Below are 57,671 nucleotides of genomic sequence, written 5' to 3' on the forward strand. Positions count from 1 at the left end.
TCTGGCCAGACAAGAAACTGGGAGCCGATGGGCACTGTGATGTTGAACCCGGATCGGCAGCAGCAGCAGACCGAGAAAAGAGCGGCATAGTTAGACGGCGACGCGACAACAACCTTGAAAAACGCCGTCATACAACGATAAGAACAGACAAACTCGAGTTCATGCATATGTCCCGGCAAGATCCGTTGATCGAGAATCACACGGTCGACTACGTCCCACTCGCGGAACGCCACGGGAAGGCCCGCGACCTTTTCACCCTTTGGTTCAGCACCAACATTGCGCCACTGCCCATCGTCACCGGCGCCATGGTGGTTCAGGTGTTCCATCTCGACTTGTTCTGGGGGCTGCTGGCGATTGTGCTGGGGCACATGATCGGTGGCGTGGTGATCGCCCTGGCGTCGGCACAAGGCCCGCCCATGGGCATTCCGCACGTGATCCTGGCGGGATGCTGCATGGTCGCACTCGGCGCTTCGGCGGATCTCATTTCCGAGTTCATCGGTTTGATTCTGGCGCTGTTGCTGTTGCTGGTGCCGTGGGCGTCGATCAACCTGATCGACTTTTACCTGATCAAACGCGGCTGCTACGACATCACCTCGATTTTCCGTGCTGACGGTGGCATTTACGGACGCTTCAATCTGCACGCGATCATTGCCTATTTCATCGGCATCGTCGTGCAGTTGCCGTTCGCCAATACTTCACTGTACGTCGGGCCTTACGCCAATCTGGTCGACGGTGCGGATCTGTCGTGGCTGGTTGGCCTGGTGGTGACGATTCCTCTTTATTACTGCCTGGCGACGCGTGGCCAGAGTCAGACCGGGCAGAGCAGGGCGGTCAAGTTGGGTTACACCGACTGAGTTGATCCTCGACCTGACAATGCCCGGCAAAACTGCCGGGCATTGTTGTTTCCGCATCCCGGTGGTCATTCAAATTGGCCATATCGATCCCCTTTTGGCCCATCCCCCACTGTGCTCAGGCGCCGCTGTCAGCAAGAATCAATGCCACAACGAGACGCTGAAACTTTATTACCCTTGGCTACCTTTAAAGCCGCTGCCGTGTACAGAACATAAAAACCATCGACTCACGCCGCATTTTGGGGAAACAACCATGGTCACGATGAAACGCATTCTGGGCGCCACCGTGTGTGGGCTGACGCTGCTGGCCAGCGCCGTTCAGGCCGAGCAGCGCGAGCTGCGCGTCTATAACTGGGCGGACTACATCCTGCCGTCGGTGCCCAAGGATTTCGCCGCGAAAACCGGTATCAAAGTGACCTGGGACACCTTCGACACCAACGAATCGCTGGAAGCCAAACTGCTGACCGGCAACTCCGGTTACGACCTGGTGGTGCCGTCGAACCAGTTCCTTGAAACGCAGATCAAGGCTGGGGTGTTTCAGAAACTGGATAAATCGAAACTGCCGAACTGGAGCCACCAGGATCCGGATCTGTTGAAACTGCTGGGCAAGAACGATCCGGGCAACCAGTACGGCGTGCCTTACATGGTCGGTACCGTGCTGATCGGCTTCAACCCGGCCAAGGTCAAGGCTGCATTGGGCGACAATGCGCCGGTGGACAGTTGGGATCTGGTGTTCAAGCCGCAGAACATGGAAAAGCTCAAATCCTGCGGTGTAGCGATGCTTGATTCGCCGACAGAAATCCTGCCGCTGGCCCTGCATTACCTGGGCCTCGATCCGAACAGCCAGAACCCGGCCGACTATGAAAAAGCCAAGGAGCTGATGCTCAAGGTTCGCCCCTACGTAACCTATTTCAACTCGGCCAAGTACATGACCGACATCGCCAACGGCGACATCTGCGTGGCCATCGGTTACTCCGGCAGCTTCTACCAGTTCGGCAATCGCGCCAAGGAGGCGAAAAACGGCGTAGTGGTTGACTGGCGCTTGCCAAAGGAAGGCGCGCCGATCTGGTTCGACACCTTCGCCATTCCCAAGAGCGCGAAGAACGTCGCCGAGGCCCACGAATTCCTCAACACTTTGCTGGATCCGAAGGTGATTGCACCGATCAGCGATTTCCTCGGTTACCCGAACGCGAACAAGGATTCGATGGCGCTGATCAACAAGGACATCACCGGCAACCCGAACCTGACACCGACCAGCGAAGCGCTGAAAACGCTCTACGTGGTTCAGCCATTGCCGCAAAAGCTTGAGCGCGTCCGCACCCGCGTCTGGACCAGTATCAAGTCCGATAAATAGCAGCACATAACCTTGTGGGAGCAGCTTGCTCCCACATGGATTTACGGAGATTGTTTTTCCGGCGTTTTTTCTCTGGTCATCATCAGGCTCAACAACACTGAGCCCAGAATCACCACACCCACCACCGCCAGCGACCACTCCACCGGCATGTGGAGCCACGGCATCAACGTCATCTTGGCGCCAATGAACACCAGCACAATCGCCAGCCCGTACTTGAGCAGATGAAAGCGCTCAGCCATGTCTGCCAGCAGGAAATACAGCGCCCGCAGGCCCATGATCGCGAAGATGTTCGAGGTGAACACGATGAACGGGTCGGTGGTGACGGCGAAGATCGCCGGGATGCTGTCGACCGCAAACATCAGGTCGCTCGCTTCGATCAACACCAGTACCAGAAACATCGGTGTGGCCCAGCGCACGCTGTTTTGCAGCACGAAAAAGCGCTCGCCATGAAAGTCCTTGGTGATCCGCATGTGCCCGCGGACCCAGCGCAGCAAAGGGTTTTTTTCCAGATCCGGTTGTTGCTCGGCGAACACCAGCATCTTGACCCCGGTGATGATCAAAAACACGCCGAAGGCATACAGCAGCCACTCGAACTGCGACACCAGCCACACGCCGGCAAAAATCATCACCGCACGCATCACGATCGCCCCGAGCACGCCGTACAGCAGCACCCGGCGCTGCAACTCCGGCGGCACGGCGAAGTAGCTGAAGATCATCACGAAGATGAACATGTTGTCGATCGACAACGATTGCTCGATCAGGTAACCGGTGAGGAATTCGAGGGTTTTCTGCCGGGCGATTTCGCCGCCGAACGTGCCGTTCAGGTACCACCAGAGCAACCCCGCGAAACTCAATGCCAACAAGCACCAGGCAATGACCCAGGACAAGGCTTCGCGCACCGAGACGCGATGCGCCTTGCGCCCCCCGAACACAAACAAATCCAGTGCCAGCATGGCGAGTACGAAGACGATGAAGGCGCCCCACATCCAGGGTTCGCCGATATTGATGTTCGTGGCAGGCATGTCGCGCTCCCTGTCTTTGTTGTACGAGCTTTGTTTGAGTGAGGGTCAGACGAGGCCATGCTAGCGACGAGTTTGCGCCAAAGAAAAATCGTTTATTTCTGGGGGAGAGTTCGTAAAAAACGAAGTGTCGGGTCGCAGCGGCGATCTTCTGGAGTCGCTGGCGGTTCGCTGATTAACGAAAAAACTCCCCTGGCGTTTCGCCGAACTGTTGGCGAAACGCCGCGATAAACGCCGAGGTCGAATCGTAGCCACAGGCCAGCGCGACGTCGGTAACGCGTTCACCTTTCTCCAATGGCGTCAGGGCGCCGAGCAGGCGTAAGCGCTGGCGCCAGGCACGAAAGGTCAGGCCGGTATCGCGCAGGAACAGGCGTGTCAGGGTCTTTTCGGTGACGCCGAACTTCTCGCTCCAGTGGCTTAGTGTGGTTTGCTGTTCCGGATGCTGCTCCAGGCTCTGGTAGATCTGCCGCAAACGTGCGTCCTGAGGCAGCGCCAGCATCAGATCAATCTGGGGTGCCTCGGCCAATTGATCGAGGATCACTTGCGCCAAGCGTCCATGGGCGCCGTTCTGGTCGTATTCCACAGGCACCCGGCTGAACGCGCGGATCAGCTCCCTGAGCAAATCGCTGACGCCCAGCACATGGCAATGCCCAACCGCCCAACCGGCGACACTGCAATCGATGTACAGGCTGCGCATCTCGGTGTGCGGTGAGCTGAATACCCGGTGCGGCACGCCGGCCGGAATCCACACGGCGCGCTCCGGCGGCGCAACGAAACGTCCGGCGCTGGTCTGTACTTCGAGCACGCCCTGAATGGCGTAAGACAGTTGCACCCAAGGGTGGCTGTGGCGACGGGTCAGCGCACGATTGGGCAGCGATTCGGTGCGCCCGTACAGTGGGCGCGGCAGGCTGGGCAGCCCGGGAATGCTGCGTCGGATGCTCTTTGTGTGTCCTTTAGGCGGCATCTGCGGGCTCTTCGGCGTTAGTCGGTAATGGCCTGTCACGTTAGAGTCGTCGGCACGCACTGGCAACCCCCGGATGAACACACCATGACGCGCCCACGATTTTTGCCCGACAACTTCACCCTGACGCTGATTGGCGTTGTGTTGCTGGCCAGTTTTCTGCCCGCCAGCGGCCAGGTCGCGGTCGGTTTTGGCTGGCTGACCAACATTGCCATCGCGCTACTGTTTTTCCTCCACGGCGCCAAACTTTCCCGCGAGTCGATCATTGCCGGTGCGGGTCACTGGCGCCTGCATTTGCTGGTGTTCGGCCTGACGTTTGTTCTTTTCCCGCTATTGGGTCTGGCGCTGAAACCGCTGCTGTCGCCGTTGATCGGTGATCAGCTGTACATGGGCATGCTTTACCTGTGCGCCTTGCCAGCCACGGTGCAGTCGGCCATTGCCTTCACTTCGCTGGCGCGGGGCAATATTCCAGCGGCGATTTGCAGCGCAGCGGCGTCCAGCCTGTTCGGGATTTTCCTCACGCCGTTACTGGTGACGTTGTTGCTTGACGTGCAGGGCGACGGCGGTTCGACCCTCGATGCGATCCTGAAAATCAGTTTGCAACTGCTGCTGCCCTTCATTGCCGGGCAGGTCGCACGGCGCTGGATTGGTGCGTGGGTGGGGCGCAACAAAAACTGGCTGAAATTTGTCGATCAAGGCTCGATTCTGCTGGTGGTTTATGGCGCGTTCAGTGAAGCCGTCAACGAAGGTATCTGGCATCAGATCCCAATCGCCGATCTGCTGGGGCTGGTGGTGGTGTGCTGCATCTTGCTGGCGCTGGTACTGGTGGCGTCGACGCTGCTGGGCAAGGCGTTTGGCTTCAGCCAGGAAGACCGCATCACCATTTTGTTCTGCGGCTCGAAAAAGAGCCTGGCCACCGGCGTGCCGATGGCGCAGGTGTTGTTTGCCGGGAGCACCATCGGCGTGCTGATCCTGCCGCTGATGCTGTTCCATCAGATTCAACTGATGGTCTGCGCGGTGTTGGCGCAGCGCTATGCGAAACGGCCGGAGTCGGTGCCGGAATTGATGGCGCAGGTGGATCCGTGATCAAAACCGAACGCCCTGATTTTCTGGGCGCCGCACTCCGTGAGGATGATGTTTGAAGATAGAGCGTTCGCTTCCTTGCAGGCAGCCGCAAGAACCAATCAGTCTAAAAACACTCATCCGTGCTCGCGTCGCTTTGCTAGGCTCAAAGATGTAGGCGAAGACGCAGACTGATGCGCAAGCGGATAGCAAGGGGACGTGGGGCGCGTTCCGAAGGGTACACGGTTAGAAAGATCTCCGCGCTGAGATCCAGCCCTTACGCCGTGTGAAGCAGCCGAGACCGTACCTTTTCAATTTGGTCCGGTACTGTGAGAAGCCTGATAAACCTTGTAAGCCAGAGACCAGCACTGGCCGCCTACTCGAATACCAAAGCCCGCATCGTGCGGGCTTTGTCGTGCTTGCCGGACTAGATTTTCGTCAGTGCTTGGGCCAGATCGGCGCGCAAGTCCTCGATGTCTTCGACACCGACGGACAAACGCACCAGCCCATCACCAATGCCCAGTTTTGCGCGGGTTTCAGGTGGAATGGTGGCGTGGGTCATGATCGCCGGATGCTCGATGAGGCTTTCGACGCCGCCGAGGCTTTCGGCCAGGGCGAAGATCTTCACGGTTTCCAGAAAACGCCGCGCACCGGCCAGATCGCTGTTCAAGTCCACGGCGATCATCCCGCCGAAGCCGCGCATCTGTCGCTTGGCCAGTTCGTGCTGCGGGTGGGATGGCAGGCCCGGGTAATAAACACGCTTGACCTGCGGCTGATGCTCCAGCCACTGCGCCAGATCCAGCGCATTGCTGCAATGACGCTCCATGCGCAGCGCCAGGGTTTTCACCCCGCGCAACGTGAGAAACGCATCGAACGGCCCGGCGATCGCGCCGACCGCATTCTGCAAAAAGCCCAAACGCTCGGCCAGTTCGGCGTTCTGCCCGACGACCGCGATGCCGCCGATCACATCGGAGTGACCGTTCAGGTACTTGGTGGTCGAGTGCAGCACAATGTCGAAACCCAGCTCCAGCGGCCGCTGGATATACGGGCTGGCGAAGGTGTTGTCGGCAACCGTGATGATCCCGCGGGCCCGGCAGAGGCGGGCAATGGCGGCCAGATCCGACAGGCTCAGCAATGGGTTGGTCGGTGTTTCGACCATGACCATACGCGTGTCCTCCTGCAGCGCCGCTTCGAACGCTGAGAGGTCGGTCAGATCGACGTAGCTGAAACGATGCCCGGCGCTGCGTTGACGCACCTTGTCGAACAGCCGGAAGGTGCCGCCGTACAGGTCGTTGCCGGAAATGACGTGTGAACCCGCGTCGAGCAATTCCAGTACCGTGGAGATCGTCGCCAGCCCGGAAGCGAACGCAAATGCACGGGTGCCACCCTCCAGATCCGCCACGCAGCGTTCCAGCGCAAAGCGCGTCGGGTTGTGCGAGCGGCCGTAGTCAAAACCCTTGTGCACGCCGGGGCTGTCTTGCAGGTAAGTGGAGTTGGCATAAATCGGCGGCATCAGCGCGCCGGTGGTCGGGTCCGGTTCCTGCCCGGCATGGATCACCCGGGTCGCGAAACCTTGGGCATTCTTGTCGTGCTGACTCATGCGAGGGATCTCCGTAATTGGTTAAGCATGTCGGTGCGGGTGATCAGGCCATGAAAGCCTGAAGCATCGGCGATGATTGCCACGAGGCCGCGGCTGAGCACTGATTCCAGCTCAGCGAGGGGCGCACCGGGGGCGAGGGTTTGCAGTTTGTCGGTCATCACGCTGGAGACCGATTGGCTGAAGCGAGCGGCATCTTCGTGAACGGCCAGCAGGATGTCCGATTCGTCGATCACGCCGACCAGCTCCTTTCCTTCAACCAGTACCGGCAACTGCGAGACATCCGCCAGGCGCATGCGCTGGAACGCGGTCAGCAACGTGTCGCCGGGGCCGACGCTGATCACCCGGCCGTCCTCGAAACGCCGTGCGATCAGATCGCGCAAGTCGCCGTAGCCCTTGCGCTGCAACAGGCCCTGATCGGTCATCCACTGATCGTTGTAGACTTTGGACAAATAGCGCGTGCCGGTATCGCAGACGAAACTCACCACGCGTTTCGGTTCGGTCTGTTCGCGGCAATAACGCAAGGCCGCTGCGAGCAGGGTACCCGTCGACGAGCCGCCGAGTATGCCCTCGGCGCGCAGCAATTGGCGGGCGTGATCGAAGCTTTCTTCATCGCTGATCGAGTAGGCGTGGCGGACGCTGGAGAGGTCGGTGATCGACGGAATGAAGTCTTCGCCAATGCCTTCAACCGCCCAGGAACCGGGTTTGGGCAGCGTGCCGTCGCGGCTGTATTGAGCCATCACCGAGCCCACCGGATCGGCCAGAACCATCTCCAGATCCGGTTGCACGCGTTTGAAGAAACGGGTCAGTCCGGTCAGCGTGCCGGCCGAACCGACGCCGACCACAATCGCATCCAGATCATGCTCGGTCTGCGCCCAGATCTCCGGCGCGGTGCTGCACTCATGGGCCAGCGGGTTGGCCGGGTTGTTGAACTGATCGGCGAAAAACGCGCCGGGAATGTCTTTCGCCAACCGCGCCGCGACGTCCTGGTAATACTCGGGATGACCCTTGCCGACATCCGAGCGGGTGATGTGCACCTCGGCACCCATGGCTTTCAAGTGCAGGACTTTCTCGGTGGACATTTTGTCTGGCACCACCAGCACCACGCGATAACCCTTGGCGCGGCCGACCAGTGCGAGGCCCAGCCCGGTATTGCCGGCCGTGGCTTCGACAATCGTGCCGCCGGGTTGCAGGCGACCATCACGTTCGGCGGTGTCGATCATCGCCAGGCCGATGCGGTCCTTGATTGAGCCGCCGGGGTTTTGTGATTCAAGTTTGAGAAACAGCGTGCATGGCCCGGTATTGAAGCGGGTGACTTGTACCAGCGGTGTATTTCCTATCAGCCCAAGGACGGCGGGGCGGGATTCCTTTGACATTCTTCACCTCTTGTTGGTGATGGATCGCGTTCCGTTCGCGAGGAAAAGCCTCGTTTGCAACATAGGCCCGGACAGACTTGCCCGCAACCTTTGAACAGTCTCATCGGGAAAGTGCTGACCGGGCTCAGGCCATAACGAAAAATGCTCCGCATCTTTCGATACGGAGCATTTTTTTGAGCACTTAGCCGATTGCCAGGTTTTCACGCCATCTGAATTGGCGTTTTTTATCGGCTAACCGAAGATCACTCTTCGATGTTGCCCATGGCGGTGGTGTTGAAACCGCCGTCCACGTACATGATTTCACCGCTGATGCCCGACGCCAGATCGGAGCACAGGAAGGCGCCGGCGTTGCCGACTTCGTCGATGGTGACGTTGCGACGCAGTGGGGTTTGCGCTTCGTTGGCGGCCAGCATCTTGCGGAAGTTCTTGATGCCGGAAGCGGCCAGGGTGCGGATCGGACCAGCCGATACGCAGTTGACGCGGGTGCCGTCCGGGCCCAGGGAACCGGCCAGATAACGCACGCCCGCTTCCAGCGAAGCCTTGGCCATGCCCATCACGTTGTAGTTCGGCATGGTGCGCTCTGCGCCCAGGTACGACAGGGTCAGCAGGCTGCCGTTGCGGCCTTTCATCATTTCGCGGCCAGCTTTGGCCAGGGCCACGAAGCTGTAGGCGCTGATGTCGTGAGCGATGCGGAAACCGTCACGGGTGGTGGCTTCGGTGAAGTCGCCGTCCAGTTGATCGCCCGGGGCGAAACCAACGGAGTGGACGATGCAGTCCAGGCCGTCCCACTTCTTGCTCAATGCTTCGAAGACCTTGGCGATTTCTTCATCGCTGGCCACGTCGCACGGGAAGCACAGCTCAGGGCTCGAACCCCAGCCTTGGGCGAATTCTTCGACACGACCTTTGAGTTTGTCGTTCTGATAAGTGAAGGCAAGCTCAGCGCCCTCGCGATGCATGGCGGCAGCGATGCCGGATGCGATGGACAGCTTGCTGGCGACACCGACGATCAGTACGCGCTTACCGGCGAGAAAACCCATGTGTTGCTCCTCTTTCAGGTTATTGCGCAGTGGCTGGTGCCAAAAAAGCGGCTTCCAGCAACTGCTGTGTATACGGATGTTGAGGGGCGGCAAAGATACTTTGCGCGTCCCCCTGTTCGACCACTTGGCCATGCTTGACCACCATCAACTGGTGGCTCAGCGCTTTGACGACAGCCAGATCATGGCTGATGAACAAATACGTCAGGTTGTACTTGGCTTGCAGTGAACGCAAGAGCTCCACCACTTGCCGCTGCACCGTCCGGTCGAGCGCCGACGTCGGCTCGTCCAAAAGGATCAGCGCCGGTTTGAGCACCAAAGCCCGGGCAATGGCGATTCTCTGCCGTTGCCCACCGGAAAATTCGTGGGGGTAGCGGTGCCGGGTTTCCGGATCCAGACCTACCTCCTTCAATGCCGCAATAATCGCCGCTTCCTGCTCGGCGGCGGTGCCCATCTTGTGAATCCGCAGGCCTTCGCCAACGATGTCGCTCACGCACATTCGTGGGCTCAGGCTGCCAAACGGGTCCTGAAACACCACCTGCATCTCCCGACGCAACGGACGAATCTCGTTCTGCGTCAGGCAGTCTAGCTGCTTGCCTTCAAAGCGGATCGCGCCTTTGCTGCCGATCAGCCGCAAAATCGCCAGACCCAGCGTGGATTTACCTGATCCGCTTTCGCCAACAATCCCCAGCGTCTGCCCCTGAGGCAAGCTGAAATGGATACCATCGACTGCCTTGACGTAATCCACCGTGCGCTTGAGCAAGCCTTTCTTGATCGGAAACCAGACTTTCAGGTTCTCGACTTCAAGCAGCGGCGCCCCGATTTCATTGGTCGCCGGGCCTCCGCTGGGCTCTGCGCCGAGCAATTCCCGAGTGTACGGGTGCTGCGGCGAACGGAACAGCTCTTCGCACGATGCCTGTTCGACGATGCAACCGCGCTGCATGACACATACGCGATGCGCAATTCTTCGCACAAGGTTCAAATCGTGACTGATCAGTAGCAGCGACATGCCCAATCGCGCCTGAAGCTCCTTGAGCAAATCGAGGATTTTCAGCTGAACGGTCACGTCCAGGGCGGTGGTCGGTTCGTCCGCGATCAGCAGTTCCGGCTCATTGGCCAGGGCCATGGCGATCATCACCCGCTGGCGCTGGCCACCGGATAATTCGTGGGGCAGGGCCTTGAGGCGCTTGTGGGGCTCGGGGATGCCAACCATCTCCAGCAATTGCAGCGTGCGCTGGGTCGCGACTTTGCCGGTCAGGCCCTTGTGGATGCCCAGCACCTCGTTGATCTGCTTCTCAATCGAATGCAGTGGGTTGAGCGACGTCATCGGCTCCTGAAAGATCATCGCGATGCGGTTCCCGCGGATGTGACGCAGGGCCTTTTCGCTCAGGCTCAGCAGACTTTTCCCGGAGTAATTGATGCTGCCGGCCGGATGGCGGGCCATCGGGTAGGGCAGCAAGCGCAGAATCGAATGCGCTGTCACCGATTTGCCCGAGCCGGATTCGCCGACCAAGGCCAGGGTTTCGCCGCGCTTGATGTCGAAACTCACACCTTCGACGACCCGGTGTACGCGCTCACCGAAACCGAATTCGACGGCGAGGTCGCGCACTTCGATCAGATTGTCCTGACTCATTTCACTTCCTCGGGTCGAAGGCATCGCGAGCGGACTCGCCGATAAACACCAGCAAACTCAGCATCAGCGCCAACACGGCGAAGGCACTGATGCCCAGCCACGGCGCTTGCAGGTTGGATTTGCCCTGAGCGACCAGTTCACCCAGCGACGGACTGCCGGCCGGCAAGCCGAAACCCAGGAAGTCCAGCGCGGTGAGGGTGCCGATGGCGCCGGTGAGGATGAACGGCATGAAAGTCATGGTCGAGACCATGGCGTTGGGCAGGATGTGGCGGAACATGATCGCGCCGTTCTGCATGCCCAGTGCCCTGGCTGCGCGCACGTACTCGAGGTTGCGGCCACGGAGGAACTCGGCACGTACCACGTCGACCAGACTCATCCATGAAAACAGCAACATGATCCCCAGCAACCACCAGAAATTGGGCTGGACGAAGCTGGCGAGAATGATCAGTAAATACAGCACCGGTAAACCCGACCAGATTTCCAGAAAACGCTGGCCGGCCAAATCGACCCAGCCGCCGTAGAAGCCCTGCAGGGCCCCGGCAAGTACGCCGATGATCGAGCTGAGTACGGTCAACGTCAGGGCAAACAGCACCGAGATACGGAAGCCGTAAATCACCCGCGCCAGCACATCGCGGCCCTGATCGTCAGTGCCCAGCAGGTTGTCCGCCGACGGTGGGGCCGGGGCCGGGACTTTCAGGTCGTAGTTGATGCTTTGATAGCTGTACGGAATTGGCGCCCACAGCACCCAAGCCTTTTTGGCTTCGAGCAGTTTGCGGATGTACGGGCTCTTGTAGTTGGCTTCCAGCGGAAATTCGCCGCCGAAGGTGGTTTCCGGGTAGCGCTTGATTGCCGGGAAATACCAACTGTTGTCGTAATGCACCACCAGCGGTTTGTCGTTGGCGATCAGCTCGGCGCCCAGGCTCAGCCCGAACAGGATCAGAAACAGCCACAGCGACCACCAGCCACGTTTGTTGGCCTTGAACAATTCGAAGCGGCGGCGGTTGAGAGGGGACAGGTTCATCTCAATGCTCCCGGCTTTCGAAGTCGATGCGCGGATCGACCAGGGTGTAGGTGAGGTCGCCGATCAGTTTCACCACCAGCCCCAGCAGGGTGAAGATGAACAGGGTGCCGAACACCACCGGGTAATCGCGGTTGATCGCCGCTTCAAAACTCATCAGGCCCAGGCCGTCGAGGGAAAAAATCACTTCCACCAGCAACGAGCCGGTAAAGAAGATGCCGATGAACGCCGACGGGAAACCGGCAATCACCAGCAGCATGGCGTTACGGAACACATGGCCGTAAAGCACGCGATGGCGGGTCAGGCCCTTGGCCTTGGCGGTGACCACGTATTGCTTGTTGATCTCGTCCAGGAAGCTGTTTTTGGTCAGCAGGGTCATGGTCGCGAAGTTACCGATGACCAGCGCGGTCACCGGCAATGCCAGGTGCCAGAAATAATCGAGGATCTTGCCGCCCAGGCTCAGCTCATCAAAGTTGTTCGAGGTCAGCCCCCTGAGCGGAAACCAGTCCAGATAACTGCCGCCGGCAAACACCACGATCAACAGAATCGCAAAGAGGAACGCGGGGATCGCGTAGCCGACGATGATTGCCGAACTGGTCCAGACGTCGAAATGGCTGCCGTGTCGTGTGGCCTTGGCGATCCCCAGCGGGATTGACACCAGGTACATGATCAACGTGCTCCACAGCCCCAGGGAGATCGACACCGGCATCTTTTCCTTGATCAGGTCGATGACCTTGGCATCGCGGAAAAAACTGTCGCCGAAGTCCAGCGACGCGTAGTTCTTGACCATGATCCATAGCCGTTCCGGCGCCGATTTATCGAACCCGTACATGTGCTCGATTTCTTTGATCAGTGCCGGGTCCAGGCCTTGCGCGCCGCGATAGGAGGAGCCCGCCACCGACACTTCGGCGCCACCGCCGGCAATGCGGCTGGTGGCGCCTTCGAAGCCTTCGAGCTTGGCGATCATCTGCTCCACCGGCCCACCGGGCGCGGCCTGGATGATCACGAAGTTGATCAGCAAAATGCCGAACAGGGTGGGAATGATCAGCAGCAGTCGCCGAAAAATATACGCCAGCATCTGATTACTCCGTGCCCGCAGGGTCGGCTTGCAGTTGGGTTTCGATTTCTACGGCTGGCTTCGTTTCCGGCTTGACCCACCAGGTATTAATGCCGATGTCGTACTTGGGGGAAACTTTCGGGTGACCGATGTGGTTCCAGTACGCCACGCGCCAGGTCTTGATGTGCCAGTTGGGGATCACGTAGTAGCCCCACTGCAACACGCGATCCAGCGCACGGGCGTGTGCGACCAGGCTTTTGCGCGAATCGGCATTGATCAGGCTCTCGACCAGTTGATCGACGATCGGATCCTTCAAGCCCATGGTGTTGCGGCTGCTGGGCCGGTCGGCGGCGGCGCTCATCCAGAATTCGCGCTGTTCGTTACCTGGCGAATTGGACTGTGGGAAGCTGCCGACGATCATGTCGAAGTCGCGCGAACGCACACGGGTGATGTACTGCGAAACGTCGACGCGACGGATCACCAGATCAATGCCCAGGTCGGCGAGATTGCGCTTGAACGGCAGCAGCACCCGTTCGAATTCGGTCTGGGCCAGCAGAAACTCGATCACCACCGGTTTTCCGGTGGCATCGACCATTTTGTCGTCCACGACCTTCCAGCCCGCTTCTTGCAGCAGTTGATAGGCCTCGCGTTGCTGAGCGCGAATCATGCCGCTGGCGTCAGTCTTGGGGTTTTCGAAGGCTTCGCTGAACACCTGGGCCGGCAGCTTGCTACGCAATGGATCAAGAATGGCCCGTTCTTCGGCGTCGGGCAGGCCGGTGGCGGCCATTTCCGAGTTCTCGAAATAACTGCGTGTGCGCACGTAGGCGCTGTTGAACAATTGCTTGTTGGTCCATTCGAAATCGAGCAAAAGGCTCAATGCACGACGTACCCGTATATCCTGGAATACCGGACGACGCAGGTTGTAGACGAAGCCTTGCATGCCGGTCGGGTTGCCGTTGGGGATCTGCTCCTTGATCAATCGGCCTTCGATGACGGCGGGGACGTTGTAGGCGTTGGCCCAATTCTTCGCGGTCATTTCCAGCCAGTAATCGAACTGGCCAGCCTTCAGCGCTTGCAGTGCGACGGTGTTGTCGCGGTAGTAGTCGGTGGTCATCGAGTCGAAGTTGTAGAAACCACGATTGACTGGCAGGTCCTTGCCCCAGTAGTTCTTGTCCCGTTCATAACGCACGGAACGGCCAGCGTTCACTTCGGCCACTTTGTAGGGGCCGCTGCCCAGCGGGATTTCCAGATTGCCCTTGGTGAAGTCGCGACCGGCCCACCAGTGTTTTGGCAGCACCGGCAACTGGCCGAGGATCAACGGCAATTCACGGTTGTTGGTGTCCTTGAACTTGAACAGGACTTTGAGCGGGTTCTCGGCAATGACTTCGGCAACGTCTTTGTAGTAGCCGCGAAACAGCGGTGAACCTTCCTTGGTCAAGGTCTGGAAACTGAACACCACGTCGTCGGCGCGCACCGGGTGGCCATCACTGAAGTGTGCTTCGGGGCGCAGGTAGAAACGCACCCAACTGTTGTCCGGAGCCTTTTCGATCTTGCCGGCGATCAGCCCGTACTCGGTGAACGGCTCATCGAGGCTGTGCTTGGTCAGGGTGTCGTAGATCTGGCCGATGTCATCGGCCGGCACACCTTTGCTGATGAACGGGTTGAGGCTGTCGAAGCTGCCGAATCCGGCCTGACGGAAGATTCCGCCCTTGGGCGCGTCGGGGTTCACATAGTCGAAATGCTTGAAATTGGCCGGGTATTTGGGCGGCTCGTTGTACAGGGTCAGTGCGTGTTGCGGCGCAGCGCAGGCCAGCCCGGCAAACAACAAGCCGCTGGCCTGCACGATCAGGGCGCGGAAAGGTTTCATTGATCTTTCTCCGAAGATTTCAGCCACCACGCGCTCAGGCCCAGGGTGTAGGGCGGCGTGGTGACGAAGGCCAACCGGCTACGGTAGGCCAAACGGTGATAATTGAGGTACCAGTTGGGAATGCTGTAGTGCTGCCACAGCAGCACACGGTCGAGTGCCTTGCCGGCGGCGATTTGTTCATCGCGGGTGCGTGCGGCGAGCAATTGTTCAAGCAGGTGATCGACCACCGGGTTGGCGATGCCGGCGTAATTCTTGCTGCCCTTGACCCCGGCCTGACTGGAGTGGAAATACTGCCATTGCTCAAGGCCCGGGCTGAGGGTCTGGTTGAGCGTCATCAGGATCATGTCGAAATCGAACTGATCCAGACGTTGTTTGTACTGGGCACGATCCACGGTGCGCAGGCGGGCGTCGATGCCGATGCTGTTGAGGTTTTCGATGTACGGCTGGAGGATGCGTTCCAGATTCGGGTTAACCAGCAACAGCTCGAAGCTCAGTGGCTGCCCGGCGGCGTTCTGCAAACGCTGGCCATTGAGCTTCCAGCCAGCCTCGGCGAGCAGTGCCAGGGCTTTACGCATGGTTTCTCGAGGAATACCACGCCCGTCGGTCCGCGGCAGCGTGAACGGCTCGGTGAACAGTTTGGCCGGCAGTTGATCCTTGTAGGGCTTGAGCATCAGCCATTCATGCCCGATCGGCAGGCCGCTGGCGGTGAATTCGCTGTTGGGGTAGTAGCTGGCCGTGCGTTTATAAGCGTCGCTGAACAAGGCGCGGTTGGTCCATTCGAAGTCGAACATCAAGCCCAGGGCTTCGCGGGTTTTGACGTCGGCGAACGTCGTGCGCCGGGTGTTCATGAACAGGCCCTGGCTCTGGGTCGGGATCTGATGCGGGATCTGTGCCTTGATCACGTCGCCGCGGCGTACTGCGGGGAAGTTGTAGCCGTTGGCCCAGTTCTTCGCCTGATGCTCGATGTAGATGTCGAACTCACCGGCCTTGAAGGCCTCGAACGCCACGTCGCTGTCGCGGTAGAACTCGACCTCCATGCGATCGAAGTTGTATTTGCCGCGATTGACCGCCAGGTCCTTGCCCCAGTAATCCTTGACCCGCTCGAAAATCAACTGCCGACCCGGCGTCACCGAGGTGATTCGGTATGGCCCGCTGCCCAGAGGTGGTTCGAAGGTGGTGGCCTTGAAGTCGCGGTCTTTCCAGTAATGTTGCGCCAGCACCGGCAATTCACCGAGGCGCAAAATCAATAGCGGGTTGCCGGAGCGTTTGAGCACGAAACGAATGCGCTGCGAGTTGAGGATGTCGACCCGCAACACCTCCTGAAGGGCCGTGCGATACAGCGGATGGCCTTCTTTGAGCAACAAGCGGTAGGAGAACGCCACGTCGTAGGCAGTGATCGGCGTACCGTCGTGGAAACGCGCTTGCGGGCGCAGATTGAATACCACCCAGCTGCGATCTTCGCTGTACTCCACCGATTGTGCGATCAGTCCATAGCTGGACGCCGGCTCATCACCGGACGGCGAGTATTGGCCAGTACCGACCATCAACGGCTCATTCAGCTCGTTGATGCCGTATTGGAGAAAATTCGCGGTAGTGACCGGGCTGGTGCCTTTGAATGTGTATGGATTGACCGTATCGAAGGTGCCGAACGCCATCACCCGCAACGTACCGCCCTTGGGCGCTTGCGGGTTGACCCAGTCAAAGTGGGTAAATCTGGCCGGGTACTTGAGCGTGCCGAATTGCGCATAACCGTGACTTTCGGTAATCGTCGCGCTTGCGGGTGAGCTCAAGGCCAGGCTGATCAGGAGCAGGAGGAGGGGACGCTTCAAGTCAGATCCGATCCAGGCGGCTGGGGCTTTGTGGGCCGTACAGTAACAGCTTGTATGGACAGGAAAAAGATAGCGGCTTAATGCTGTGTTAATACAAAAAAAGATCGCAGCCTTCGTCAGCGCCTGTCGGGGTCAATGCAGGCGCTGACGATGGCTGCGATCTTTTGATATCAAATCAATGCGGCTGATAAACCGTGAGCATCTGCCCAGGCTTCAAGGCCTTGCCAGTGCCCGGATTCCAGCGCTTGAGGTGCTGCATTTCAACGTTGAAACGCTTGGCCACCCTGTACAGCGAGTCGCCTTGCTTGACCTTGTACTGGGTCCGCTGCTTGCTGGTGTTTTTGCCTTTGGTCTTGCTGTTGGCGGCGACAACGGTATTGACCCGGCCACTGCTGCGCGAAGGGCTGCGCCTGGTGGTGTCCCGCATGACCAGGGTCTGGCCGATCTTGAGGTTATGGCCGGTCAGTTTGTTCCAGCGTTGCAGGTCCTTCACCTGGACCTTGTTGGCCTTGGCAATGGAACCGAGGTTGTCTCCACGCTTCACGCGATAGGCGCGCTTGAGCTGGGCCACTTCGCCAGGGTCGGCACCGTCGAATACCGGCTTCAACGAACGAGGACTCATCAGCTCTTCAGGTCGCATGGTCTGCAGGCTGGCGGTCAGCAGTTGCGCCTTGGACGTAGGCACCAGCAGATGCTGAGGACCGTCGATGGTGGTGCGCTGCTTGAAGGCCGGGTTGAGCTGGAACAGTTCGTCTTCGTCGATGTTGGCAACGGCAGCGACCTTGGACAGGTCCATGCGGTGGTTGATTTCGACGACCTGGAAATAGGGTTCGTTGGCGATCGGGTTGAGGTTCACACCGTAGGCTTCCGGCGTCAGCACCACTTGCGACAGTGCGAGAAGCTTTGGCACGTACGCCTGGGTTTCCGCTGGCAATGGCAGGTTCCAGTAATCCGTTGGCAGGCCGAGTTTCTCGTTGCGCTCGATCGCGCGGCTGACCGTGCCTTCACCGGCGTTGTAGGCCGCGAGGGCCAACAACCAGTCACCGTTGAACATGTCGTGCAGGCGGGTCAGATAATCCAGCGCCGCCGTGGTCGAGGCGGTGATGTCTCGACGGCCATCGTAGAAGCGGGTTTGACGCAGGTTGAAGTAACGCCCGGTGGAGGGGATGAATTGCCAGAGGCCCACCGCATTGGACCGAGAGTAGGCCATCGGGTTGTAGGCGCTCTCGATCACTGGCAGCAAGGCCAGTTCCAGCGGCATGTTGCGTTCTTCGAGGCGTTCGACGATGTAGTGAATGTAGAGGCTGCCGCGTTCGCCGGCATTTTCGAGGAAAGAGGGATTGCTGGCGAACCACAGGCGCTGCTGCTCGATGCGCGGGTTCACGCCCAGGCCATCCTGCAACTGGAAGCCTTCGCGCATGCGCTCCCAGACATCCTGAGGCGCCTGTTGGCTGGCCTTTTCGGTCAGCCAGATCGGCTTCTGTTTGGCTCGCGCAGCGATGTTCGGCGTATGGGTCGCTTCAGTCTGCGGTGCATGGCTGGAGCAGCCCGCCAGCGTGGCGGACACAGCCACCGCGATGGCTTGCGCCAAGCGGGTCAATGCGTCTGAATTGACGGACTTACGTATTGATGACGACATTGGCTGGAAGTAAGTTCCGGGCAAAAATGTCGGGCGATTCTAGAAAGCACACCCCCTGAGGTCAACCTTTCAGAATTTTTGTACCAAGCGGTGAGGTACTTAGAACTTATCTTTCCAGGCCCGCAGAGCCGCAAAAACCTCACTCGGCGCCCGGTTTTGAGCGCCTTCCCGTTCGTCCACTTTTTGTGTAACCAATCTTTCTCCGGTGCGCAAAAAGGGATTCGTGAGTTTTTCAAGGGCCAGGGTCGAAGGCAGGGTCATGACGTTGTTCTGCCGTTGCTGAATGACTTTTTCCAGACGAGCGGCGATGTCCGGGTTGCTCGGCTCGACCGCTGCGGCGAACTTGAGATTGCTCAGTGTGTATTCATGCGTGCAATAGACCAGCGTATCTTCCGGTAAAGCGGCGAGGCGGCTCAGCGAGTGGTGCATCTGCTGCGGCGTGCCTTCGAACAACCGGCCGCAACCAGCGGCGAACAGGGTGTCGCCGCAGAACAGCAAACCGTGGTGGTAATAGGCAATGTGTCCCAGTGTGTGACCGGGCACCGCGTAGACATCGAAGTCCCAGCCGAGCACGTTGACGGTGTCGTTGTCATTGAGCGCCACATCCCGCGCTGGAATGTTTTCGCTGGCCGGGCCGTAAACGGTTGCGCCGCAGGCGTTCTTCAAGCGCTCGACGCCGCCGACGTGGTCGTGGTGATGGTGGGTGATCAGAATGTCGCTCAACACCCAGCCCGGATGGGTAGCAAGCCACGCCTGGACCGGCGCGGCATCGCCCGGATCGACCACGGCACAACGCTGGGTACGGTGATCCTGTAACAACCAGATGTAGTTGTCGGTGAAGGCGGGCAGGGCACTGATCTGTATCATCGTCGGAATTCGCCAAGCGGAAAACATTGGCGCATCTTAGTGGTTCCTGGCGCGTTGGAGAATGACATGACCGATAAAGCGTTCGCTCAGGCTGATCCGGACTGGCTGGCGTTGATCAGCGCCGCCCGTGAATGGCTGTCGAGCCCGATCGGGCAATTTCTGCTGGATGAAGAGCGGCGCATGCTCGAAGACGAGTTGGGTCGCTTTTTTGGGGGCTACCTGGTGCATTACGGCCCGTCCGCCGACAATCCGCCCTCGGCACCGCAGGTGCAGCGCAACGTCCGTCTTGGTGCGCCATTGCCCGGTGTCGAGATCGTCTGCGAAGAGCAAGCCTGGCCGCTGAGCGAGCATGCCGCCGACGTGGTGGTGATGCAGCATGGGCTGGATTTCTGTCTGTCGCCCCACGGCCTGTTGCGTGAAGCGGCGAGCAGCGTGCGCCCCGGCGGGCATCTGCTGATCATCGGCATCAATCCCTGGAGCTCTTGGGGTTTGCGTCACGTATTCGCCCATGACGCCTTGCGCCAGGCTCGCTGCATCTCGCCCTCACGGGTTGCCGACTGGCTCAATCTGCTCGGCTTTGCGCTGGAGAAACGCCGCTTCGGGTGCTATCGTCCGCCGCTCGCGTCGCCCAAGTGGCAGGCCCGTCTGGCGGGTTGGGAACGCAAGGCCGGTGACTGGCAGCTGTCGGGCGGCGGCTTCTACTTATTGGTGGCGCGCAAGATTGTGGTCGGTCTGCGACCGGTGCGCCAGCAACGTCGCGAACCGATGGGCAAGCTGATTCCGCTGCCGATGGCCAAGGTCAATCGTCGCCGTATCGAACCGTAAACCTTCTTTTTCTAAGTGGCCGGACTCGCTCCGGCCGCGGCCATCATCGATCCACGATGGGTGGGGCCACGCATTTTTTTCTGGATAGATTGGCATGAGCGAAAGCGTCGATAGCGTAGAACTTTTCACTGACGGCGCCTGCAAGGGCAACCCCGGACCGGGCGGCTGGGGCGCGTTGCTGGTATGCAAGGGCGTCGAAAAGGAACTGTGGGGCGGCGAAGCCAATACCACCAACAACCGCATGGAGCTGCTTGGTGCCATCCGTGGCCTCGAAGCATTGAAGCGTCCGTGCGAAGTGCTGCTGGTGACCGACTCGCAATACGTGATGAAGGGCATCAACGAGTGGATGGCCAACTGGAAAAAGCGCGGCTGGAAAACCGCTGCGAAAGAGCCGGTAAAGAACGCCGATCTGTGGAAAGAGCTGGATGAACAAGTCAATCGCCACAAGGTCACCTGGAAGTGGGTGCGTGGGCACATCGGCCATCACGGCAACGAACGGGCTGACCAGTTGGCCAACCGTGGTGTAGACGACGTGCGCGGCTACAAGCAGACCTGATTCCACCGAAACGGTGTACCTGAAACACCTTGGTGAGCGTGTTAACATCGCCGCTTTTGCACGATTGCCCCCGTTGAGAGCTGAACACTGATGGCCACCAGATCCGTTGTACTCGATACCGAAACCACCGGCATGCCGGTGACCGATGGTCACCGGATTATCGAAATCGGTTGTGTCGAACTGATCGGTCGGCGCCTGACGGGCCGGCACTTTCACGTTTACCTGCAACCGGATCGCGAGAGTGACGAAGGCGCCATCGGCGTCCACGGCATCACCAATGAATTTCTGGTGGGCAAACCGCGGTTTGCCGAAGTCGCTGATGAGTTCTTCGAGTTCATCAAAGGCGCACAACTGATCATCCATAACGCGGCGTTCGACGTTGGCTTCATCAACAACGAATTTGCCTTGATGGGTCAGCAGGATCGTGCCGACATCACGCAGCATTGTTCGATCCTCGATACCCTGATGATGGCCCGGGAGCGTCACCCGGGGCAGCGCAACAGCCTCGATGCGTTGTGCAAACGTTATGGCGTCGACAACTCCGGTCGTGAACTGCACGGCGCCTTGCTCGACTCGGAGATTCTCGCCGACGTTTACCTGACCATGACCGGTGGCCAGACCAGCCTGTCGCTGGCCGGCAATGCTTCCGACGGTAATGGTACGGGTGATGGCGCGGACAACTCCGCCACGGAAATCCGTCGGCTGCCGGCCGATCGTCAGCCGGCACGAATCATTCGTGCGACGGAAGATGAACTGGCGGCACACCAGGTACGCCTGGAGATCATCGCCAAGTCGGCCGGTGGCCCGGCGCTTTGGACGCAAATCGCAGAAGCGGACGCACAGGGCTGAAAGATCATCGCCTCGTGGAAGTACTGACAAGTGGCCACCCTCGCCACCCTCGCCACCCTCGCCACTTTCGCTGCAACCCTCTACCCTGAGTGCATGGGTGGATTCAAATCCGCCGCCTCAGGACACTGAGCCTCATGTACAAAGATTTGAAGTTTCCGGTGTTGATCGTCCATCGCGACATCAAGGCCGATACGGTCGCCGGCGAGCGTATTCGCGGTATCGCCCGGGAATTGGAACAGGAAGGTTTCAATATCGTTTCGGCCACCGACTATGCCGAAGGGCGCCTGGTGGCATCGACTCATCATGGTCTGGCGTGCATGCTGATCGCCGCCGAAGACGCCAGCACCAATTCACATCTGTTGCAGAACATGGCCGAACTGATCGGCCTGGCCCGGGTGCGCGCGCCGGACCTGCCGATCTTTGCCCTGGGTGAACAGGTCACGCTGGAAAACGCCCCGGCCGATGCCATGGCCGAACTCAATCAATTGCGCGGCATCCTTTACCTGTTTGAAGACACGGTGCCGTTCCTGGCCCGACAAGTCGCACGGGCGGCGCGCAAGTATCTCGACGGTTTGCTACCGCCGTTTTTCAAGGCGCTGGTGCAGCACACCGCCGATTCCAATTATTCCTGGCACACCCCCGGTCATGGCGGCGGCGTGGCGTATCACAAGAGTCCGGTAGGGCAGGCGTTTCACCAGTTCTTTGGCGAAAATACCCTGCGTTCGGATTTGTCGGTTTCGGTGCCAGAGCTCGGTTCATTGCTTGATCACACGGGGCCGCTCGCTGAAGCGGAAGAGCGTGCAGCACGCAATTTCGGCGCTGATCACACCTTTTTCGTGATCAATGGCACCTCGACGGCCAACAAGATTGTCTGGCATTCGATGGTGGCGCGCGACGATCTGGTGCTGGTGGATCGCAACTGCCACAAGTCGGTGCTGCACGCGATCATCATGACCGGCGCGATCCCGTTGTACCTGTGTCCGGAGCGCAACGAACTGGGGATCATCGGTCCGATTCCGCTGAGCGAGTTCAGTCGCGAATCGATTCAGGCGAAGATCGACGCCAGCCCGCTGACCCAGGGTCGTGCGCCGAAAGTCAAACTGGCAGTGGTGACCAATTCGACCTACGACGGCCTCTGTTACAACGCCGAATTGATCAAGCAAAGCCTTGGCAACAGCGTCGAAGTGCTGCATTTCGACGAGGCGTGGTACGCCTATGCAGCGTTTCACGAATTCTTCGCCGGACGTTACGGCATGGCCACCTCGCGTAGCGCCGACAGCCCATTGGTGTTCACCACCCACTCCACCCATAAGCTGCTCGCTGCGTTCAGTCAGGCTTCGATGATTCATGTGCAGGACGGCGGTGCGCGGCAACTGGATCGCGACCGCTTCAACGAAGCGTTCATGATGCACATCTCCACTTCGCCGCAGTACAGCATCATTGCCTCGCTCGACGTGGCGTCGGCCATGATGGAAGGCCCGGCCGGGCGCTCGCTGTTGCAGGAAACCTTCGACGAAGCGCTGAGTTTCCGTCGGGCGCTGGCCAATCTGCGTCAGCACATCGCTGCTGATGACTGGTGGTTCTCGATCTGGCAGCCGCCAGGTGTCGAGGGCATCGACCGTGTGCAAACCGAAGACTGGTTGCTGCAACCGGATGCTGACTGGCACGGTTTCGGCGAGGTCAGCGACGACTATGTACTGCTTGACCCGATCAAGGTCACGTTGGTGATGCCGGGGTTGAATGCCGGTGGCGCGTTGAGCGAGAGGGGGATTCCGGCCGCCGTGGTCAGCAAGTTCCTCTGGGAGCGCGGGCTGGTGGTGGAGAAGACCGGTCTGTACTCGTTTCTGGTGCTGTTCTCCATGGGCATCACCAAAGGCAAATGGAGCACGCTGATCACCGAGTTGCTGGAGTTCAAGCGCAGTTACGACGCTAATGTCGGTCTGGCAACGTGCCTGCCGTGCGTTGCACAGGAGGACACCGCACGCTATCGCGGTATGGGCCTGCGTGACTTGTGCGATCAATTGCATGCCTGCTATCGCAGCAATGCCACTGCCAAACACCTCAAGCGCATGTACACCGTAATGCCGCAAATCGCCATGAAGCCTGCCCGTGCCTATGATCATCTGGTGCGCGGTGAAGTCGAGGCCGTACCGATCGACGAGCTGGAAGGGCGGATTGCTGCGGTGATGCTGGTACCGTATCCACCGGGAATCCCGTTGATCATGCCCGGCGAGCGTTTTAGCGAGTCGACTCGCTCGATCATCGATTACCTGAAATTTGCCCGCACGTTCGATAGCAGCTTTCCCGGTTTTGTCGCCGATGTGCATGGACTGCAACATGAAGACCAAGGCAATGGACGGCACTACACCGTCGATTGCGTCAAGGAATGAGGACTTTTCCCAGTATGCAACCGGTCATGAATCCGAAATACCCAGGGCTGTCGGTGCGTGTCGCCGATGAAGGCTTTGCAGCTTATATCTGGGGCAGCGACTTCAGCTTTGAGGTCGCAGCGTATGGCGCCGCGGTGATCGGCAAGCCGGTGGAGCAGTGGTCGATGACGACGATTGTCCCTTACCGCAAGTGTTACGGCATTGATCCGGAGGAGTTCAGCAGCTACCGCGATGCGGCGGACAGCGCGATTTTCATGGCATACCTCGACGACGAACCGGTCGGCCATCTGGTCATCAGCACCAACTGGAATGGCTTTGCCCATATCGATGAGTTGGCGGTGCACGCGCCGGCCCGTCGCCACGGTGTAGCGAAGGCGTTGCTGGATGTGGCGCAATTCTGGAGTCGCAAAAAGAAGCTGCCGGGGATCATGCTGGAAACCCAGAACAATAACCTCGGTGCTTGTCGGCTGTATGAGCGCTGTGGGTATGTGATCGGTGGTGTCGACCAGTTACGCTATCGCGGCATCGACCCGAACACCGCCGAGGTGGCGCTGTTCTGGTATCGACTGTTCGATAATCCGCTGGAAAATTCAGTTAGCTCGTCAGCATCGCCTCGGCTTGTTCCGTGACGATGGCCAGTAAGGTCTGGATCGCCGATGACGGCGCGGCGTGCTTGAAGGTCGAGGCGTAGAGGCTAATCGTTATGGCGGGCGATAGCGGGCAGGTATCAAGCCCGGCGGAGCGTGCGCCCAATGCGGTGAACGGATCGACAATGGCCAGACCTTCGCCGGCCTCGACCATGCTGCGCATCATTTGATGGGTTTGCACGCGGGTCTGGATGCTCGGCGCCGGGCGTAAGGCCTGGAGTTTGTTTTCCAGTGCCGGGCTCAGCGGATCCTCACGTTCGAGGCCGATCATCGCCTGTCCCGCCAGGTCCTGCAGGGAAATGTACTTCTGCTTCGGTTGCAGCCAGCCATGAGGCGCAAGCAATTGCAGCTTGCCCTGGGCCAATGGCTGACAATGAATGTCGGGATGGTCGGGATCGTGCAGGCTCAAACCCAGATCACATTCACGCAGCAAAAGGCTGCGGACGATGTCGCGGGTCGGGGCACTCAACAGGCTGCAAGGTGCATCCGGCAGGCGTCGACGCAGTGAGGCGAGGCTTTGTGGCAATAATTGCTGGGCCAGCGCAGGGGTGCCGATGATGCGCACCGGCGGGGCAAGGTATTGTTTGAGGCTGCTGGCCAGGCGCTGCACAGGTTCCAGCGCTTCATAGACGTGAGCGATTTCCACCTGCAACGCCCGAGCCTCGGGCGTCGGTTGCAGGCGCCCGCGAACGCTGGCGAACAGCATGAACCCCAAATGACTCTCGGCCTCGCGCAAACGCTCTTCGACCTCGGCCAGCGGCAACTGCAACCATTCGGCGGCAGTGCCCATATGACCGGCCTGCAAAAGCGCCTGAATCACTTCGATATGACGTAAACGCATGCGTGAAGTCCATGTTCAGCAGGTGGGGTCAGTGGCTGAATCCTACCCCAAGTCTGCGCATATGACTTCTGCTCATAACAGTCAGTTATGAAGCGACGGTTGGTTCAGGTTCGCGAGTCAGGGTGACACCCGATTGAACCAGCAAAAACTCGTTGTCACTGACCTTGTTGACGCGATCGCCAATGGCCAGTTTGTATGTGGTGACAGGCTCCGAGCCGGTAAAACCGTCCGCTGACGGAGTGGATTCCTGGAACTCATGCACCGAATAAACGCGGCCTTCCGCATCTCTTGCATGGAACTGACCGACCAGTACTGCTGCCATCTGCTTAGAACCTCTGGAGATAAAACGCTTGATTTGCGGCTTGGTAGACCGTCATCAAGGCCTGTAAGTTTTCCTACAGGAGAAAAATAATCAGCACGCGGGTATTTCCCGAGTCCGCTGGTGAAACTGTCATCGAATCATCTATAACTACTGGCTTCTTCCACTGACAATCGAGAGTCTTCCATGAGCAATGTCTACAACGTCGCCGTAGTGGTCGGTAGTCTTCGCAAAGCGTCGATCAACCGTAAAGTCGCCCTTGCACTGGCCGAGCTGGCTCCGGCTAACCTCAAGCTTGAGATTGTCGAAATCGGCGATCTGCCACTCTATAACGAAGACATTGACGGTGATTCACCGCCGGCAGCCTACAGCACTTTTCGACAAAAGGTGGGTTCATCCGACGCGGTGCTGTTTGTGACGCCGGAGTACAACCGCTCGGTGCCTGCACCGTTGAAAAATGCGATCGACGTTGGCTCGCGGCCTTACGGCAAGAGCGTCTGGGGCGGCAAGCCGGGCGCGGTGATCAGTGTTTCGCCAGGTGCGATCGGCGGTTTCGGCGCGAACCAGCATCTGCGTCAGTCGTTTGTGTTTCTCGACGTGCCCTGCATGCAGCAGCCAGAGGCCTATCTGGGCGGTGCGGGGGCGGCGTTTGATGAGGCGGGCAAGCTGAGTGAGACGGTGAAACCGTTTCTGCAGAAGTTCATCGATGCGTACGGGCTCTTTGTGGCACAACACAAGAAATGAGTTAATCGTTTCTCCGGATGTACACCGGAAACTGTGGGAGCGGGCTTGCTCGCGAAAGCGTAGTGTCAGATAGCAACTTTTTGTCTGACCTGCGGCCTTCGCGAGCAAGCCCGCTCCCACATGTGGATCCCTAACCATTTGATTGTTGAAGGCTGTCGAGAATGCTCGCTGCGTCACTGATTTTCCTGCTGACCATCACCCTTGTCATCTGGCAACCCAAAGGTCTTGGCGTCGGCTGGAGTGCGACGTTGGGCGCCGTGCTGGCGCTGATCTTCGGCGTGGTGCATCTGAGCGACATCCCCCTGGTATGGCAAATCATCTGGAACGCCACCGGCACCTTCGTCGCGCTGATCATCATCAGCCTGTTACTCGATGAGGCCGGGTTTTTTGCCTGGGCCGCGCTGCATGTGGCGCGATGGGGGCGGGGCAGCGGGCGCAAGCTGTTTGCCTTTATGGTGTTGCTCGGTGCGCTGGTGTCGGCATTGTTTGCCAATGACGGTGCCGCACTGATCCTCACGCCGATTGTGATTTCGATGTTGCTGGCGCTGCGCTTTTCTCCGGCGGCCACCCTTGCGTTCGTCATGGGTGCCGGGTTCATTGCCGATACCGCGAGCCTGCCGCTGGTGGTGTCGAATCTGGTCAACATCGTTTCGGCAGACTTTTTCAATATCGGCTTCAATCGCTATGCGGCGGTCATGGTGCCGGTGAACGTTGTCAGCGTCGCCGCGACGCTGGCGATGTTGCTGTGGTTTTTCCGTCGTGACATTCCCAAGGCGTACGCCCCCGAACAGCTTGAACTGCCGCACACTGCGATTCACGACAAAGCGACGTTCTACGCCGGTTGGGGGGTGTTGGTGATCCTGTTGATCGGCTGCTTCTTCCTCGAACAACTGGGCATCCCGATCAGCGCGATATCGGCGGTCTGCGCCGCGCTGTTACTGGGTATCGCCGCCCGTGGTCACAAGATTTCAACGCGCAAGGTGCTGAAAGAAGCACCGTGGCAGATCGTGATTTTCTCGCTAGGCATGTATCTGGTTGTCTACGGCCTGCGCAATGCCGGGTTGACCGGGTATCTGGCGGGTTGGCTGGATGTTTTCGGCGGTCATGGCGTATGGGGTGCGGCAATGGGCACCGGTGTGCTGACCGCGTTGTTGTCCTCGATCATGAACAATCTGCCGACCGTTTTGATCGGGCTGCTCTCGATTGATGCCAGTCAGGCGAGCGGGGTGGTCAAGGAGGCGATGATCTATGCCAACGTGATCGGCAGTGATCTGGGGCCGAAGATCACGCCGATTGGCAGTCTGGCGACGTTGCTGTGGCTGCACGTGCTGGAACGCAAGGGGATCAGGATTGGCTGGGGGTATTACTTCAAGGTGGGGATTGTGCTGACGGCACCGGTTTTATTGGTGACGTTGGCGGCTTTGGCTGTGCGGTTATCCCTTTAGACCGAGTCGGCACCCATCGCTGGTTTGCCAGCGATGGGTGGCGAACAGGCACTGCAAATTTTCAGGCTTGGCCAGGCACATTCGGCCAAAGATCCGAGACCAGAAACAACCGCTCCGCTTCCTCCCATTCCCCGCGCGCATTCTCAATCAGCCGCACCATCAACTGCGCCGGGGCTAGCGGTTCCAAACCCTCCAGCCACATTTGCAAGTGTTCTTCCTTCCAGATCTGTTCCACCGGGTAGTGCGCTGGTGCCAGCCAGGCATGGCGGGGCAGGGGTTGCCAGCGTCCGGCCGGGCGTTGCGCGACGAACGCCGGCCAATCCTTCTGATGCAACCAACTGCCGCGCAAATGTTGTGGGTGGGCACCCCGCGGCGATTGCGCTTGCCCCGGCCACGGATACAACAGATAACCACCGAGCCACAGCTGCGCACTGAACACCTCGATATCCAGCGCTGCCAGGACTTCGCGACTTTCCGGGCGCGTGGAAATCGGCAGTTGATGCTCGGCCAGATGCGCCAGCTTGCGATCCAGTCGATCATGGCAACCGGGCCCCAGCCATTGCGCCGGATCATGACCATCGCCGTTTTGCGGGCCGAGGTAGAGCTTGATTGCCAGCTCCAGGTGATGCACGCCGTCGCGGTCACGCAGCAACATGTCCAGTTCGCCGAGGGTATGGCCACCCCGGCGAATCGGCAGGTTGGCGGCGATCAGTTCGATACCCGGTGCATGTTGCACAGCAAACTGCCACAACCGCTCGTAATAAAGGCCCAACCGCCGCGTGCGTGCCTGGGACAGCCAGTGCAGCAATCCGTAACTGTCACGGTCGAGCTGACGCAGCCAGTGTTCCAGGCGCTCGGGATCGGCGACCCAATCGCTGCCGGCCAGCGGATGACGCTGCGGCCATGGCGTTGTGGCCAGCATCGGCGGGGCGAGGATCACCCACGCCAGATCGCGCACTTCGGGATGGCGTAACTGGTGGGGCAACTGGAGCAAGTCAGGAAATAGGATCATCTTGCGAGCATAGCCTTAAACACGGGCACACCCTTGAGGCTGAAAGGATTTTGTCTATCGCAGGCTTTCGCCCATAATCGTGCTTTTCGCGTTTTCGATTGTCCGCAGAGGTCCCATGGAGCAATTTCGCAATATCGGCATCATCGGTCGCCTGGGCAGTTCCCAGGTGCTGGATACCGTCCGCCGACTAAAACGGTTTCTGCTCGATCGTCACCTGCATGTGATCCTCGAAGACACCATTGCTGAAGTTCTGCCCGGCCACGGCCTGCAAACTTCGTCGCGCAAGATGCTCGGCGAAGTCTGCGACATGGTCATCGTCGTCGGCGGCGACGGCAGCCTGCTCGGCGCTGCCCGGGCGCTGGCGCGGCACAACATTCCGGTGCTCGGGATCAACCGTGGCAGCCTCGGGTTCCTCACCGACATTCGCCCCGATGAGCTGGAAGTCGAAGTCGCCAAGGTGCTCGACGGCCATTACCTGGTGGAAAACCGCTTTTTGCTGCAAGCCGAAGTCCGCCGCCATGCCGAAGCCATCGGCCAGGGCGATGCGCTGAACGACGTGGTGTTGCACCCTGGCAAGTCGACGCGGATGATCGAGTTCGAGCTGTACATCGACGGCCAGTTCGTCTGCAGCCAGAAGGCTGACGGCCTGATCGTCGCCACGCCCACCGGTTCTACCGCCTATGCGCTGTCTGCCGGCGGACCGATCATGCATCCCAAACTCGATGCCATTGTGATCGTGCCGATGTACCCCCATATGTTGTCGAGCAGGCCAATTGTGGTCGATGGCAACAGTGAGCTGAAAATCGTCGTGTCGAAAAACATGCAGATCTACCCGCAGGTCTCCTGCGATGGGCAGAACCACTTCACCTGCGCGCCGGGCGACACCATCACCGTCAGCAAGAAAGCGCAGAAGCTGCGACTGATTCACCCGCTCGACCACAACTACTACGAAGTCTGCCGCACCAAGCTCGGCTGGGGCAGCAAGCTGGGTGGTGGAGGCGACTGATGCTCGATCCCGCGCGCAGTTATGACCTGATTGGTGACGTGCACGGATGCGCCCTGACCCTGGAACACTTGCTTGACCGACTCGGTTATCACAAGCAGGGCGGGGTCTGGCGGCATCCATCGCGCATGGCCGTGTTCGTCGGCGACATCATCGACCGTGGCCCGCGGATTCGCGAGGCGTTGCACATCGTTCATGACATGGTCGAGGCCGGTCAGGCGCTGTGCATCATGGGCAACCACGAATTCAACGCGCTGGGCTGGAGCACCCCGGCGCCTCCGGGCAGCGGCAAGCAGTTCGTGCGTGAGCACACGCCGCGTCATGCGCGTTTGCTTCATGAAACCCTGACTCAGTTCGAAGATCATCCCGGCGACTGGCACGACTTTCAGCAGTGGTTCTATGAACTGCCGCTGGTGGTGGACGCCGGGCGTTTCCGTGTCGTGCATGCCTGCTGGGACGCCGGCCTGATCGAACCGTTGCGCGGCCTGTTTCCCGATGCGCGTATCGATGAGCATTTCCTCCAGGCTTCGGCGGTGCCCGGCAGCTTTGCCTGCACGGTGTTCGACCGCCTCCTGCGTGGCACCGACATGCGCCTGCCCGGGGGCCAGACCATGACCAGTGGCGACGGTCTGGTGCGTTCGTTCTTCCGCACCAAGTTCTGGGAAGACGATCCGAAAACCTACGGCGACATCGTCTTCCAGCCTGATGCGCTGCCGGAACCGGTGGCACGGACGCCGCTGACCTCTACCGAAAAAAACTCCCTGCTGCGCTATGGCGTCGACGAGCCGTTGCTGTTCGTCGGCCACTACTGGCGCAGCGGCAAACCGGCGCCGATCCGCCCCAACCTCGCGTGTCTGGATTACAGCGCGGTGCTCTACGGCAAACTCGTCGCCTATCGTCTGGATCAGGAAACCCGCCTCGATCCGGCTAAATTCGTCTGGGTCGATGTCGAGCGGCCGGAGGTGCTGCAATGAGTGCGATAGCGGTATTGCGTTTGCCACTGGCGGTGGATTTGAGTGGTTTTGTCCAGTTGCTGCAACGGATGCAAGTGCCACATCGAGTCAGCGAAGAGGCGGGCGAGCAAGTGCTGTGGGCGCCTGCGGAAATCAGCGAAGACGTGCGCTCGCTTTACGAACGCTTCCCGGCCGGCGATCCAGATCAGCAACTGGACATTCCCGTGGCCCAGACACTCAAGCGTCCAAGCTTCTTCGAGCAGTTGAAATATGCCAAAGCCACGGGGTTTATCCTGCTGCTGTGCCTGGTTGTGGGCGGCCTGACTTACCTGGGCGAAAACCTGCAGACCTTGCGCTGGCTCACCTTTCTCGATTTTCGGGTGGTCGGCGATTACATCCATTTCACGCCGCTGGCTGATAGCTTGGCGGCGGGGCAGTGGTGGCGCTTGTTTACGCCAATGCTGATTCACTTCGGCATTCTCCACCTGGCCATGAACGGTATGTGGTACTGGGAGCTGGGCCGGCGTATCGAGTCGCGTCAGGGCAGCATCAACCTGATCGGCCTGACGCTGCTGTTCAGCCTTGTCTCCAACTACGCGCAATTTGCCTGGAGCGGCGCGACCCTGTTCGGCGGCCTGTCCGGCGTGCTGTACGGCTTGCTCGGGCATTGCTGGATCTTCCAGTTGCTGGCGCCGAACCCGGCCTATCGTCTGCCGCGTGGCGTGCTGGTGATGATGCTGGTGTGGTTGCTGGTGTGCATGTCCGGGCTGATCTCGATGATCGGTTTCGGCGAAATCGCCAACGCCGCCCACGTCGGCGGGTTACTCATCGGATGCTTCACCGGTTTGTTGGGTGGTTTGTATAACCGCCGTAAACTGGCCGCCTGAAATTTTTCTGTAGATAAAGAGCACGGAGACCCTGATGTCCTCTTTTAACGACATGATCAACAACATTACCCCGGACATCTACGAGAGCCTGAAGCTGGCCGTGGAAATCGGCAAGTGGTCGGACGGTGGCAAACTCACCGCCGAACAGCGCGAACTGTCGCTGCAGGCGATGATCGCCTGGGAAATCCAGAACCTGCCTGAAGAACAGCGCACCGGTTACATGGGCCCGCAGGAATGTGCGTCGAAGTCGATCGAAGTGCCGAATATTCTGTTCAAGTCGGATGCCATCCATTGATCGAGATTGGCCGCGGTGCAATCAGCAAAATGTCGGCGCGCCTGGACGGGCCGAACGTGCAATACGCGTTTCGTCTGGATGACGTCGAGGTGCCGGTCAATCCCATGATCGGCACCACGGTGCGTCTTGAATACCTGGGGGCGATCCATTGCACCCATTGCGGGCGCAAGACCAAAACCAGTTTCAGTCAGGGCTACTGCTATCCGTGCATGACCAAGCTGGCGCAGTGCGATATCTGCATCATGAGCCCGGAGCGCTGCCACTATGATGCCGGCACCTGCCGGGATCCGGCGTGGGGCGAGCAGTTCTGCATGACGGACCATGTGGTTTACCTGGCCAATTCGTCGGGGATCAAGGTTGGCATCACTCGTGCTACCCAATTGCCGACGCGCTGGCTCGATCAGGGGGCCAGTCAGGCGTTGCCGATCATCCGCGTCGCCACGCGGCAGCAATCGGGCTTCGTCGAAGATCTGTTGCGTAGCCAAGTGGCTGACAAGACCAATTGGCGTGCACTGCTCAAGGGCGATGCCGTCGCCGTGGATCTGGCACAGGTGCGTGATCAGTTGCTCGACACCTGCGCCGAGGGCCTGCAAGGCTTGCAGGAGCGATTCGGCCTACAGGCCATTCAGACGATTCCCGATGTCGAACCGCTGGAAATCCGCTATCCGGTCGTGCAATACCCGGCCAAAATCGTCAGCTTCAACCTGGACAAGAACCCGATTGCCGAAGGCACGCTGCTGGGGATCAAGGGCCAGTACCTGATCTTCGACACCGGCGTGATCAACATTCGTAAGTACACGGCTTATCAGCTCGCCGTGCATCAGTAAGGACTCCAGCATGCGCACCGAACAACCGAAGATGATTTACCTGAAGGACTATCAGGCGCCCGAGTACCTGATCGACGAAACACACCTGACCTTCGAGTTGTTCGAGGATCACAGCCTGGTCCACGCGCAATTGGTGATGCGCCGCAACCCGGCGCGTGGCCCGGGCCTGCCGCCGCTGGTGCTCGATGGCCAGCAACTGGAATTGCTGTCGGTGACCTTGGCCGATCAGGAACTGAGCGCTGCGGACTATCAGCTCAGTGAAAACGAACTGACCCTGCAACCGACCAGCGAAACCTTCACGCTCGACACCAGCGTCAAGATCCATCCGGAAACCAACACCGCGCTGGAAGGCCTGTACAAGTCCGGCACGATGTTCTGCACCCAGTGCGAGGCCGAAGGTTTCCGCAAGATCACCTATTACCTCGACCGCCCGGACGTGATGAGCAAGTTCACCACCACGGTGGTCGCCGAACAGCACAGCTATCCGGTGCTGCTGTCCAACGGCAATCCGATTGCTTCCGGCCCGGGCGAAGACGGCCGGCATTGGGCGACCTGGGAAGACCCGTTCATGAAGCCGGCGTACCTGTTCGCGCTGGTGGCCGGTGACTTGTGGTGCGTTGAAGACACGTTCACCACCATGACCGAGCGCAATGTGGCGCTGCGCATTTACGTCGAGCCGGAAAACATCGACAAGTGCCAGCACGCGATGAATAGCCTGAAGAAGTCGATGCGCTGGGACGAGGAGGTCTACGGTCGCGAGTACGATCTGGACATCTTCATGATCGTCGCGGTGAACGACTTCAACATGGGCGCCATGGAGAACAAGGGCCTCAATATCTTCAACTCCAGCGCCGTACTGGCCCGCGCCGAAACCGCCACCGACGCCGCGCACCAGCGGGTCGAGGCGATTGTCGCGCACGAATACTTCCACAACTGGTCGGGCAACCGCGTGACCTGCCGCGACTGGTTCCAGCTGTCGCTCAAGGAAGGCTTCACCGTGTTCCGTGATTCCGGTTTCTCCGCCGACATGAACTCCGCCACGGTCAAGCGCATACAGGACGTGGCGTACCTGCGTACCCATCAGTTCGCCGAGGATGCCGGCCCGATGGCCCACGCGGTGCGTCCGGACAGCTTCATCGAAATTTCCAACTTCTACACCTTGACCGTGTACGAAAAGGGCTCGGAAGTGGTCGGCATGATCCACACCTTGCTCGGCGCCGAAGGCTTCCGTAAGGGCAGCGATCTGTACTTCGAACGCCACGACGGCCAGGCCGTGACTTGCGACGACTTCATCAAAGCCATGGAAGATGCCAATGGCGTCGACCTGACCCAGTTCAAGCGCTGGTACAGCCAGGCCGGCACACCGCGTCTGGCGGTGAGCGAGTCTTACGACGCCGCCGCGAAAACCTACAGCCTGACGTTCCGGCAGAGCTGCCCGGAAACACCGGACAAGGTGGAAAAACTGCCGTTCCTGATTCCCGTGGAGCTGGGCCTGCTCGACAGCAAGGGCAACGCGATTGCCCTGCGGCTGGCTGGTGAAGCCGCTGCCCAAGGCTCCACTCGCGTCATTTCCGTGACCGAAGCCGAGCAGACCTTCACTTTCATCGACATCAGCGAACAGCCGTTGCCGTCACTGCTGCGTGGTTTCTCGGCGCCGGTGAAACTGAGCTTCCCGTACAGCCGCGATCAACTGATGTTCCTGATGCAGCACGACAGCGACGGCTTCAACCGCTGGGATGCCGGCCAGCAACTGTCGGTGCAGGTGCTGCAAGAGCTGATCACTCAACAGCAGAAGGGCGAAAGCCTGGTGCTTGACCCGCGCTTGATTACCGCGTTGCGCACAGTGCTGTGCGACGAATCGCTGGATCAGGCGATGGTCGCGGAAATGCTCTCGCTGCCGGGTGAGGCGTATCTCACCGAAATCAGCGAAATAGCGGATGTCGAAGCTATCCATATCGCGCGCGAATTTGCCCGCAAACAACTGGCGGACAACCTGTTCGAAGCGCTGTGGCTGCGTTATCAGGCCAACCGCGACCTGTCGAAGAACACCCCGTATGTGGCCGAGGCCGAGCATTTCGCCCGTCGTGCGTTGCAGAACATCGCGCTGTCGTACCTGATGCTCAGCGGCAAGCCAGAAGTGTTGGCGGCGGCGCTGGAACAGTTCGACACCAGCGATAACATGACCGAGCGCCTGACGGCGCTGGCAGTGTTGGTCAACTCGCCGTTCGAAGAACAGAAAGCCGTGGCGCTGGCGAGTTTCGCCGAGCACTTCAAGGACAATCCGTTGGTCATGGATCAGTGGTTCAGTGTGCAGGCCGGCAGCGCGTTGCCGGGCGGTCTGGAGCGCGTGAAGGCGTTGATGCAGCACCCAGCGTTCAACATCAAAAACCCGAACAAGGTGCGTGCGCTGGTCGGCGCGTTTGCCGGACAGAACCTGATCAACTTCCACGCGGCGGATGGCTCGGGTTATCGCTTCCTGGCGGATCTTGTGATCGAACTGAACGGCTTCAACCCGCAGATCGCCTCGCGGCAATTGGCGCCACTGACGCGCTGGCGCAAATACGACAGCGCGCGGCAGGCGCTGATGAAGGCCGAACTGGAGCGGATTCTGGCTTCAGGTCAGTTGTCCAGCGACGTCTATGAGGTGGTCAGCAAAAGCCTGGCTTAACGCGGATCTAAATGTGGCAGCGGGCTTGCTCGCGAAGAGGGTGTGTCAGGCACAGAGTTGTCGCCTGACATACCTCTTTCGCGAGCAAGCCCGCTCCCATAGTTTTTGCGTTACTTCAGATCAAACCGGTCGAGGTTCATCACCTTTGTCCAGGCGGCGACAAAGTCTTTGACGAACTGTTCCTTCGCATCCGAACTGGCATACACCTCCGCCAGCGCCCGCAATATTGCGTTGGAGCCGAACACCAGATCAACCCGCGTCGCCGTCCATTTCACGCTGCCGGTTTTACGGTCGCGGCCCTCGAACTCGTCCGCCGCTTTTGACGTTGGTTTCCACTCAACGCCCATGTCCAGCAGGTGGGTGAAGAAGTCGTTGGTCAACGCTTCGGTCTGGTGGGTGAACACGCCATGACGGCTTCCCCCGACGTTAGTGTTCAACACCCGCAACCCACCCAGCAGCACGGTCATTTCCGGCGCGGTGAGGGTGAGCAGTTGTGCCTTGTCGATCAGCAGCGCCTCGGCCGACACCGTGTATTTGCCTTTGCTGTAGTTGCGGAAGCCATCGGCGATTGGTTCGAGAAAACCGAATGAATCCACATCGGTTTGCTCTTGCGAGGCGTCCGTACGCCCCGGTGTGAATGGGACGGTGACGGAGTGCCCGGCATTTTTCGCCGCTTGCTCGACCCCGGCATTGCCGGCCAGCACGATCAGGTCTGCCAGCGAGACTTTCTTGCCCGATGCACCACCATTGAACGCGTTCTGAATGCCCTCAAGGGTTTTCAGCACGCTGGCCAGTTGTTCCGGCTGGTTGGCTTGCCAGGACTTCTGCGGCTCCAGGCGCAGACGGCCACCGTTGGCGCCGCCGCGCTTGTCCGAGCCACGGAACGTCGAAGCGGCAGCCCAGGCCGTCGAGACCAGTTGCGACACCGACAGACCGGATGCCAGCACTTTGCTCTTCAATGCGCCAGCGTCGTTTTCATCGATCAGTGGGTGAGTGGCATCGGGAATCGGGTCTTGCCACAGCAGTTCTTCGTTGGGCATCTCCGGGCCGAGATAGCGAGAGAGGGGACCCATGTCGCGGTGGATCAGTTTGTACCAGGCGCGGGCGAAGGCGTCGGCCAATTGATCGGGATTGGCCAGAAAACGCCGGGAGATCTGCTCGTAAGCCGGGTCGAAGCGCAACGCCAGATCAGAGGTGAGCATGGTTGGCGAGAGTTTTTTGCTCGGGTCATGGGCATGGGGAACGGTGCCTGCACCCGCGCCGTTTTTCGGAATCCACTGATGCGCACCGGCCGGGCTTTTGGTCAGTTCCCACTCGAAACCGAACAGGTTTTCCAGGTAGTTGTTACTCCACCGGGTCGGCGTGGTGGTCCAGGTCACTTCGAGGCCGCTGGTGATGGTGTCGCCGCCCTTGCCGGTGCCGAACGCGTTGCGCCAACCGAGGCCTTGTTCTTCTAGTCCGGCGGCTTCCGGTTCCGGGCCGACATTATCGGCAGGGCCGGCACCGTGGGTTTTGCCGAAGGCGTGACCGCCGGCAATCAGGGCCACGGTTTCTTCATCGTTCATGGCCATGCGGGCGAAGGTTTCGCGAATGTCGTGGGCCGAGGCCACGGGGTCAGGGTTGCCTTCAGGACCTTCCGGGTTGACGTAGATCAGGCCCATCTGCACCGCTGCAAGCGGGTTTTCCAGAGTGCGCTCGCCCTGATCCGTGCGGCTCTCTTCTTTGCCGTGCAGATCCGGTTCGGCTACCAGCGTGCCGTCACCGGGTTCCTGCATGGCGGCCTTGTCCTTGCCATAACGGCTATCACCGCCCAGCCATTCATTTTCCGAACCCCAGTACACGTCTTCGTCCGGTTCCCACACATCAGGGCGGCCACCGGAGAAACCGAAAGTCTTGAAGCCCATGGATTCAAGCGCGACGTTACCGGTGAGGACAATCAGGTCGGCCCAGGAAATGTTGCGGCCATATTTCTGTTTGATCGGCCACAGCAGGCGGCGGGCCTTGTCGAGGCTGACGTTATCCGGCCAACTGTTGAGCGGGGCGAAACGCTGCTGGCCCGATCCGGCACCACCGCGGCCATCCGCGGTGCGATAGGTGCCGGCGCTGTGCCAGGCCATGCGGATGAAGAGCGGGCCATAGTGGCCGAAGTCCGCCGGCCACCAGTCCTGGGAGTCGGTCATCAACGCATTGAGGTCTTGTTTCAGCGCCTGGAAGTCCAGGCTCTTGAAGGCTTTGGCGTAGTCGAAGTCCTTGCCCAGTGGGTCGGACTTGGGCGAGTGCTGACTCAGGATCTTCAGGTTGAGTTGATTCGGCCACCAGTCACGGTTCGTCGTACCACCACCAGCGGCGTGGTTGAACGGGCATTTCGATTCGTTTGCCATGTTCGGGTCCTTATCAGGTCGTCTACGGCCGGCTCGTGCCGACTTCGGACTTGTAAGGCTAGACCCGACTTGACGAGTCGGCTAATAGCCCGACTATTGGACGCTGATAGGCAGAACCTCTTAACGCGGTGTCAACTCGACTGTGCGGCCTCATCCTCCGGCACTTCATCCAGCAGATCCTCTTGCCCTGGCAGCTCGGTGATCACACTGAAATCCGTGACTTCAACAGCGCCCGAGCCATAACCCAGCAAATGGAAGGAGAAAGCCTTGCGGTCTTGCGGATTATCGAAGCTGAAATCCATCTCCAGCGGCTGATCCGCCGTGGCGACCATTTCTGGCGGCAACCCGATCTGCACCTCTTTTTCGAATTCCTTGGCTTTGAGCTGAATGTACGCGACCTGGTGCGGATCAAGCGAACGCACAGTCATGCGTACGCGGGTGTACGAGCCCTTGGGCATTTCCAGGTATTGCGCGCCGATCAGATTGTCGGCCCAGTCATTATTGATCTGTGCCTGCAGCGCGATGACGTTGGTGCTGCCGAACTGATAGCGGTGATTGAGCGGCGTGCGCAGCAGGGACAGGTCCAGCGCATCGGCGCGCGCCGCGATCTGTCGGGCGCGATGGCCACTGTAGGTGCCCTTGAACGTGGCACTGTCGGCTATGAAACCGGCGCTTTCGTAATAGCGGCAGCGGCGCGGCATGTCACATTCGGAGAACATACCGTGGCCATCGTGATAGCGCAGCTTGCCGTTGGTGAACGACATCATTTCACGACCGGAATCGTAATCGCGAAACAGCGAACGGCCGCTCAATGAGTGAGGTACTGGCAGGGCGAAGTAGTCGAGGATCGAGGTGCTCAAATCAACATGGCCATACACCCCGGCCTTGAGGCGCGGGAGTTGCTCCTGCTCGGGTGCCAACGTCAGATTGAAACCCCATGACGAAGCCAGGCGCACGCCATCAATGCCGTGGGACTCATCGGAGGTGATCACCACCAGCGTGTCTTTCAACACGCCCTGGCGTTCGAGGCCACTGAGGAACTGCTCCAGTGCATCGTCGAGATAACCGACCGCCGCCTGCTTCGGCGTTTCGTAGCGCTCCCGATATTCTTCCGGTGCGGAGTAGGGCTGGTGCGTGCCTACGGTCAGCAATGTCAGCATCCACGGCTTTTTTTGCTTTTCCAGTTGGCCGACATAACTCAGCGCGCCCTCGAAGAATGCCTTGTCATCCTTGCCCCACGGAAATTCCACATAGTTGGCGTTGGTGAACCACTCCAGGCCATGGGTCGCATCGAAACCGATGTGCGGCATGATCTTGTCTTTGGCCATGAAACGCAGGCCGGCGCCTTGCAGATAGTGGGTGCTGAAACCGTGCGCGCGCAGTTGCGCCGGCAGACAAGCCTGATTGCGCTCGTTCAGGGTGAGCATTTCCACGCCTTTGGGCGTGCCGTTGTTGAGCTTGTCGTAATCGCCGCAGAGCATGGCGTACAGACCGCGAATGGTCTGGTGTGTGTGCACAACGTAGTCAGGTGTGTTCATGCCGCGCTCGGCCCAGCGACTGAGATTGGGCATCAGGTCTTCCTGATAATGGCTGCCAATGGCCTCGCGGTTGGCGCGGATGTAAGCGCCGGGAATGCCTTCCAGGGTGATGATCAGCACGTTGCGTGCCCGACCCGGTGCATTCAGCAGTTTCTGCCCGTTGAGGTCGACGTCGGTGAGTCCGGTCATGACCGGTGTGGTTTCCACAACATCGCCGTCCAGCCATTGCTCGGCCCGGATCTGCACATCGGCGACCTCAGTGGCTAGCAAATGGTGCGAAAGGCTGTACAAACGCCAAGGATCGGCCTCGCTCGGCCACAGGTTCTGTGCGCCCCAGTGCACAGCGAACAGCACCAGCGGCACACTCCAGAACGCACGGGGCAGGGCAGGACGGACAATGCCGCGTGCGGCAAACTGCGCCAGCAGCCAAAGCAACAGTGCCAGCAGCAACGAAATGCCCACCGCCGGATGCGCCAGTCCTGCGCCACTGGAGTTCTCGACAAACTGCGGATCGAACAGGTAATGCAGATCGGAAGGATTGGGCAGGCGACCGACGGCACTGACCAGTTCCGCAGTCGCCACCGCGAGCAAGCCCCAGAACAGCAGCAGCGGCAATGCCAGCCACCACGCGCGACGATGCAACAAAATCACCAGCGAACTGCCGATCGCCAGATCCGACAAATAACCCAGCGGAGTCGACCAGCCGAGTGTCGCGCGCAGGCACACTGGCACGATCAGCACCAGAACGATCAGGGAAAAGAGGCGGGCGTGTGGGTGTCGAAACCCGTTCAAAAGAGCGCTCACAAAAAAAGACCTTCCAGTCATCAAATCGTAAAAAAAGTGTGGGTGATGATAGCAAGGGTGGGCGGTCTGATCGCTTGTTTAAATACGTGGCTGATCTGTAGTTGCCTGTGCACAACGATCCAGGAAGCCTTGGCCGGCGTTCGTGTCGGCTCGATACACCGAACGGACGTGGTGATTCCGGCGGCCGATTTATTGTTTCAGACTGTTTAAGGTTCGCTGGCGCGGCTCCCGGTCGGTGTGTTTCTGGCCAGGGTGGTGGCTACTCAGTAGCATTTGCGCCCTGCGGATTTTTCCCTTTGCACGTCATGCGACGTAGCGCTCTCAAGGAATCGAAATACGTGACCCCCCAATGACGACAAACGAACGGTTGTGACGCAGATCAACGGCGAAGTACACCGCGAAACCCATATCAGCTTCAGCTCGGTCTGATCACTCTCGGGCTGTGGACAGCGGTCAACTTGGTGACGGGTTGACCGGGTTTCTTCGCAGCGGCCGGCTATCTTGGTTACCGCTGGCGTCAGGTGTTCAAGCGCAAGCAACAATCGGCGCAGGAAAAAGTGGAAAGACCAGCAGTTGACGCCCGTTCAGGGATGTCCAGGGCCAACGTGCCTGAATGACACGAAAAAAAACGGGGCGACCTGATGATCCAGGCCGCCCCGTTTTTTATTGCCGTAAAGTCAGATCAATGCATCTTGCTGTGATCGTGACCTTCCATGTTGGTCAGCGCGCGTACCGGCGCTTTAACCTCGATGGTTTCTTTCTCGCCCTTGGCGTTCTCAACGGTCAGGGTCAGCGGCACGCTTTCGCCTTCTTTGAGCTGGCCGTTCAGGCCCATCAGCATTACGTGGTAGCCGTTCGGATCAAGCTTGACGGCTTTGCCGGCCGGCAGTTCGACGAACTTCACCGGGCCCATGCTCATGACGTCGTTCTTCATGGTCATTTCGTGGATCTGCACGTCTTTGGCCACGGGCGTTGCGACGCTGAGCAGCTTGCTGTCGCTGTCGGCGGTGAGGGTCATGAACGCGCCACTGGCGGTCTGGGTTGGCACGGTCGCACGTACCCAGGCGTCGTCGACCTTGGTCTGCGCCGAGACCTGAAACGCCAGACCCATCAACGAAAGGGCGAAAACGGTGCGTTTGATGTTGTTCAGAACGGGGTGCATCAGCAAACCTCCATAACAGTTAGCAAATCTTCCGTGCATTCTTCTGCCGAAAGTGAGGTGGACAGTCCCAGGCGCAGTTCGCCGCGCGAGTCGTAGACATAACTGGTGGCGGTGTGCGAGATGGTGTAGGTGTCGCCGGCCGGCACCTTCTCGAAGAACACGTCGAATTCCTTGGCCGTGGCCTTGGTTTCTTCAAGCGTGCCGTACAGCGCGACGAAGGTCGGGTCGAAGGCCTTCATGTAGGCATCGAGAATCTCTGGCGTGTCGCGCTCGGGGTCGAGGCTGATGAAGATCACCTGCAAGCGATCGCCGTCCCGGCCCATGAGTTTTTTGATTTTTGCCGCACGGGCCAAGGTCGTCGGGCAGACTGCCGGGCACTGGGTGAAACCGAAGAACACCATTGGCATCAGGCCGCGAAAGCTCGACAGGGTCATGGTTTCGCCGTCGGTGTTCTTCAGTTTGAAGGTGCGTCCCATGATCTTGTTACTCAGATCCTTGCCGTACTTGTACGACAATTGGCCGCGGGTGTCGCAGCCGGCGAGCAGGCCAAGCCCGAGCACGCCCATTCCCGCAAGCACCTTGCGGCGAGTCAACAAAGCCGTCATCTAATACCGCCTTTTGCAGCCCGTCAGTCGGCAGGACTGGCGGGGGGTTAACCGTAAAAGCGGCGCATCATACCAAACTGAAGGCAGACGCCGGCTGCGGATCGGCGGACAGGGTGTCGCAGGGTGACAAAAGGTGTAAGAAAAAGTGACGAGAGATGGCGATAGCCTCCTGCAGATTTGACGTTGCGAGGTCGTCGCTGAGGACGGGTCCGTGACAGGAGTTCGAATAGATTGGCTCTGTAGTCACCGCCCTTTATCCAATGCCAATTGTCCTTTCTGAGTTGACAGTTAAACGCTTTTCAGCCGATTTATCTCGCCACGGTGCGTCAGTAATCTGTGCCCATCTTGAACGCAACAAGAACCCCCACAACTAAAAAGGAATGCACAGATGAACACTCCAACCTACAACCGCCTCAACAAAGACGACGCCGTAGTGCTACTGGTTGATCACCAGACCGGTTTGATTTCTCTGGTGCAGGACTTCTCGCCGAACGAGTTCAAGAACAACGTGCTGGCGCTGGCCGATCTGGCGAAGTTCTTCCAGTTGCCGACCATCCTCACCACCAGTTTCGAGCAAGGCCCGAACGGTCCGCTGGTACCGGAGTTGAAAGAGATGTTCCCTGATGCGCCTTACATCGCTCGTCCAGGGCAGATCAACGCCTGGGACAACGAAGACTTCGTCAAAGCAATCAAAGCCACCGGTCGCAAACAGATCATCATCGCCGGTGTCGTGACGGATGTGTGCGTCGCGTTTCCGACCCTGTCGGCGCTGGCGGAGGGGTTTGATGTGTTCGTGGTGACTGATGCGTCCGGCACGTTCAACACCACCGTGCAACAAGCCGCGTGGAGTCGCATGACCCAGGCCGGCGCGCAGATGATGAACTGGTTCTCGGTGGCCTGTGAGCTTCACCGCGACTGGCGCAACGACATTGAAGGCCTGGGTCATTTGCTGTCGCAGCGGATTCCGAACTACCGCAATTTGATGAATGGCTATGCGGCGCTGACGGCTCAACAGAAGTAAGCGAGCCGCGTCACACGAAAAGCCTGCCCTGAAAAGCAGGCTTTTTACGTCGCAACAAATTATTGCGGCACTTCAGAAGAATGTTCACGACAGCTTCATTCAACGTTAGCCGACATCAGGCTAACGACGCGCGAAACGAGGGTGTCGATCGCAAACGGCTTGGTCAACACCTGCATTCCCGGCCCGAGTTGACTGTTGCCAATGACGGCATTTTCGGCATAGCCGGTGATGAACAAGGTTTTCAGTTCAGGCCTCATTGCCCGGCCCGCATCGGCCACCTGTCGTCCGTTCATGCCACCCGGTAATCCGACATCGGTGATGAGCAAGTCGATTTTCGCAGTGGAGCGTAATGCTTCGAGTCCTTCGACGCTGTCGGCGGCTTCCAGCAGGTTATAACCGAGTTCGCCCAGCACGTCGCAAAGCAACATGCGCACGGAGGGTTCGTCGTCGACAATCAGAATTGTCCCGCCTGACTTGGCAAGAGGCGTTGTCGCGTTGCGCGTGGCATCCTGATTTGCCCGCGTTTCGCCACAGTACCTTGGCAGGTAGAGACTCATCGTGGTGCCTTGGCCCTCTTGTGAATGTACCCGCACCTGACCGCCGGATTGCTTGGTGAATCCGTAGATCATCGACAGCCCCAGGCCGGTGCCCTGGCCCAAAGGCTTGGTGGTAAAAAACGGGTCGAAGGCTTTGGCGATGACCTCGGGCGTCATGCCTGTGCCGGTATCAGTGACACACAGGGACAAGTACTCGCCTTCGGGCATGTCCTGCGCGCGGGCCGACGCCGAGTCCATTGTGCGATTGGCCGTCTCGACCGTGATACGCCCGCCATCAGGCATCGCATCGCGGGCGTTGATGCACAGATTCAGCAGTGCGTTTTCCAGTTGACTGGCATCGACCAGGGTCGGCCAGAGTTCGGGCGCCGCGACAGTCTTCAAGCGGATGGCGGGGCCGACGGTGCGCTGGATCAACTCGGTCATGCCGAGGATCAGGGAATTGACATCCGTCGGCCGTGGATCAAGCGTCTGGCGTCGCGAGAAGGCCAGCAATCGATGGGTCAGGGCCGCCGCACGTTTGGTGGCGCCTTGGGCGGTGACCATGTACTTATCGACGTCTTTCAGACGGCCTTGGGCGATGCGCTTTCCCATTAATTCCAACGCCGCCGAGATGCCGGCCAGCAGGTTGTTGAAATCATGGGCCAAGCCCCCGGTCAGTTGTCCGACCGCTTCCATCTTCTGCGACTGGCGCAGTTTTTCCTCGGTTTGCATGAGTTCGGCTGTGCGCGTCGATACGCGTTGTTCCAGTGTGTCGTTGAGCGCGCGCAACGCGGCGTTGGCCCGGTCGCGTTCGGCCTCGACGTTGCGTCGTTCCTCAACATCGATGAGTACGCCGGGAAATCGCAGCGGGGTGCCGTCATCGGCGCACTCGACGCGTCCGTTGGCCTCGATCCAGTTGTATGTTCCGTCTGCGCGGCGCACACGATACTGATGGGAGTAGGCGCCGCCGCGGGCAATTGCTTCGTTGATCGCGGCCGTAAGCCCGTCCCGGTCATCGGGGTGTACGGTCATCACGACTTGCTCCAGGCTCAGACCGGTGCGGCCCAACGCGGGATCAAGGTCAAAAATCCTGGCAAAGGACTCATCCATGGTGAAGCAATCTGTCGGCAAGTCCCAATGCCAGGTGCCAATAATGGCCCCGGCGGCGAGGGCCAGTTGCACGCGCTCGACGTTTTCACGCGCGACCGCCTCGCTGATCCGCAGGCGCTCTTCGGCGTCTCGGCGTTGGGTGACGTCGCTGAAGAAAATCGCGATTTGTCGATCGGCAGGATCGCCGACACGCACGGCGCGAACATCGAACCAGCGTTCAAAAGTATTGGCGTAGTTTTCGAAGTTGGCCGGCTCGCCGGTCTTGGCCACGTGCCCGTAAGTCTCGAACCAGAAACTCTCCAGGTTGGGGGCGAACTCGGTCACCCATTTACCCCGCAGGTTGACGCCGCATTGACGTTCGAACGCAGGGTTGGCCTCGACGAAGTAGTAATCGACGGGGCGATCGTCAGCGTCGAATTTGACTTTGATGATCGCGAACGCGGCCTCGATGGTTTCCAGGATGGTGCTGAAACGCGCCTCGCTACTGGCAAGCGCCGCTCGGCTGGCGGCAAGCTGGGCGGCCATATCCGGTGATGCTGCTGCGCTGCTCTCCAGAAGCAGGCGCAGACGCATGACCTCTGTCTCAAGCGCCTCGCGAGTAAGTTGCTTCAGAGTTTCCACCAAGGGGGCCTTCTTGATTTTTGTGTGAGTTCATTCAACGCGGCTCAAACGTACACCGGGAATCCTCACATTGACCTGTCACCGGGTGTTTAAGTTGCACCCGCACGGGGAAGGACGCCGGGTTTTATAGCGGCTCGCCACGATCCAGTGTGTCGAGCAGTTTCTGCCCCCGCTGCCAAAGCGCTTGTTGCTTGTCTTGCGGCATGCGGTCGAGGTTTCTGTACATCATGCTCATGCGCTGATTACCGCGTAGAAGATCGCCGTGGCGCATCAGGAAATGCCAGTACAGCGCATTGAAAGGGCAGGCGTTGTCAGCCGTGCTTTCGCTGACTTTGTAGGCACAACCGCGACAGTAGTCAGACATTCGATTGATGTACTGGCCACTCGCGCAGTAAGGCTTGGAGCCGAGATAGCCACCGTCAGCGTGCATGACCATGCCCAGGGTATTGGGCAGTTCCACCCAGTCGAACGCGTCCATGTAGATCGCCAGGTACCACTCGCAGATCTGGCTCGGCGCGATGCCAGTGAGCAAGGCAAAATTGCCCGTGACCATGAGCCTCTGGATGTGGTGGGCATAGGCATGTTCGAGGCTTTGACCGATTGCCTGGCGCATGCAGTTCATCTGCGTTTCGCCCGTCCAGTAGAACGCCGGCAAGGCCCGGTGGTTACCAAATGAATTACCTTGGGCATAGTCAGGCATCTTCAGCCAGTAAACCCCTCGCACATATTCCCGCCAGCCGATCAATTGCCGAATGAACCCCTCGGCTGCATTCAATGGGATGCGGCCAGACCTGTAAGCCGACTCAACGTCGCTGCACAGTTGACGTAAATCCAACAGACCGATATTGAGCGCTGCGCTGATCCGCGCATGGAACACAAAGGGTTCGTCGCTGGCCATGGCATCCTGGTAATCGCCGAACCCGGCCAGACCATAGTCCAGAAAGTAATCCCATAAGGCTTGGGCGTCGGCATGTGTGACCGGATAGTTGAAATTGTCCAGAGAGCCGTAGTGGCTGCTGAAGCGCTCTTTGACCAGTGCAAGCACGTCGCGAGTGATGGCGTCGCCGGAAAACCGCGCCGGGTAGGGCGCTTTCACTCCTTTGGGCAAGGCTTTGCGGTTTTCAGCGTCAAAGTTCCACGCGCCACCGACCGGCGTACCGTCGCCATTGATCAATAAACCGCTCTTGCGGCGCATCTCGCGGTAGAAAAACTCCATGCGCAGCTGTTTTTTGCCGGCCGCCCACGCGCTGAACTCAGCGCGACTGCACAGAAAACGCGTGTCGGCATGCCAGTCAATGGCTGAGCCGCATTCCTTGAGAGACTGTTCGAGGCGCCAGTCGCCGCATTCGGTGACGTGCAGTTCGTCCGCTTGTAGCAGGTCCTGCCAGCGGCGTAATTCCCCCGGCACCGATCCGCTGTTGTGCGGGGCATCAAGGGTGACGTACTCGACACGCACGCCTCTGGCCTGCAGCGCCTGGGCGAAATGACGCATGGCGCTGAAGATCAGCGCGATCTTCTGCGGATGATGAGGCACATGGCTGGCTTCTTCCATCACCTCGACCATCAGTACCGCATCCCGTTCGGGATCGAGCCCTTGCAATGAGGCCAGGTCAAACGACAGTTGATCGCCGAGGATCAGGCACAGGCGATTGACCTTGTTCATTCGGGGCAGCCCACCAGCGTTCGGTTCATAAAGGAGGTGTCAGCGAAAAAGGCAGGCGCAGTTCCTCGACAGGGCCTGTGTCCCGGCCGCACATTTCGTCGTGCACGCATTGCTGCACCAACACGCAGGGAAAGGCCGGAACGGTTTGCAACAAGTCACGCAGATGAGTGATTGAACGTAGACGCATGGGTTTGGCGGTATCGTCCAGCAAGGTGAATTGGCCTTGATCCATGCGGATGCGTGCCAGATAGAAACCAACTTCGAGCGACAGCAGTTCCAGTTCCCGTACTTCGCTGTTGGCGGCGTGCTCGGTGAGGGTTTGCAGATTCATGAATCACTCCTTGCCTACCAAGGTAGGCGTTCTCCGTCGTAGGCAAAGAAAGGCGCAAGACCATCGCCGGTCCCAGCGTGTTCACTTGAAACACGGCCTGCAGCGCGGCGTCTTCCATGGCGCTGTAACTTTTTTCCGGTTTGAGGGTGTCGCGATGTAGCAGGCCCGCAGCGTGCACGATCAACTGGTACGGCGCTTCTTTGGCCAGTTCGGCGGCGGCGCTGGCGATTGTCTGCGGCTGTTCCAGGTCAAGTGCGGGATCGGTCTTGCGCCCCAGTTCCCGCACACTTGCACACCGTGGGTCGTGTTTGAGCCACTCACAGAAGGCTGTGCCGAGTGCGCCGCTGGCGCCGATCACCAGGGCGCGGTAGCCGTCGCCCAGGGAGGTCATGGTGAGCGAATCACTCATTGATTTTCTCCCCCGGACTGGCGGCGGAAGAACAATGTCACCTGGCCGATCTCGACACCGAACTTGGACATGCGGGTGCGATTGATCAGCGTGTCCTCGTCCATCTGGTACATCCAGTCGTCCATGTTCACTTCATGAACGGAGCCATCGACCGGGAGGCTCAGGACATAGCGCCAACGTAATGCGTTGCCGGCCACTTCACCTTTGGCCTCGCCCACGACATCGCCAGCGCGACCGCGCCAATGGCCTGCACCTTCTGGCGTCAGGGTCCAGACGCGCCGCTCGCGAGTGCCATCGCTGTAGACGAAACGCTCGTCGAGAATCAGGTCATGACCCTGGCGATGACTCTGGATATTGACCTCAAAGCGTTTGACAACCTCGCCTGAGCGCTTTTGAAACATGCCCCAGGCTTTGACAGGTTTGCTGAAGAAATGCTCCAGGTTCAGGGCCGGTTGCTGGTCGGCATAGCGACCGACATCGACGCTGCCGCAGCTCGTGACGCTTAACACCAATGCCAGTACAACCAAAAAACGGGCCATTGCTTTACTCCCTGAAGACACGGGTGAAGGTGGAGAACACCCCTTTGAAAAGGCTTGTACAGATACCTATGCGTGTACAGGTTTGTCGGCGCATTTGATTCGACAAACCGACAACAAAGTCACTGTCATCGGCTGATCAGTTGAAGGAACTCCTGGCGTGTACTGGAGGACTTTCGAAAGGCACCGAGCATGACCGATGACGTCATGACCGAATTCTGCTTTTCCACACCGCGCATCATCATGCACATGTGCCTGGCTTCAATGACCACGGCCACACCAGCCGCGTCGGTAATTTGCTGGATCGCGTCGGCGATCTGTCGTGTCAGGTTTTCCTGGATCTGCAAGCGGCGCGCGAACATGTCGACCACTCGGGCCACTTTCGACAGCCCCAAGACCCGGCCAGTCGGTATGTAGGCCACATGGGCCTTGCCGATGAAGGGCAGCATGTGGTGTTCGCACAACGAGTAGAGCTCAATGTCGCGAACGATGACCATTTCATCGTTCTGTGACTCGAACAACGCGCCATTGATGATTTCTTCGAGATTCATCGTGTAGCCGTCGCACAGGAACTGCATGGCTTTGGCTGCGCGCTTGGGCGTGTCTCGAAGTCCTTCGCGGTCGGGGTTTTCACCGACGCCGAGAAGAATTTCACGGTAGTGACTGGCTAATGATTGAGTCATTCGGATTTCTCGCGGCGTTGCGGCTGGATAAGAGTGCGACAACTGCTGTGGCCGTCGTGACAACGCCGGCTGCCGTCAGGGTGAGGCAGCCACGCCAAGTGAGGGCGCAAGTGGCAGAACAGGCGATATGCAATGGCAAACAAAGGACGGGTCAAACGCCAGCTCAGGGGTGCAACCCAGATCCCAAGCCCTGCGGCTCGCCAGCTCCATAGCGTGGCGTCGAGGCCTTTCACCCAGCATCCATCGTCGAATCTTGCATGCAGTGAGGATTGCATTTGCGTAAGCGTGAAGCCCAGAGCGGCTGGATCGAAGTCCTCAGGGCTAAGGTCAACGAAGCGCAGTCGTGTTTCGACCGCATGTTGGCGCAACAGCTTGATTTCTCGCGCACAGAGTGGGCATTCACCGTCAAAGTAAAGCGTTAATGGCCACGGCTCTGAGTTGTACATTGTGGCGTGCCTTGTATAGGTTTTTTACAAAGATAGGCCGAAAAAATCGAGCTGACAATGGAGCGTCGTTCTTTTTGTGAAGATGGGAAGACGTTACATCCAGTCGCCTCTGAGGGTGGGAGACGGATTGGGTGGCGTAACGCAGCACTCCCGCAGGAGCGGGAGCACTTTGTCGAGATCCTTGCGTCAGGCGACGTATGCCGGGTAATCCACATACCCTTCGGCATTGCCGCCATACACCGTGGCCGGGTTCAACGCATTCAACGGCCAGTCGTTGGCGATTCGCGCAGGCAGGTCCGGGTTGGCCATGAACGGTCGGCCGAAGGCGACAAAATCCGCCAGGCCGCAATCGAGCAATTTCGCACCCGACTCAGCGTTGTAACGCCCGGCATAAATGATTGCGCCGCTGAAGGTATCGCGCACCGCCTGGCGAAAGGTCTCTGGCATGGCTGGCGCATTGTCCCAATCCGCTTCGGCGATGGACAGATAAGCGATGCCCACGTCTTGCAGCACCTTGATGGCCTCAATGTAAGTCGTGTGTGGATCTTCCTCGACCATGCCCAGGTAAGTCCGCGCTTCATCGGTGGTGGTGAACAATGGCGCGAAACGCACGCCAACCTTTTCCTTGCCGATGCACTCGGCGACGCCGGACACCACTTCACGCAGAAAACGCAGGCGGTTGTGCAGCGAACCACCGTACTGATCGGTGCGCAGGTTGCTATGGGCGGAGATGAACTGGTTGACCAGATAACCATTGGCGCAGTGCAGTTCGATACCGTCGAATCCGGCTTGCATCGCATTACGCGCCGCCTGGATGTAGAGCTGCACGAGCTCCTGGACTTCGTCGGTGGTCAGGGCGCGCGGGGTAGACGGCGCCACCAGTTCGCCGGCGCCAGGCGTGGTTTCGATGAACACACTGACCCGGTCAGTGGCCACGGCGGAGGCTGATACCGGCGCATCACCGTTGGGCTGCAACGCGATGTGGGAAACGCGACCGACGTGCCAGAGTTGGGCGAAAATCACGCCGTCACGGGCATGCACGGCTTCGGTGACTTTGCGCCACCCGGCGATTTGCTCGGCGGTATGGATACCCGGTGTCCAGGCATAACCCTGACCACGGGGTTCGATCTGGGTGCCTTCGGTGACGAGCAAACCAGCCCCGGCACGCTGTTGGTAATACTCGGCCATCAATTCATTGGCTACGTTGCCCGGTTGGGTACTGCGCTGGCGGGTGAGCGGTGGCAGGACGATGCGGTTTTTCAGGGTGTGAAGGCCCAGTGTGGCGGGCGTGAAGAAACTGCTGTGGTGCATGGAGGTGACCTTGATAAATGAGTGCGATCCGATCGCTTATTAGACCAGTCGACTATTGGGTGAATGAAAAAAAACACCGTGCAACACGCACACGGTGTTCGGATCTGTAAAAGAATCAGCCGAGCATTTTCAGCAGTTTCTCGGCCACAGCAGCGGAGCTGGCCGGATTCTGCCCGGTGACCAGTTGCCCATCAGCCACCACATACACCTGCCAGTCGGCGGCTTTGGTGTAGCGCCCGCCCAGACGCTGAAACTCGTCTTCGATCAAGAACGGCACCACATCCGTCAGGCCGACCGCGGCTTCTTCGGAATTGGTGAAACCGGTCACTTCGCGATTCTGGATCAGCGGTTTGCCATCCGCGGCAACGACGTGACGCAGCACGCCAGGTGCGTGGCAGACAAAACCATGGGGTTTGTTGCTGCGGTCGAAGGCTTCGATCAACGCGATCGAGTGTTTGTCTTCGGCCAGATCCCAGAGCGGGCCGTGGCCACCTGGGTAGAACACGGCATCGAAATCATCAGCGCTGACATCGGCCAGGCGCCCGGTGTTGGCCAGAACCTGTTGAGTGGCCGGGTCATTGCGAAAACGCTCGGTTTCAGCCGTTTGTGCATCAGGCTCATCACTTTTCGGATCAAGCGGCGGCTGGCCGCCAGCGGGTGAAACCACGGTGATCTGAGCGCCGGCATCTTTGAAGGCGTAGTAGGGCGCGGCGAACTCTTCGAGCCAGAAGCCGGTCTTCTTACCAGTAGTGCCAAGTTGATCGTGGGAAGTCAGAACCATCAGGATTTTCATAAAGCACCCTTGCGTTGATCAGGTGTTATCGAAGCGCGACGGATTCGCACGTTGTGGACACCCGTTGATGTTTGTCGGGGCACAGCATAGGTTTCAATTAGACCAGTCGTCTAGTGTTTTTTTTACCATGGGTTTTTATCGCTCGGGTATGGCAAACTCTCGCCTCCGTGAAATATACGACTGGTCTATTGTTTGGTAATTTGCGCCCCATGAAACCGACCTACGACGACACCCGCCAGCATTTGCTCGATACCGGCCACCGGATGATGGCCGAGAAGGGCTTCACCAGCGTTGGCCTCAACGAAATCCTGCAAACCGCAGGCGTGCCCAAGGGCTCGTTCTATCACTACTTCAAATCCAAGGAACTCTACGGCCAGGCGCTGCTTGAGGACTACTTTGTCGGCTACCTGGCCGATATGGAGCGGCGCCTGACACTGCCGGGCCTGAGTGCCTATGAACGGCTGATGGATTACTGGCAGGGCTGGCAGAATCGCTGCACCCTCGAAGGGCACGGCGACGAGTGTCTGGTGGTAAAACTCAGTGCGGAGGTTGCCGATCTGTCCGAGTCGATGCGCCTGACGCTGCGTGATGGCGCCGAGCAAGTGGTGGCGCGCATTACCCTGTGCATCGAGCAGGGCCAGGCCGAACAGAGCCTGCCTGAGGGCGATGCGCGTCAGTTGGCGGAAACGCTGTATCAACTGTGGTTGGGGGCCAGTTTGCTGAACAAACTGCAACGGACGGGGCAATCGTTGAACACCTCGATGGCGACCACCAGGCAGTTGCTCGGTAGTTGACATCGGCAACCTGAGGGATGCTGGCGAAGAACGTTAGAACGTTGTGTGCTTTTGGCGAGGTGAAATTACGCGCATAAGCGAATGGGAATACGTTTCAATTGCAGAATTTCCGGTATACCATGCGTCGCGGTTTGCTGGCCGTTTTGCCCTTCGTTTTTGCCTATCCGTAAGGTTTTCCTCATGCGTCGAACTCTGCTTTCCATCTGTGTGCTGCAGGCGTTGTCCCCTTATTCCTGGGCTGAGCAAGCCAATTCCGGCGCTTCAGCGCTTGAGCTGGAGGCAACCGACGTGGTTGGCACGGCAGATTACGAGCGGGCAGACGGCCCGGTACAGGGTTATCGCGCAACGCGTTCCGCCAGTGCCACGCGTACCGACACCTCGATTCATGACATACCGCAATCCATCAGCGTGGTGTCGAAGGACGCCGTTGAAGACATCGGCGCCACCCGTCTGCAAGACGCATTGGATTACGCCGGCGGCGTAGGGCGGGCGAACAATTTTGGTGGCCAGGGTCTGACCACGTTTACGGTGCGCGGTTTTACCACCGGTGAGTTCTATCGCAATGGTTTCCCGATCAATCGCGGTTATCCGAACATGCCGGATGCCAACATTATCGAGCGTCTGGAGGTTCTTCGCGGGCCGGCAACCATGCTGTATGGCCGAGGCGATCCTGGCGGTACGTTCAATGTCGTTTCCAAGCAGCCGCTCGCCGAGCCCACGGTCACATTGGGTAGCCAGTTGAATGACCAAGGCATGAAGCGCGGCACGCTGGACGCTTCCGGTCCGCTGGATGAAGAGGGGCGACTGGCCTATCGGCTCAATGTGGTGGGCGAGGGTGGCGATACGTTCCGTGATCACGTTGAAACCGAGCGCTATGGTGTGACGCCGGTTCTCACCTGGCAGGCGACCGATGCGACGCGGGTGATTTTCGAAGGCGATTTCATGCGCAACAATCATCCGCTGGATCGTGGCGTAACGCGCTACGCCAGGCAAATCGGCACCGCGTCGCGCGACACGTTCTTTGGCGAAAAAGACGCCGGCAAGTTGCACAACGATAACAACATGGCGCAACTGCGTTTCGAACACATTCTCAACGACGACTGGACGTTGGGCGGGGGCTTCCAGTGGCTGGAGGGTACGTTGCAGGGCAATGCGATCGAGGCCAATGGCATTGCAGCTGACGGTCGAACCCTGGGGCGCAATTTCAACTACCGCAAGCTGGAGTGGACAGACAAGGACACCCAGCTCAACCTGACCGGCCACTTCACCACCGGTGGTTTGCAGCACACGTTGCTGACCGGCATCGAATACGAAGACTACGACTACAATTCGATCATCCAGCGCTCCAGTGGCGCAGTGGGTGCCTATGCGATCGACATCTTCAATCCTGTCTACGGCCAGCCACGCCCGGCGTTGACCCGAACCCCGACCCACGACAAAGAAAACCTCAAGACCTACGCCGCGTTTGTGCAGGACCAAGTGGCACTGACCGAACGACTCAAGGTTCTGGCCGGGGCGCGTTTCGAGCGTTTCGAACACGACTACGAAACCTATGTGCCCGGCGCTAAAAGCTGGCAGGCCAGTGATAACGCGGTGACGCCGCGCATCGGTTTGACCTACGACCTGACCGACACCGTTGCGGTCTACGCGGACACTGCGCGCTCGTTCAAACCCAACACCGGCGCCAGTCGACAGGGTGGTGGCTTTGAGCCGGAGAAAGGCAAGTCCTATGAAATCGGGTTGAAGTGGGAGGCACTGGAGCAGCAGTTGAGCGTCGATGCGGCGATCTATCAGATCGAGAAACGCAACGTGTTGACCACCGACCCTGTGGACTCGACGTTCAGTGTGGCCGCCGGCCAAGTGCGTAGCCGTGGCCTGGACGTGAACGTCGCCGGCAACCTGACCCCCGAATGGCGTGTCATCGGCGGATATGCCTATGTTGATGCCGAGGTGACCAAGGACAACGTGATTCGTTCCGGTACACGACTGGTGAACATCCCGAAAAACAGCTTCAGCCTGCTCAACGTTTATGAATTCCAGGACGGTGCCCTCAAAGGGCTGGGTCTGGGAACGGGGCTCAAGTACGTCGATGAGCGCGCCGGACAAACCGCCAACACCGCTTTCTCGATGGACAGCTACACCGTTGTCGATTTGCTCGGCTACTACAAAGTCAATGACAAGGTGCGGCTCAACCTCGACGTGAAGAACCTGTTTGACCGCGATTACGAAGAGGGCGCGTTCGGCAACGTCTACGCCTATCCGGGGGCGCCACGAACGGTGCAAGTCGGGATCGCCTATACCTTGTAGAACGTCGTGTTGGGCGCCGGCGGTTTGAGGATCGGCAATGTCGCCAGCGATAGTCAGAGATCGACATCCTCCAACGGTTGACCGTCATCAACCTTTCGTCCTTCGCACTGGCGCAGTCTTGGGTCCATGCTGAACTCAGGCGAATGCACATGGGCATATTCCCTCGATAGTTCGCTGCGAAATGCTGCACCCTGCAACGAAACGACGCGCGGGGGTGTGCTACCGGATTGAAAGGGCTCAATACTCACTCGGACGGGGACGCTATGAATGAAACCCTTGGCATGACCGGTGCGGCGGCAGCGCTGGGGATCGGCATGCTCGTCGGTCTGGAGCGCGAACGGCACAAGGGCGAAGGGGCCAGCCGAGCCTTCGCCGGCTTGCGCACGTTCGCCATTACGGCGTTGCTGGGGTACGTGGCGATGCAGGTCGGTGGTGGTCTGCTGCTAGGGATCGTGGCGATCTGTTTAGCTCTGCTGATCACCGTGGCGTACTGGCGCAGCCTGAGCGACGACCCGGGCGTGACCAGTGAAGTGGCGTTGCTCGCGGTGTTGATATTGGGGGCCTTGTGTGGCACCGCGCCGGAACTGGCCATTGCCATAGGCGTGGTGATCGCGGGGCTGCTGACGTACCGCCAGAAATTGCATTACTTCGCCAACAGCCAGTTGACCGAAGCAGAAATGCGCGATGGTCTGGTGCTTTTGGTCGTCGCACTGGTGGTTCTGCCTTTGGCTCCGGACCGTTTCATCGGCCCCTACGGCGCGATCAATCTGCGCACCATTTGTACCCTGACCGTGATGCTGATGGCGGTCGGGGCCTTGGGTCATATAGCCGTGCGTAACCTGGGCACCCATTACGGCTACGCGGTCAGTGCCATCGCCTCCGGATTTGCTTCCAGCACCGTGACCATCGCCTCCATGGGACACCTGGTCACCAAGGAGCCGCAAAACATCAAAGTCCTGGCGGCGGCCGCGATACTGTCCAATCTGGCCACTGTCGTTCAGGTTGGCTTGATCCTGGCGGCGGTCGACACCGCTCTGCTACGTCACATGTGGGCGCCGCTGTTAGGCGGTTTCGCCGCCACAGCGTTGTACGGCGTGTGCCTGATGTTTCCCAGGCCTGACGCCCGCGCCAACCAACCGATCAAGGTTGGAGGTGCGTTTAACCTCAAGCTGGCCTTGGTCGTGACGTTGGCCCTGACGGGCATCACCTTGTTGTCGTCGGTCATGCTCAACCTCTTTGGTGAGGTGGGTGTGATGTTGACGGCCACGTTTACCGGTTTCGCTGACGCACACGCTTCAACGGCATCAATCGCCGCGTTGGCCGAATCCGGCCAGTTGCCGCTTGAGGCCATTGCTGGCCCTGCGCTGATCGCTGTCAGTAGCAACTCGGTGAGCAAGTGTGTGGTGGCGTGGGTCAGTGGCGGCCGACGGTTCGCCGCGTATGTGATTCCCGGCCAGGCAGGGTTGACGCTGGCGATGTGGGCGGGTGTCTGGCTGCAATGACAACGCCTCGCGTCGTAAGCGGGGCGATTCACTGCTCCATTAAAAATCCCTCAATCTCCTCAACGGTACTGCGCGCCGTACGGGTGACACCGATCAGTGTCGCGGATGCGGCGCCTGTCCAGTCTCCGTAACCCACCAACCACAAGCGCGGCTCCTGGATCGAACGCGTGCCTTCGACGGCCACACGCCCGTCGGCGGTACAGACGCCCAGTGACTCCAGATAGCCGAGGGCAGGGCGGAAACCGGTGCACCAGATCACCGCATCGACCGGTGTTTGCGAGCCATCAGCCCACGTCACGCCGGTTTCGGTGAAGCCCAGGAAAGGTCGAACCGCGTGCAGTACGCCGCGCTCCCGGGCTTCGACGACTGGCGGCACCATCACAATGTCACCCAAGCCACCCACCGGTTGCTCCACGACGATGCCCGCGAGTTGGGCTTTCCAGCGTTCTGTGGCGCGCTCGAACAGCACCCGTCCATCGACGTCATCAGCCAGAAATTGCGGGGGCTGCTGGGTGATCCATATGGTGTCGGCCACCAGGGACACTTCCGCGAGGATCTGTGCGCCGGAGTTGCCACCACCCACCACCAGAACTTTTTTTCCGGCAAATGGCTTGGCGTCAACGTAGTGAGCCGAATGCAGTTGTTGGCCGGTAAAGGTCTCACTGCCGGGGTAATGTGGCACGTAGGGATGACGCCAGGTGCCCGTTGCGCTGACGACCGCGCGCGCCAGCCAACTGCGGCCCTGGGCCTTTACGTGGAGGCGATCGGCCCAGCGCTCAACGGCGTTTACCCAAAAGGGGCGTTCGGTAGGGAATTGGTAGCGTTGCTCATACTGGCGCAGATAATCCAGTACGTGGTCGCGGCTCGGATAACCGTCCGTGACCGGCGGCATCATCCAGCCAGCGATGGAACTCCAGGTCGAGGGTGAAAACAGTCGTAACGAGTCCCAGCCATGCCGCCAGGCGCCGCCCGGCGCGTCTTCAGCGTCGATGATGACAAAGGAACGTCCGGTTCGGCGCAGAAAGTAAGCGACGGCAAGTGCGGACTGGCCTCCGCCGATAATCGCGACATCCACTTCAGGGCGGTTGGCAAGCATGTGCAATCCTCAAGTCGGCGAGAGTCTGGCTACGTTAACCCATCCGAATCGCGGTGTTGTTGACGTTTCTCAAGGGATGCGCACATCGGAGACAAAAACGAGGCCGATGGTCGTAAGTAGGAGGTGTGACTCCTGCGGGGGAGACAACTGAGCGGAAAATCCAGAATGATTGAAGTGCGCAACTTCTTGCGCACTCAAATGTGGATAACCGTGTGGACACATCTCTACAGCCCACGTAATCCGTTCTGTACAGACGAGTGCGCAAGAAGTTGCGCAGTACTGCGCAAGAAGTTGCGCACTTCAGACCTCAAATCCGCACGAAAAACAGTCAAAAACCCGATCAGGTGCAGCTTAACCCCCGGCTCCCGGGCACTTAACAAAACCTGGCACGCTCTTTGATGGCAGTCAGCCACCCACCGGGCGATTTAGCCTCCGGGCATTCTTAATTTTCAGCAAGGAGCACACACCCATGGCAACACCAGCGTACATGTCGGTTACCGGCGAAAAACAAGGCCTGATCACTGCCGGCGCCTTCACTGCCGACTCCGTTGGCAACACCTATCAAGAAGGCCACGAAGACCAGGTCATGGTTCAGGC

The 57,671-nt window shown here is 59.3% G+C and carries 49 protein-coding genes and 1 pseudogene (1 of these 50 running past the window's edge); 21 read left to right on the forward strand and 29 right to left on the reverse strand.

Translation table 11 applies throughout. The annotated features are described in order from the left end of the window. Positions 1-167 precede the first annotated feature (167 nt). Entirely contained in the window at positions 168-854 is a 687-nt protein-coding gene (locus AACY02_RS21800; protein WP_339433724.1) for a cytosine permease, read from the forward strand. Between the two features lie 250 nt (positions 855-1,104). Beyond that, entirely contained in the window at positions 1,105-2,205 is a 1,101-nt protein-coding gene (locus AACY02_RS21805; protein WP_339433725.1) for a polyamine ABC transporter substrate-binding protein, read from the forward strand. A gap of 41 nt (positions 2,206-2,246) precedes the next feature. Here the strand turns inward: AACY02_RS21805 and AACY02_RS21810 are convergent, their stop codons facing one another. Continuing rightward, a complete protein-coding gene (locus AACY02_RS21810; RefSeq protein WP_339433726.1) occupies positions 2,247-3,227 on the reverse strand; it encodes a TerC family protein in 981 nt (326 codons plus the stop codon). A gap of 172 nt (positions 3,228-3,399) precedes the next feature. Beyond that, the gene (locus AACY02_RS21815; protein WP_339433727.1) at positions 3,400-4,188 is read right to left on the reverse strand and encodes an AraC family transcriptional regulator; all 789 of its coding nucleotides are present in this window, start codon (positions 4,186-4,188) and stop codon (positions 3,400-3,402) included. A gap of 84 nt (positions 4,189-4,272) precedes the next feature. On the opposite strand from AACY02_RS21815, the gene AACY02_RS21820 reads away from it, so the two are divergent. Next, entirely contained in the window at positions 4,273-5,271 is a 999-nt protein-coding gene (locus AACY02_RS21820; protein ID WP_339433728.1) for a bile acid:sodium symporter family protein, read from the forward strand. Positions 5,272-5,674: 403 nt separating this feature from the next. Here the strand turns inward: AACY02_RS21820 and AACY02_RS21825 are convergent, their stop codons facing one another. The 10 genes from AACY02_RS21825 to gloB form a co-directional block, all read right to left on the reverse strand. After that, the gene (locus AACY02_RS21825; protein ID WP_339433729.1) at positions 5,675-6,847 is read right to left on the reverse strand and encodes a cystathionine gamma-synthase; all 1,173 of its coding nucleotides are present in this window, start codon (positions 6,845-6,847) and stop codon (positions 5,675-5,677) included. Beyond that, positions 6,844-8,220: a cystathionine beta-synthase gene (locus tag AACY02_RS21830; RefSeq protein WP_339433730.1), complete on the reverse strand. Its 1,377-nt coding sequence runs from the start codon at positions 8,218-8,220 to the stop codon at positions 6,844-6,846. Before AACY02_RS21830 ends, AACY02_RS21825 begins: the two co-directional genes overlap by 4 nt. A gap of 242 nt (positions 8,221-8,462) precedes the next feature. After that, positions 8,463-9,257 (reverse strand): enoyl-ACP reductase FabI, encoded by a 795-nt coding sequence (gene fabI / locus AACY02_RS21835; RefSeq protein ID WP_007910591.1) that lies wholly within the window; start codon positions 9,255-9,257, stop codon positions 8,463-8,465. A gap of 19 nt (positions 9,258-9,276) precedes the next feature. After that, on the reverse strand, positions 9,277-10,887 hold the full coding sequence (locus AACY02_RS21840; protein ID WP_339433731.1) for an ABC transporter ATP-binding protein: 1,611 nt from the start codon (positions 10,885-10,887) through the stop codon (positions 9,277-9,279). A 1-nt stretch (position 10,888) separates the two neighbouring features. Then, positions 10,889-11,908: an ABC transporter permease gene (locus tag AACY02_RS21845; protein WP_339433732.1), complete on the reverse strand. Its 1,020-nt coding sequence runs from the start codon at positions 11,906-11,908 to the stop codon at positions 10,889-10,891. 1 nt (position 11,909) lies between these two features. Then, entirely contained in the window at positions 11,910-12,983 is a 1,074-nt protein-coding gene (locus tag AACY02_RS21850) for a microcin C ABC transporter permease YejB (RefSeq protein ID WP_095190979.1), read from the reverse strand. 4 nt (positions 12,984-12,987) lie between these two features. Next, positions 12,988-14,829, reverse strand: a complete 1,842-nt coding sequence (locus AACY02_RS21855) for an extracellular solute-binding protein (protein ID WP_339433733.1) — start codon at positions 14,827-14,829, stop codon at positions 12,988-12,990. Further along, positions 14,826-16,658: an extracellular solute-binding protein gene (locus AACY02_RS21860; protein WP_339433734.1), complete on the reverse strand. Its 1,833-nt coding sequence runs from the start codon at positions 16,656-16,658 to the stop codon at positions 14,826-14,828. Before AACY02_RS21860 ends, AACY02_RS21855 begins: the two co-directional genes overlap by 4 nt. 175 nt (positions 16,659-16,833) lie before the next feature. Next, on the reverse strand, positions 16,834-18,297 hold the full coding sequence (locus AACY02_RS21865; protein ID WP_339433735.1) for a transglycosylase SLT domain-containing protein: 1,464 nt from the start codon (positions 18,295-18,297) through the stop codon (positions 16,834-16,836). Positions 18,298-18,396: 99 nt separating this feature from the next. After that, positions 18,397-19,164, reverse strand: coding sequence for a hydroxyacylglutathione hydrolase (gene gloB / locus AACY02_RS21870; RefSeq protein ID WP_339433736.1), 768 nt, complete (start codon positions 19,162-19,164; stop codon positions 18,397-18,399). A 66-nt stretch (positions 19,165-19,230) separates the two neighbouring features. Here gloB and AACY02_RS21875 point away from each other — a divergent pair, with 66 nt between their 5' ends. The 5 genes from AACY02_RS21875 to AACY02_RS21895 all read left to right on the forward strand — a co-directional run bounded on the left by AACY02_RS21875 (position 19,231) and on the right by AACY02_RS21895 (position 24,413). After that, positions 19,231-19,989, forward strand: coding sequence for a class I SAM-dependent methyltransferase (locus AACY02_RS21875; RefSeq protein ID WP_339433737.1), 759 nt, complete (start codon positions 19,231-19,233; stop codon positions 19,987-19,989). Positions 19,990-20,083: 94 nt separating this feature from the next. Continuing rightward, positions 20,084-20,545, forward strand: a complete 462-nt coding sequence (gene rnhA / locus AACY02_RS21880) for a ribonuclease HI (protein WP_339433738.1) — start codon at positions 20,084-20,086, stop codon at positions 20,543-20,545. Positions 20,546-20,635: 90 nt separating this feature from the next. Then, positions 20,636-21,394, forward strand: coding sequence for a DNA polymerase III subunit epsilon (dnaQ, locus tag AACY02_RS21885; protein WP_339433739.1), 759 nt, complete (start codon positions 20,636-20,638; stop codon positions 21,392-21,394). Between the two features lie 134 nt (positions 21,395-21,528). Continuing rightward, on the forward strand, positions 21,529-23,784 hold the full coding sequence (locus tag AACY02_RS21890; protein WP_339433740.1) for an Orn/Lys/Arg decarboxylase N-terminal domain-containing protein: 2,256 nt from the start codon (positions 21,529-21,531) through the stop codon (positions 23,782-23,784). Between the two features lie 14 nt (positions 23,785-23,798). Next, positions 23,799-24,413 (forward strand): GNAT family N-acetyltransferase, encoded by a 615-nt coding sequence (locus tag AACY02_RS21895; RefSeq protein WP_339433741.1) that lies wholly within the window; start codon positions 23,799-23,801, stop codon positions 24,411-24,413. Here the strand turns inward: AACY02_RS21895 and AACY02_RS21900 are convergent. Then, entirely contained in the window at positions 24,379-25,272 is an 894-nt protein-coding gene (locus tag AACY02_RS21900; RefSeq protein ID WP_339433742.1) for a LysR family transcriptional regulator, read from the reverse strand. The two genes, AACY02_RS21895 and AACY02_RS21900, sit on opposite strands and share 35 nt — an antisense overlap. An 85-nt stretch (positions 25,273-25,357) precedes the next feature. Beyond that, positions 25,358-25,594, reverse strand: coding sequence for a hypothetical protein (locus tag AACY02_RS21905; RefSeq protein ID WP_221733433.1), 237 nt, complete (start codon positions 25,592-25,594; stop codon positions 25,358-25,360). A gap of 183 nt (positions 25,595-25,777) precedes the next feature. Between AACY02_RS21905 and AACY02_RS21910 the strand changes: the two genes are divergently transcribed. Continuing rightward, positions 25,778-26,335, forward strand: a complete 558-nt coding sequence (locus tag AACY02_RS21910) for an NADPH-dependent FMN reductase (RefSeq protein ID WP_339433743.1) — start codon at positions 25,778-25,780, stop codon at positions 26,333-26,335. A gap of 161 nt (positions 26,336-26,496) precedes the next feature. After that, complete coding sequence (locus tag AACY02_RS21915; RefSeq protein ID WP_339433744.1) at positions 26,497-27,780, forward strand: arsenic transporter; 1,284 nt, start codon at positions 26,497-26,499, stop codon at positions 27,778-27,780. Positions 27,781-27,841: 61 nt separating this feature from the next. Here the strand turns inward: AACY02_RS21915 and AACY02_RS21920 are convergent, their stop codons facing one another. Continuing rightward, positions 27,842-28,792, reverse strand: a complete 951-nt coding sequence (locus AACY02_RS21920; protein ID WP_339433745.1) for a DUF1853 family protein — start codon at positions 28,790-28,792, stop codon at positions 27,842-27,844. 115 nt (positions 28,793-28,907) lie between these two features. Between AACY02_RS21920 and AACY02_RS21925 the strand changes: the two genes are divergently transcribed. Genes AACY02_RS21925 through pepN form a run of 6 tightly spaced genes read left to right on the forward strand, consistent with a single transcriptional unit; the run spans position 28,908 to position 35,425 of the window. Further along, positions 28,908-29,798: an NAD(+) kinase gene (locus AACY02_RS21925; RefSeq protein ID WP_221733429.1), complete on the forward strand. Its 891-nt coding sequence runs from the start codon at positions 28,908-28,910 to the stop codon at positions 29,796-29,798. Beyond that, positions 29,795-30,769, forward strand: a complete 975-nt coding sequence (locus tag AACY02_RS21930) for a metallophosphoesterase (protein ID WP_401159898.1) — start codon at positions 29,795-29,797, stop codon at positions 30,767-30,769. Before AACY02_RS21925 ends, AACY02_RS21930 begins: the two co-directional genes overlap by 4 nt. Further along, complete coding sequence (locus AACY02_RS21935) at positions 30,766-31,635, forward strand: rhomboid family intramembrane serine protease (protein ID WP_339433747.1); 870 nt, start codon at positions 30,766-30,768, stop codon at positions 31,633-31,635. The genes AACY02_RS21930 and AACY02_RS21935 overlap by 4 nt, the downstream gene beginning before the upstream one ends. A 34-nt stretch (positions 31,636-31,669) precedes the next feature. After that, complete coding sequence (locus tag AACY02_RS21940; RefSeq protein ID WP_320328438.1) at positions 31,670-31,930, forward strand: YeaC family protein; 261 nt, start codon at positions 31,670-31,672, stop codon at positions 31,928-31,930. Beyond that, on the forward strand, positions 31,927-32,757 hold the full coding sequence (locus tag AACY02_RS21945; RefSeq protein ID WP_339433748.1) for a DUF2797 domain-containing protein: 831 nt from the start codon (positions 31,927-31,929) through the stop codon (positions 32,755-32,757). The genes AACY02_RS21940 and AACY02_RS21945 overlap by 4 nt, the downstream gene beginning before the upstream one ends. 10 nt (positions 32,758-32,767) lie before the next feature. Next, on the forward strand, positions 32,768-35,425 hold the full coding sequence (gene pepN, locus AACY02_RS21950; RefSeq protein WP_339433749.1) for an aminopeptidase N: 2,658 nt from the start codon (positions 32,768-32,770) through the stop codon (positions 35,423-35,425). Between the two features lie 110 nt (positions 35,426-35,535). Here pepN and katG read toward each other — a convergent pair whose 3' ends face one another. The 4 genes from katG to AACY02_RS21970 form a co-directional block, all read right to left on the reverse strand. Next, a complete protein-coding gene (gene katG / locus AACY02_RS21955) occupies positions 35,536-37,806 on the reverse strand; it encodes a catalase/peroxidase HPI (protein ID WP_339433750.1) in 2,271 nt (756 codons plus the stop codon). Between the two features lie 131 nt (positions 37,807-37,937). Next, positions 37,938-40,148: an LTA synthase family protein gene (locus AACY02_RS21960; RefSeq protein WP_445261501.1), complete on the reverse strand. Its 2,211-nt coding sequence runs from the start codon at positions 40,146-40,148 to the stop codon at positions 37,938-37,940. Positions 40,149-40,830: 682 nt separating this feature from the next. Next, positions 40,831-41,310: a copper chaperone PCu(A)C gene (locus AACY02_RS21965; protein WP_339433752.1), complete on the reverse strand. Its 480-nt coding sequence runs from the start codon at positions 41,308-41,310 to the stop codon at positions 40,831-40,833. Next, the gene (locus AACY02_RS21970; protein ID WP_339433753.1) at positions 41,310-41,915 is read right to left on the reverse strand and encodes an SCO family protein; all 606 of its coding nucleotides are present in this window, start codon (positions 41,913-41,915) and stop codon (positions 41,310-41,312) included. Before AACY02_RS21970 ends, AACY02_RS21965 begins: the two co-directional genes overlap by 1 nt. Before the next feature lie 388 nt (positions 41,916-42,303). Here AACY02_RS21970 and ycaC point away from each other — a divergent pair, with 388 nt between their 5' ends. After that, entirely contained in the window at positions 42,304-42,936 is a 633-nt protein-coding gene (gene ycaC / locus AACY02_RS21975; RefSeq protein WP_339433754.1) for an isochorismate family cysteine hydrolase YcaC, read from the forward strand. 95 nt (positions 42,937-43,031) lie between these two features. On the opposite strand, the gene AACY02_RS21980 is transcribed toward ycaC, so the two are convergent. The 9 genes and pseudogenes from AACY02_RS21980 to AACY02_RS22020 form a co-directional block, all read right to left on the reverse strand. Next, positions 43,032-45,203 (reverse strand): ATP-binding protein, encoded by a 2,172-nt coding sequence (locus AACY02_RS21980; protein WP_339433755.1) that lies wholly within the window; start codon positions 45,201-45,203, stop codon positions 43,032-43,034. 124 nt (positions 45,204-45,327) lie between these two features. Continuing rightward, entirely contained in the window at positions 45,328-46,866 is a 1,539-nt protein-coding gene (locus AACY02_RS21985; RefSeq protein WP_339433756.1) for a cryptochrome/photolyase family protein, read from the reverse strand. 25 nt (positions 46,867-46,891) lie between these two features. Continuing rightward, the gene (locus tag AACY02_RS21990) at positions 46,892-47,197 is read right to left on the reverse strand and encodes a DUF6482 family protein (protein ID WP_339433757.1); all 306 of its coding nucleotides are present in this window, start codon (positions 47,195-47,197) and stop codon (positions 46,892-46,894) included. Between the two features lie 40 nt (positions 47,198-47,237). After that, positions 47,238-47,606 (reverse strand): annotated as a pseudogene (locus tag AACY02_RS21995) (short-chain dehydrogenase); the annotation flags it as partial. Further along, on the reverse strand, positions 47,603-48,145 hold the full coding sequence (locus AACY02_RS22000) for a DUF3833 domain-containing protein (RefSeq protein ID WP_339433758.1): 543 nt from the start codon (positions 48,143-48,145) through the stop codon (positions 47,603-47,605). The gene AACY02_RS22000 and the pseudogene AACY02_RS21995, both read right to left, overlap by 4 nt. Before the next feature lie 125 nt (positions 48,146-48,270). Beyond that, positions 48,271-48,825: a GTP cyclohydrolase I FolE gene (gene folE, locus AACY02_RS22005; RefSeq protein ID WP_339433759.1), complete on the reverse strand. Its 555-nt coding sequence runs from the start codon at positions 48,823-48,825 to the stop codon at positions 48,271-48,273. Next, on the reverse strand, positions 48,822-49,271 hold the full coding sequence (locus AACY02_RS22010; protein ID WP_339433760.1) for a thiol-disulfide oxidoreductase DCC family protein: 450 nt from the start codon (positions 49,269-49,271) through the stop codon (positions 48,822-48,824). The genes folE and AACY02_RS22010 overlap by 4 nt, the downstream gene beginning before the upstream one ends. Before the next feature lie 186 nt (positions 49,272-49,457). Beyond that, on the reverse strand, positions 49,458-50,582 hold the full coding sequence (locus AACY02_RS22015) for an alkene reductase (protein WP_339433761.1): 1,125 nt from the start codon (positions 50,580-50,582) through the stop codon (positions 49,458-49,460). Between the two features lie 115 nt (positions 50,583-50,697). Further along, positions 50,698-51,375, reverse strand: a complete 678-nt coding sequence (locus AACY02_RS22020) for a type 1 glutamine amidotransferase domain-containing protein (RefSeq protein WP_339433762.1) — start codon at positions 51,373-51,375, stop codon at positions 50,698-50,700. A 209-nt stretch (positions 51,376-51,584) separates the two neighbouring features. Between AACY02_RS22020 and AACY02_RS22025 the strand changes: the two genes are divergently transcribed. The 3 genes from AACY02_RS22025 to AACY02_RS22035 all read left to right on the forward strand — a co-directional run bounded on the left by AACY02_RS22025 (position 51,585) and on the right by AACY02_RS22035 (position 55,978). Continuing rightward, entirely contained in the window at positions 51,585-52,169 is a 585-nt protein-coding gene (locus AACY02_RS22025; protein WP_339433763.1) for a TetR/AcrR family transcriptional regulator, read from the forward strand. A 180-nt stretch (positions 52,170-52,349) separates the two neighbouring features. Next, complete coding sequence (locus AACY02_RS22030) at positions 52,350-54,476, forward strand: TonB-dependent siderophore receptor (RefSeq protein ID WP_339433764.1); 2,127 nt, start codon at positions 52,350-52,352, stop codon at positions 54,474-54,476. 263 nt (positions 54,477-54,739) lie between these two features. Beyond that, a complete protein-coding gene (locus AACY02_RS22035) occupies positions 54,740-55,978 on the forward strand; it encodes an MgtC/SapB family protein (protein WP_339433765.1) in 1,239 nt (412 codons plus the stop codon). A gap of 28 nt (positions 55,979-56,006) precedes the next feature. Here the strand turns inward: AACY02_RS22035 and AACY02_RS22040 are convergent, their stop codons facing one another. Beyond that, a complete protein-coding gene (locus AACY02_RS22040; RefSeq protein ID WP_339433766.1) occupies positions 56,007-57,074 on the reverse strand; it encodes an ArsO family NAD(P)H-dependent flavin-containing monooxygenase in 1,068 nt (355 codons plus the stop codon). A 469-nt stretch (positions 57,075-57,543) separates the two neighbouring features. Here AACY02_RS22040 and tssD point away from each other — a divergent pair. Continuing rightward, the coding region annotated (gene tssD, locus AACY02_RS22045) for a type VI secretion system tube protein TssD (RefSeq protein ID WP_339433767.1) crosses the window boundary (this coding region is incomplete at its 3' end): on the forward strand, positions 57,544-57,671 show 128 of its 229 nt. Its footprint extends 101 nt past the window's final position.

It is taken from the genome of Pseudomonas sp. EA_65y_Pfl2_P78, assembly GCF_963970495.1.
Lineage (GTDB): Bacteria > Pseudomonadota > Gammaproteobacteria > Pseudomonadales > Pseudomonadaceae > Aquipseudomonas > Aquipseudomonas baetica_A.

Bases quoted from the DNA above. Each gene is read 5' to 3' on its own strand.
- AACY02_RS21855 (WP_339433733.1), bottom strand. From the start codon at position 14,829: ATGAAACCTTTCCGCGCCCTGATCGTGCAGGCCAGCGGCTTGTTGTTT.
- AACY02_RS21895 (WP_339433741.1), top strand. From the start codon at position 23,799: ATGCAACCGGTCATGAATCCGAAATACCCAGGGCTGTCGGTGCGTGTC.
- AACY02_RS21935 (WP_339433747.1), top strand. From the start codon at position 30,766: ATGAGTGCGATAGCGGTATTGCGTTTGCCACTGGCGGTGGATTTGAGT.
- AACY02_RS21985 (WP_339433756.1), bottom strand. From the start codon at position 46,866: ATGAACAAGGTCAATCGCCTGTGCCTGATCCTCGGCGATCAACTGTCG.
- AACY02_RS22025 (WP_339433763.1), top strand. From the start codon at position 51,585: ATGAAACCGACCTACGACGACACCCGCCAGCATTTGCTCGATACCGGC.
- AACY02_RS21810 (WP_339433726.1), bottom strand. From the start codon at position 3,227: ATGCCTGCCACGAACATCAATATCGGCGAACCCTGGATGTGGGGCGCC.
- AACY02_RS21820 (WP_339433728.1), top strand. From the start codon at position 4,273: ATGACGCGCCCACGATTTTTGCCCGACAACTTCACCCTGACGCTGATT.
- ycaC (WP_339433754.1), top strand. From the start codon at position 42,304: ATGAACACTCCAACCTACAACCGCCTCAACAAAGACGACGCCGTAGTG.
- AACY02_RS21990 (WP_339433757.1), bottom strand. From the start codon at position 47,197: ATGAATCTGCAAACCCTCACCGAGCACGCCGCCAACAGCGAAGTACGG.
- AACY02_RS21905 (WP_221733433.1), bottom strand. From the start codon at position 25,594: ATGGCAGCAGTACTGGTCGGTCAGTTCCATGCAAGAGATGCGGAAGGC.
- AACY02_RS21845 (WP_339433732.1), bottom strand. From the start codon at position 11,908: ATGAACCTGTCCCCTCTCAACCGCCGCCGCTTCGAATTGTTCAAGGCC.
- pepN (WP_339433749.1), top strand. From the start codon at position 32,768: ATGCGCACCGAACAACCGAAGATGATTTACCTGAAGGACTATCAGGCG.
- AACY02_RS21970 (WP_339433753.1), bottom strand. From the start codon at position 41,915: ATGACGGCTTTGTTGACTCGCCGCAAGGTGCTTGCGGGAATGGGCGTG.
- AACY02_RS21910 (WP_339433743.1), top strand. From the start codon at position 25,778: ATGAGCAATGTCTACAACGTCGCCGTAGTGGTCGGTAGTCTTCGCAAA.
- AACY02_RS22000 (WP_339433758.1), bottom strand. From the start codon at position 48,145: ATGGCCCGTTTTTTGGTTGTACTGGCATTGGTGTTAAGCGTCACGAGC.
- AACY02_RS21940 (WP_320328438.1), top strand. From the start codon at position 31,670: ATGTCCTCTTTTAACGACATGATCAACAACATTACCCCGGACATCTAC.
- AACY02_RS21925 (WP_221733429.1), top strand. From the start codon at position 28,908: ATGGAGCAATTTCGCAATATCGGCATCATCGGTCGCCTGGGCAGTTCC.
- AACY02_RS22040 (WP_339433766.1), bottom strand. From the start codon at position 57,074: ATGCTTGCCAACCGCCCTGAAGTGGATGTCGCGATTATCGGCGGAGGC.
- AACY02_RS21815 (WP_339433727.1), bottom strand. From the start codon at position 4,188: ATGCCGCCTAAAGGACACACAAAGAGCATCCGACGCAGCATTCCCGGG.
- katG (WP_339433750.1), bottom strand. From the start codon at position 37,806: ATGGCAAACGAATCGAAATGCCCGTTCAACCACGCCGCTGGTGGTGGT.
- AACY02_RS21865 (WP_339433735.1), bottom strand. From the start codon at position 18,297: ATGTCGTCATCAATACGTAAGTCCGTCAATTCAGACGCATTGACCCGC.
- fabI (WP_007910591.1), bottom strand. From the start codon at position 9,257: ATGGGTTTTCTCGCCGGTAAGCGCGTACTGATCGTCGGTGTCGCCAGC.
- AACY02_RS21825 (WP_339433729.1), bottom strand. From the start codon at position 6,847: ATGAGTCAGCACGACAAGAATGCCCAAGGTTTCGCGACCCGGGTGATC.
- rnhA (WP_339433738.1), top strand. From the start codon at position 20,084: ATGAGCGAAAGCGTCGATAGCGTAGAACTTTTCACTGACGGCGCCTGC.
- AACY02_RS21900 (WP_339433742.1), bottom strand. From the start codon at position 25,272: ATGCGTTTACGTCATATCGAAGTGATTCAGGCGCTTTTGCAGGCCGGT.
- AACY02_RS21800 (WP_339433724.1), top strand. From the start codon at position 168: ATGTCCCGGCAAGATCCGTTGATCGAGAATCACACGGTCGACTACGTC.
- gloB (WP_339433736.1), bottom strand. From the start codon at position 19,164: ATGATACAGATCAGTGCCCTGCCCGCCTTCACCGACAACTACATCTGG.
- AACY02_RS21830 (WP_339433730.1), bottom strand. From the start codon at position 8,220: ATGTCAAAGGAATCCCGCCCCGCCGTCCTTGGGCTGATAGGAAATACA.
- AACY02_RS22010 (WP_339433760.1), bottom strand. From the start codon at position 49,271: ATGTACAACTCAGAGCCGTGGCCATTAACGCTTTACTTTGACGGTGAA.
- AACY02_RS21805 (WP_339433725.1), top strand. From the start codon at position 1,105: ATGGTCACGATGAAACGCATTCTGGGCGCCACCGTGTGTGGGCTGACG.
- AACY02_RS21915 (WP_339433744.1), top strand. From the start codon at position 26,497: ATGCTCGCTGCGTCACTGATTTTCCTGCTGACCATCACCCTTGTCATC.
- AACY02_RS21890 (WP_339433740.1), top strand. From the start codon at position 21,529: ATGTACAAAGATTTGAAGTTTCCGGTGTTGATCGTCCATCGCGACATC.
- AACY02_RS21965 (WP_339433752.1), bottom strand. From the start codon at position 41,310: ATGCACCCCGTTCTGAACAACATCAAACGCACCGTTTTCGCCCTTTCG.
- folE (WP_339433759.1), bottom strand. From the start codon at position 48,825: ATGACTCAATCATTAGCCAGTCACTACCGTGAAATTCTTCTCGGCGTC.
- AACY02_RS22030 (WP_339433764.1), top strand. From the start codon at position 52,350: ATGCGTCGAACTCTGCTTTCCATCTGTGTGCTGCAGGCGTTGTCCCCT.
- AACY02_RS21875 (WP_339433737.1), top strand. From the start codon at position 19,231: ATGACCGATAAAGCGTTCGCTCAGGCTGATCCGGACTGGCTGGCGTTG.
- AACY02_RS21840 (WP_339433731.1), bottom strand. From the start codon at position 10,887: ATGAGTCAGGACAATCTGATCGAAGTGCGCGACCTCGCCGTCGAATTC.
- AACY02_RS21850 (WP_095190979.1), bottom strand. From the start codon at position 12,983: ATGCTGGCGTATATTTTTCGGCGACTGCTGCTGATCATTCCCACCCTG.
- dnaQ (WP_339433739.1), top strand. From the start codon at position 20,636: ATGGCCACCAGATCCGTTGTACTCGATACCGAAACCACCGGCATGCCG.
- AACY02_RS22020 (WP_339433762.1), bottom strand. From the start codon at position 51,375: ATGAAAATCCTGATGGTTCTGACTTCCCACGATCAACTTGGCACTACT.
- AACY02_RS22035 (WP_339433765.1), top strand. From the start codon at position 54,740: ATGAATGAAACCCTTGGCATGACCGGTGCGGCGGCAGCGCTGGGGATC.
- AACY02_RS21920 (WP_339433745.1), bottom strand. From the start codon at position 28,792: ATGATCCTATTTCCTGACTTGCTCCAGTTGCCCCACCAGTTACGCCAT.
- AACY02_RS22015 (WP_339433761.1), bottom strand. From the start codon at position 50,582: ATGCACCACAGCAGTTTCTTCACGCCCGCCACACTGGGCCTTCACACC.